47 protein-coding genes, 1 tRNA gene and 1 pseudogene (1 of these 49 only partly in view) are annotated in these 42377 nt (G+C 55.9%); 24 read left to right on the top strand and 25 right to left on the bottom strand.

Going from position 1 to position 42377, the window contains the following annotated elements:
• Positions 1 to 818 precede the first annotated feature (818 nt).
• On the top strand, positions 819 to 1007 hold the full coding sequence (locus ACILP3_RS02955; RefSeq protein WP_395615176.1) for a hypothetical protein: 189 nt from the start codon (positions 819 to 821) through the stop codon (positions 1005 to 1007).
• Positions 1008 to 1063: 56 nt separating this feature from the next.
• Positions 1064 to 2222, top strand: a pseudogene (locus tag ACILP3_RS02950) (IS3 family transposase).
• A gap of 97 nt (positions 2223 to 2319) precedes the next feature.
• Here ACILP3_RS02950 and ACILP3_RS02945 read toward each other — a convergent pair.
• The 8 genes from ACILP3_RS02945 to ACILP3_RS02910 form a co-directional block, all read right to left on the bottom strand.
• Positions 2320 to 2913: a hypothetical protein gene (locus tag ACILP3_RS02945; protein WP_395615175.1), complete on the bottom strand. Its 594-nt coding sequence runs from the start codon at positions 2911 to 2913 to the stop codon at positions 2320 to 2322.
• Entirely contained in the window at positions 2910 to 3131 is a 222-nt protein-coding gene (locus ACILP3_RS02940) for a helix-turn-helix transcriptional regulator (protein ID WP_395615174.1), read from the bottom strand. Before ACILP3_RS02940 ends, ACILP3_RS02945 begins: the two co-directional genes overlap by 4 nt.
• 102 nt (positions 3132 to 3233) lie before the next feature.
• Complete coding sequence (locus ACILP3_RS02935) at positions 3234 to 4232, bottom strand: hypothetical protein (RefSeq protein ID WP_395615173.1); 999 nt, start codon at positions 4230 to 4232, stop codon at positions 3234 to 3236.
• Between the two features lie 21 nt (positions 4233 to 4253).
• Complete coding sequence (locus tag ACILP3_RS02930) at positions 4254 to 4436, bottom strand: hypothetical protein (protein ID WP_395615172.1); 183 nt, start codon at positions 4434 to 4436, stop codon at positions 4254 to 4256.
• A 42-nt stretch (positions 4437 to 4478) separates the two neighbouring features.
• On the bottom strand, positions 4479 to 4691 hold the full coding sequence (locus ACILP3_RS02925; protein ID WP_395615171.1) for a hypothetical protein: 213 nt from the start codon (positions 4689 to 4691) through the stop codon (positions 4479 to 4481).
• 317 nt (positions 4692 to 5008) lie between these two features.
• A complete protein-coding gene (locus ACILP3_RS02920) occupies positions 5009 to 7009 on the bottom strand; it encodes a 3-hydroxyacyl-CoA dehydrogenase NAD-binding domain-containing protein (RefSeq protein ID WP_395615170.1) in 2001 nt (666 codons plus the stop codon).
• A gap of 131 nt (positions 7010 to 7140) precedes the next feature.
• On the bottom strand, positions 7141 to 8022 hold the full coding sequence (gene mmsB / locus ACILP3_RS02915) for a 3-hydroxyisobutyrate dehydrogenase (RefSeq protein ID WP_395615169.1): 882 nt from the start codon (positions 8020 to 8022) through the stop codon (positions 7141 to 7143).
• Positions 8023 to 8027: 5 nt separating this feature from the next.
• Positions 8028 to 9524, bottom strand: coding sequence for a CoA-acylating methylmalonate-semialdehyde dehydrogenase (locus tag ACILP3_RS02910; protein ID WP_395615168.1), 1497 nt, complete (start codon positions 9522 to 9524; stop codon positions 8028 to 8030).
• A 147-nt stretch (positions 9525 to 9671) separates the two neighbouring features.
• On the opposite strand from ACILP3_RS02910, the gene ACILP3_RS02905 reads away from it, so the two are divergent.
• A complete protein-coding gene (locus ACILP3_RS02905) occupies positions 9672 to 11684 on the top strand; it encodes a TonB-dependent receptor (protein WP_395615167.1) in 2013 nt (670 codons plus the stop codon).
• Positions 11685 to 11947: 263 nt separating this feature from the next.
• Entirely contained in the window at positions 11948 to 13315 is a 1368-nt protein-coding gene (locus tag ACILP3_RS02900) for a M24 family metallopeptidase (RefSeq protein WP_395615166.1), read from the top strand.
• A gap of 457 nt (positions 13316 to 13772) precedes the next feature.
• Here ACILP3_RS02900 and ACILP3_RS02895 read toward each other — a convergent pair.
• Positions 13773 to 13862 (bottom strand) — tRNA-Ser (locus ACILP3_RS02895).
• Positions 13863 to 13941: 79 nt separating this feature from the next.
• Here ACILP3_RS02895 and ACILP3_RS02890 point away from each other — a divergent pair.
• Positions 13942 to 14874, top strand: a complete 933-nt coding sequence (locus tag ACILP3_RS02890) for a peptidylprolyl isomerase (RefSeq protein ID WP_395615165.1) — start codon at positions 13942 to 13944, stop codon at positions 14872 to 14874.
• Between the two features lie 66 nt (positions 14875 to 14940).
• Here the strand turns inward: ACILP3_RS02890 and ACILP3_RS02885 are convergent, their stop codons facing one another.
• The 4 genes from ACILP3_RS02885 to ACILP3_RS02870 are packed head-to-tail and all read right to left on the bottom strand — an operon-like array spanning position 14941 to position 17456.
• Positions 14941 to 15789, bottom strand: a complete 849-nt coding sequence (locus ACILP3_RS02885) for a hypothetical protein (protein ID WP_395615164.1) — start codon at positions 15787 to 15789, stop codon at positions 14941 to 14943.
• On the bottom strand, positions 15786 to 16511 hold the full coding sequence (locus ACILP3_RS02880; protein WP_395615163.1) for a uroporphyrinogen-III synthase: 726 nt from the start codon (positions 16509 to 16511) through the stop codon (positions 15786 to 15788). Before ACILP3_RS02880 ends, ACILP3_RS02885 begins: the two co-directional genes overlap by 4 nt.
• Positions 16508 to 17362 (bottom strand): hydroxymethylbilane synthase, encoded by an 855-nt coding sequence (gene hemC / locus ACILP3_RS02875; RefSeq protein WP_395615162.1) that lies wholly within the window; start codon positions 17360 to 17362, stop codon positions 16508 to 16510. The genes ACILP3_RS02880 and hemC overlap by 4 nt, the downstream gene beginning before the upstream one ends.
• Positions 17331 to 17456: a hypothetical protein gene (locus tag ACILP3_RS02870; protein ID WP_395615161.1), complete on the bottom strand. Its 126-nt coding sequence runs from the start codon at positions 17454 to 17456 to the stop codon at positions 17331 to 17333. The genes hemC and ACILP3_RS02870 overlap by 32 nt, the downstream gene beginning before the upstream one ends.
• A 29-nt stretch (positions 17457 to 17485) precedes the next feature.
• Here ACILP3_RS02870 and tsaD point away from each other — a divergent pair, with 29 nt between their 5' ends.
• Genes tsaD through ACILP3_RS02855 form a run of 3 tightly spaced genes read left to right on the top strand, consistent with a single transcriptional unit; the run spans position 17486 to position 21050 of the window.
• Positions 17486 to 18520: a tRNA (adenosine(37)-N6)-threonylcarbamoyltransferase complex transferase subunit TsaD gene (tsaD, locus tag ACILP3_RS02865; RefSeq protein WP_395615160.1), complete on the top strand. Its 1035-nt coding sequence runs from the start codon at positions 17486 to 17488 to the stop codon at positions 18518 to 18520.
• Complete coding sequence (locus tag ACILP3_RS02860; protein WP_395615159.1) at positions 18517 to 19512, top strand: NAD(P)H-dependent glycerol-3-phosphate dehydrogenase; 996 nt, start codon at positions 18517 to 18519, stop codon at positions 19510 to 19512. Before tsaD ends, ACILP3_RS02860 begins: the two co-directional genes overlap by 4 nt.
• A gap of 41 nt (positions 19513 to 19553) precedes the next feature.
• Positions 19554 to 21050, top strand: coding sequence for a lipopolysaccharide biosynthesis protein (locus ACILP3_RS02855; RefSeq protein WP_395615158.1), 1497 nt, complete (start codon positions 19554 to 19556; stop codon positions 21048 to 21050).
• Here the strand turns inward: ACILP3_RS02855 and ACILP3_RS02850 are convergent.
• On the bottom strand, positions 21047 to 22042 hold the full coding sequence (locus ACILP3_RS02850) for an adenosine kinase (protein ID WP_395615157.1): 996 nt from the start codon (positions 22040 to 22042) through the stop codon (positions 21047 to 21049). The two genes, ACILP3_RS02855 and ACILP3_RS02850, sit on opposite strands and share 4 nt — an antisense overlap.
• Before the next feature lie 73 nt (positions 22043 to 22115).
• Here ACILP3_RS02850 and ACILP3_RS02845 point away from each other — a divergent pair, with 73 nt between their 5' ends.
• Together ACILP3_RS02845 and ACILP3_RS02840 are read left to right on the top strand one after the other, a co-directional pair.
• Complete coding sequence (locus ACILP3_RS02845) at positions 22116 to 22775, top strand: EI24 domain-containing protein (RefSeq protein WP_395615156.1); 660 nt, start codon at positions 22116 to 22118, stop codon at positions 22773 to 22775.
• Positions 22772 to 23158, top strand: coding sequence for a hypothetical protein (locus tag ACILP3_RS02840; protein ID WP_395615155.1), 387 nt, complete (start codon positions 22772 to 22774; stop codon positions 23156 to 23158). The genes ACILP3_RS02845 and ACILP3_RS02840 overlap by 4 nt, the downstream gene beginning before the upstream one ends.
• A 39-nt stretch (positions 23159 to 23197) precedes the next feature.
• On the opposite strand, the gene queG is transcribed toward ACILP3_RS02840, so the two are convergent.
• Positions 23198 to 24325, bottom strand: coding sequence for a tRNA epoxyqueuosine(34) reductase QueG (queG, locus tag ACILP3_RS02835; protein ID WP_395615154.1), 1128 nt, complete (start codon positions 24323 to 24325; stop codon positions 23198 to 23200).
• A 46-nt stretch (positions 24326 to 24371) separates the two neighbouring features.
• Here queG and ACILP3_RS02830 point away from each other — a divergent pair, with 46 nt between their 5' ends.
• The 4 genes from ACILP3_RS02830 to msrB all read left to right on the top strand — a co-directional run bounded on the left by ACILP3_RS02830 (position 24372) and on the right by msrB (position 28440).
• Positions 24372 to 25304 (top strand): ABC transporter ATP-binding protein, encoded by a 933-nt coding sequence (locus tag ACILP3_RS02830; RefSeq protein WP_395615153.1) that lies wholly within the window; start codon positions 24372 to 24374, stop codon positions 25302 to 25304.
• Positions 25301 to 26527, top strand: a complete 1227-nt coding sequence (locus ACILP3_RS02825; protein ID WP_395615152.1) for an ABC transporter permease — start codon at positions 25301 to 25303, stop codon at positions 26525 to 26527. The genes ACILP3_RS02830 and ACILP3_RS02825 overlap by 4 nt, the downstream gene beginning before the upstream one ends.
• Positions 26528 to 26616: 89 nt before the next feature.
• A complete protein-coding gene (locus ACILP3_RS02820; RefSeq protein ID WP_395615151.1) occupies positions 26617 to 27897 on the top strand; it encodes a cytochrome P450 in 1281 nt (426 codons plus the stop codon).
• A gap of 60 nt (positions 27898 to 27957) precedes the next feature.
• On the top strand, positions 27958 to 28440 hold the full coding sequence (gene msrB / locus ACILP3_RS02815; RefSeq protein WP_395615150.1) for a peptide-methionine (R)-S-oxide reductase MsrB: 483 nt from the start codon (positions 27958 to 27960) through the stop codon (positions 28438 to 28440).
• Between the two features lie 27 nt (positions 28441 to 28467).
• Here msrB and ACILP3_RS02810 read toward each other — a convergent pair whose 3' ends face one another.
• Positions 28468 to 29121 (bottom strand): ankyrin repeat domain-containing protein, encoded by a 654-nt coding sequence (locus ACILP3_RS02810; RefSeq protein ID WP_395615149.1) that lies wholly within the window; start codon positions 29119 to 29121, stop codon positions 28468 to 28470.
• A gap of 56 nt (positions 29122 to 29177) precedes the next feature.
• Here ACILP3_RS02810 and ACILP3_RS02805 point away from each other — a divergent pair, with 56 nt between their 5' ends.
• Genes ACILP3_RS02805 through ACILP3_RS02795 form a run of 3 tightly spaced genes read left to right on the top strand, consistent with a single transcriptional unit; the run spans position 29178 to position 30925 of the window.
• Positions 29178 to 29798 (top strand): SCO family protein, encoded by a 621-nt coding sequence (locus tag ACILP3_RS02805; RefSeq protein ID WP_395615148.1) that lies wholly within the window; start codon positions 29178 to 29180, stop codon positions 29796 to 29798.
• A 1-nt stretch (position 29799) separates the two neighbouring features.
• Positions 29800 to 30234, top strand: a complete 435-nt coding sequence (locus ACILP3_RS02800; RefSeq protein ID WP_395615147.1) for a YcgN family cysteine cluster protein — start codon at positions 29800 to 29802, stop codon at positions 30232 to 30234.
• Positions 30191 to 30925 carry a M48 family metallopeptidase gene (locus ACILP3_RS02795; RefSeq protein ID WP_395615146.1) on the top strand — a complete coding sequence of 245 codons (735 nt, stop codon included), beginning with the start codon at positions 30191 to 30193 and terminating at the stop codon, positions 30923 to 30925. The genes ACILP3_RS02800 and ACILP3_RS02795 overlap by 44 nt, the downstream gene beginning before the upstream one ends.
• Before the next feature lie 57 nt (positions 30926 to 30982).
• Here ACILP3_RS02795 and ACILP3_RS02790 read toward each other — a convergent pair whose 3' ends face one another.
• On the bottom strand, positions 30983 to 31642 hold the full coding sequence (locus ACILP3_RS02790) for a hypothetical protein (RefSeq protein ID WP_395615145.1): 660 nt from the start codon (positions 31640 to 31642) through the stop codon (positions 30983 to 30985).
• 88 nt (positions 31643 to 31730) lie between these two features.
• A complete protein-coding gene (gene purD, locus ACILP3_RS02785) occupies positions 31731 to 33011 on the bottom strand; it encodes a phosphoribosylamine--glycine ligase (RefSeq protein WP_395615144.1) in 1281 nt (426 codons plus the stop codon).
• Here purD and xseA point away from each other — a divergent pair.
• Genes xseA through ACILP3_RS02770 form a run of 3 tightly spaced genes read left to right on the top strand, consistent with a single transcriptional unit; the run spans position 33010 to position 35538 of the window.
• Positions 33010 to 34419 (top strand): exodeoxyribonuclease VII large subunit, encoded by a 1410-nt coding sequence (gene xseA, locus ACILP3_RS02780; protein ID WP_395615143.1) that lies wholly within the window; start codon positions 33010 to 33012, stop codon positions 34417 to 34419. The two genes, purD and xseA, sit on opposite strands and share 2 nt — an antisense overlap.
• A gap of 44 nt (positions 34420 to 34463) precedes the next feature.
• The gene (locus tag ACILP3_RS02775; protein ID WP_395615181.1) at positions 34464 to 34667 is read left to right on the top strand and encodes a DUF2093 domain-containing protein; all 204 of its coding nucleotides are present in this window, start codon (positions 34464 to 34466) and stop codon (positions 34665 to 34667) included.
• 7 nt (positions 34668 to 34674) lie between these two features.
• Positions 34675 to 35538 carry a M23 family metallopeptidase gene (locus ACILP3_RS02770; RefSeq protein ID WP_395615180.1) on the top strand — a complete coding sequence of 288 codons (864 nt, stop codon included), beginning with the start codon at positions 34675 to 34677 and terminating at the stop codon, positions 35536 to 35538.
• A gap of 182 nt (positions 35539 to 35720) precedes the next feature.
• On the opposite strand, the gene ACILP3_RS02765 is transcribed toward ACILP3_RS02770, so the two are convergent.
• On the bottom strand, positions 35721 to 36503 hold the full coding sequence (locus ACILP3_RS02765) for a response regulator (protein ID WP_395615142.1): 783 nt from the start codon (positions 36501 to 36503) through the stop codon (positions 35721 to 35723).
• A gap of 71 nt (positions 36504 to 36574) precedes the next feature.
• Here ACILP3_RS02765 and ACILP3_RS02760 point away from each other — a divergent pair, with 71 nt between their 5' ends.
• From ACILP3_RS02760 to ACILP3_RS02750, 3 genes are all read left to right on the top strand, one after another.
• Complete coding sequence (locus ACILP3_RS02760; protein ID WP_395615141.1) at positions 36575 to 36892, top strand: NepR family anti-sigma factor; 318 nt, start codon at positions 36575 to 36577, stop codon at positions 36890 to 36892.
• Complete coding sequence (locus tag ACILP3_RS02755) at positions 36889 to 37503, top strand: sigma-70 family RNA polymerase sigma factor (RefSeq protein WP_395615140.1); 615 nt, start codon at positions 36889 to 36891, stop codon at positions 37501 to 37503. Before ACILP3_RS02760 ends, ACILP3_RS02755 begins: the two co-directional genes overlap by 4 nt.
• Before the next feature lie 128 nt (positions 37504 to 37631).
• Positions 37632 to 39293: a sensor histidine kinase gene (locus tag ACILP3_RS02750; RefSeq protein WP_395615139.1), complete on the top strand. Its 1662-nt coding sequence runs from the start codon at positions 37632 to 37634 to the stop codon at positions 39291 to 39293.
• Positions 39294 to 39356: 63 nt separating this feature from the next.
• On the opposite strand, the gene ACILP3_RS02745 is transcribed toward ACILP3_RS02750, so the two are convergent.
• Both ACILP3_RS02745 and ACILP3_RS02740 read right to left on the bottom strand, forming a co-directional pair.
• Positions 39357 to 39647, bottom strand: a complete 291-nt coding sequence (locus tag ACILP3_RS02745) for a hypothetical protein (RefSeq protein WP_395615138.1) — start codon at positions 39645 to 39647, stop codon at positions 39357 to 39359.
• A gap of 22 nt (positions 39648 to 39669) precedes the next feature.
• A complete protein-coding gene (locus tag ACILP3_RS02740) occupies positions 39670 to 39939 on the bottom strand; it encodes a GlsB/YeaQ/YmgE family stress response membrane protein (protein ID WP_395615137.1) in 270 nt (89 codons plus the stop codon).
• Between the two features lie 298 nt (positions 39940 to 40237).
• On the opposite strand from ACILP3_RS02740, the gene ACILP3_RS02735 reads away from it, so the two are divergent.
• Positions 40238 to 40579: a hypothetical protein gene (locus ACILP3_RS02735; RefSeq protein ID WP_395615136.1), complete on the top strand. Its 342-nt coding sequence runs from the start codon at positions 40238 to 40240 to the stop codon at positions 40577 to 40579.
• A 99-nt stretch (positions 40580 to 40678) separates the two neighbouring features.
• On the opposite strand, the gene ACILP3_RS02730 is transcribed toward ACILP3_RS02735, so the two are convergent.
• From ACILP3_RS02730 to ACILP3_RS02715, 4 genes are all read right to left on the bottom strand, one after another.
• Positions 40679 to 40846 (bottom strand): hypothetical protein, encoded by a 168-nt coding sequence (locus tag ACILP3_RS02730; protein WP_395615135.1) that lies wholly within the window; start codon positions 40844 to 40846, stop codon positions 40679 to 40681.
• Positions 40847 to 40851: 5 nt separating this feature from the next.
• Complete coding sequence (locus ACILP3_RS02725) at positions 40852 to 40977, bottom strand: hypothetical protein (protein WP_395615134.1); 126 nt, start codon at positions 40975 to 40977, stop codon at positions 40852 to 40854.
• Positions 40978 to 41127: 150 nt separating this feature from the next.
• On the bottom strand, positions 41128 to 41718 hold the full coding sequence (locus ACILP3_RS02720; protein ID WP_395615133.1) for a c-type cytochrome: 591 nt from the start codon (positions 41716 to 41718) through the stop codon (positions 41128 to 41130).
• Between the two features lie 93 nt (positions 41719 to 41811).
• Positions 41812 to 42377, bottom strand: the 3' end of a protein-coding gene (locus tag ACILP3_RS02715; RefSeq protein WP_395615132.1) for a pyridoxal phosphate-dependent decarboxylase family protein. It continues 811 nt past the right edge of the window; 566 of the gene's 1377 nt are visible here — the last part of the coding sequence; the start codon falls outside the window, past its right edge; it ends in the stop codon at positions 41812 to 41814.

The following is a 42377-nucleotide window of genomic DNA, read 5'->3' as shown; positions in this document are numbered from 1 at the left end:
GGCATGGACAATATGGTCACGCCGAACATTGATCTCAAAAATGACCGTTCGTCCTTCCGATTCAGAAAAACGCTCGGCCAAAAAATTATGGAAGAATGGGCTTCGCCGGGCGCATCATGATTAAAAAAGCACAAGCAGGAGGGTGCGTTATGGCCACTGTATGCGCGGATGCCATAGAGCCCCACTACTTGTTGCGATTTCAGATTGCCGCAACCTTGGAGCCAAACTGCCTCGACAGATTTGATGCCTCAGCCATAATTTCTACCTCACCCGGCATTGTCAGTGATTGGGGCATAGACCGCGCGGCGCTCTGTTTCATTTTTTCGACTTAATTGATCGGCATTGCGATTGATCCAATCCTGCTCGGCAATCTGCCTGATTGGATTGGTTGCTGTCCGACGATGCTCGCCTATCTAATTGTCATGGCGTTTGGAATGTTTAAGGCGCTCTCAGTGCAACGCGTTACCAGTATGTTGATTGTCGTTGAGAAGTGACCCGTTATTTTCACCGAGAGGGTCAGCGGTTCGAGCCCGTTAGCGCCCACCATATTTCTCAATGGCTTACAGGGCTTCCCGGCTAGTTTTGTTATCTGCACTAATTCTCATGGTAGCACCATGGAAGCACGGTAAATCAAATTACGGGAGCCTCAGGGAGTAAGGCTTCCTGATTCTCACTCAGGTTTCTCCTATTTTTCTCCATAACCCAATCATGGCCTAAGCCAAATCACCCCATTTAGCGGTGAAGCTAGGTGACAATTCTCTCGTATCAATTGCCATCTCCGCTTTCCCTAAAGCGCATACACCCTAAGATGGGTGATCATGAACACCCATTCTGACCTACCCATTGCTGCTGCCAACCACGTTAGTTCCATGCTGACGTTGGCCAAACAAAAGCATGGAGAAGCGATGGCAATGGTAGGCATACCTGATGCCAATGCCATTCCAAGACTGCGACAGGTTTTACAGCTTCTGGAAGAGGTTGAACTTCTGGCTGAGGACGCTGGTTGAATAGCCCCTAGATTTCTGGACGCCTTCTTCCCTAAATTTGAGGTAAGGAGACGAAGATGAGTAAGGTAAATTTCAGCGATGAGTTCAAGCGGGATGCGGTGGCTCAGATCACGGAGCGCGGCTATCCGGTCGCGGAGGTTTCGCAGCGACTGGGGGTCAGCCAGCACTCGCTGTATGCTTGGAAGAAGAAGTTCTCTCGGCCTTCTGGCGGCGATGATAAGGATGCCGAGATCCGGCGATTGAAGCGCGATCTTGTCAGAGTCACCGAGGAGCGCGACATTTTAAAAAAAGCCACCGCGTATTTGACCTGTGGTCACTTCGTTCCGCCAGAGATGCAAAGTGAGATACGCTTTCATTGCAGAGCATCGCGATAAGTTCAGGGTTCGGGCGATGTGCCGGTGCTTGGCAGTGCAGCCTAGTGGCTACTATGCCTGGCAGAAGGATCCGCTGAGCCAGCGGGCACGTGAAGATATACGGCAGACCAAGCTGATCAGGCAGGCTTGGAATGATAGCAACAAAGTATATGGCTACCGCAAACTGCATGATGATCTGATGGATCAGGGTGAGACCTGCTGTCCGAACCGCGTGGCGCGACTGACAAAAATGGCCGGCATCAAGGCGCAAATTGGCTACAAGAGGCGCCCTGGGAGCTATGGGGGCAAGCCATCGGTTGCCGTCGATAACACGTTGGCTCGGCAGTTCGATGTCGGCATGCCTGACAAAGCTTGGGTGACGGACATCACCTACATTCGCACAATGGAAGGCTTTGCCTATCTGGCTGTCGTGCTTGACCTCTATTCCCGCCGCGTGGTGGGCTGGTCTATGCAAAGCCGACAGGCCACCGATGTGGTGTTGCAAGCTTTGCATATGGCGGTTTGGCGACGAAAGCCAAAAAGCCGTGTACTGATCCATTCCGATCAAGGCTCGCAGTTCACCAGTATGGACTGGGCTGCCTTCGTTAGGGCTCACAATCTGGAACATTCAATGAGCCGACGGGGCAACTGCCACGACAATGCAGTAGCCGAGAGCTTCTTCAACCTGCTCAAGCGTGAGCGCATCCGGCGTCGAACCTACAAAACGCGGGAGGAAGCAAGGCAGGATGTGTTCGATTACATCGAAATGTTCTACAATCCAGTGCGCAGGCACGCTAGGAACGGAATGCTGTCACCCGTCGAGTTCGAACGGCAGCAGATTTTGAAAACAGAAGGCGTCTAGAAAACTAGGGGCTATTCAGTTTTTCAGGATTTTAGGCATGGCAAGGCATTGCCCGACGAGCACGTCGAGCCTTTGCCTTGCTATGTCTGCTTTGGTTTTAGTTGCTGCGGGTTGTTAGTGCGGCATCGTCATCAATGACGATTTCCAGGCCAAGCTTGGAAGCTACTGCAAGAAACGATTTCAGTTTTTGCTCAAATTCTTCCATGGACGTGGAGAAGTTTAGCAAGCTGGAGCCGTTGCAAGGAACAATCATCTCTAATGAAATGATATGTCCTTCCTTATCACAGAAAGATAAGGCTTTGCACCATTCGTCATTGATCAGTTTGCCTAGATTTTGTTCCACAAATTCATGTGTGTGACCGTAAGGGTTCTCAACGCCCAAACTAGCACTGATCTTTATATTCCCGCAGCATTCACACGCTTCTATGGCGATGAATTCTGGAGAACGCTCCAATATGAGGCATTTCCAGCCGAACGATATATGACCTATGCCTTCTTTTGTTAGCGTTGACGAAATATGATCCAGAACAACTTCGGGCAAATTTGATAAATTTGTTTTATCGAATAAAACATAGTTTGTATTGTAAATGGGCATATTGATTTCCTTTTTGTTTTTTGAATCTCCTTCGTTTTGTAGGATTGCGTGTTGGATAGTTGTTGCGGCTTTCGCTGCTGTGTTGGAGGTAATCATAGAGCACCCCCAAAATTCAATGATGCATCGGCAGTTGTGGTAGATGCAAATGTACGTTCGTTCGTCCAGCGATCGACATCATTCGCAGCGTAGCGAACGTGGCGTTGGATTTTGACGAACTTTGGCCCGATTTCTTGCAGCCTCCATTTAGCAAGCGTATTTGGATTGACCGCAAGCATCACAGCTAGCTGCTTCGGGGTTAGTAGATTTTGTGCCATATTTTTACTCCTTTATGACTGCGCACCCAGACTATCTGGGAACGACAAGGAGCTTTCTACGGCGCCCTAGTAGGCCCGTCCAATGAAGTGAAATGGGCTACATTAAAATGAATTGGTATTAATTGGTATTAATTCCGGCTTAAGATTTAGTCTTTGTAAACGCCTGATTTCCTGACGAATTGCTTCAAAACCGGGAGTTCTTTTGCCAGTCCCAGCGTGACTTTCCTTAAGCTCATCTACTAGCTTCCATGCCTCTTCGCTGGCATTGTCAGAGAAGATTCCATCAGCCATTTTTTGCTCGATGAGTGGGGTAGCAAGATCAACCAACCTCTTGCGCCCCCTTTTGATGCTTGTTTTAGCTGGCCCTTTTTCTGGGAACATAACCATGAGCTTCACTACGTCGAGCATGATGCTTGGATCAGTAGGCACTCCAACCAGTTCGACAGTCCCATTTTCGATGGAAATGATCAATTCCGGCTCGATTTCGTGTCCGTGCTTTTTAGCAAATGCCTGAAGGTTTTTCAGTGATGAGACCATGCACTGACAGTGCTGCCACTTTGGAGTGGCGCTGGCACCGCTTTTACATGTCAGGCAGCGTTCAGCGGCAAGGCATGTGAGCCATCCTATGGAATGAGCTTTTGCAGGGAGCATGGCACTAACGACGTTACGATCTCTCGTTGCCACCCATGCCAATGCCTGAATGAAGCTCCACTCTGTCTTTGCCTCAATTTGGCGATAGGCATCTGCGTAGTCGTCTTGAATCCATATGGACCTAACTTCGTCATAGAACATAACGAGGTTGTCGGTATCGAGGAAGATGCTTGTTATTTGACTATGAAAGTCCACGAATAAAGGATGGGCCTTGCCCTGCTGCTTTATGGTCAATTCAAAAAATTGTCGGAACCAATCGGCTGTTGGCGGAACATCCGTTGTGATGAAGTCGCTGTCCCATGAAATCGCATCGCAAACAATCCGGCGCCAAAACAGATCATCATCTTTTAGCCTGTCAGTTATAATGCGCCAAGCATTGTCCGAACCTCCAGCACAAGGGCCAAATGCAGCAGCGGCTTGACGAAGTGAGATTTCAGGAGCGTGTTCCATAGAAAGTAGGGTGCCTTCAAGTCACAGAGACCGCAACGTCTTGCAGTGCCGTGCCCATTTTTCAAGCGCTTCCCGCTTTTCCTCTTTCCAGTCATGCTGCTGGCGGACATCTGCAACGCCAGCACGGCTCATACCAGAGATGTGGTTCAGGGTGGCTTCGGTTACTTCGAAGCGGACACCAAGCTTCTGGAACCCAGTGGACATGGTCCTGCGAAGATCGTGAATGCGCCAATCGGCAATCTCAATTTATTCAGGCTCTTTTCCGACTTCTACTGATTGTGCCTTGGCCGTCTTCAGCATGGCGGCGTCCAGATGCGACTTTGCCCTTGAAAACCCGCTGATTGGCGTTCTGCCTGTGGTGGTAAAGACTAAGCCTTTTGATGGCCAACCAGGTTTCTTCTGATCGGTCACAGCCGCAAGGTGGTCAAGAATTGCAACGGCCATGGTGCTGAGCGGCACGAGGTGCGTAACGCCGTTCTTGCAACGCTCTTCCGTTAGCGCCCACCATATTTTTCAATGGCGTAACGGCCATCATCCGCGCAAATCGGGATAAAAATTCATGTCCAGTGGTCAGGCGGCAAGGGACCCACCCTTTTTTATTGCGGCAATGATTTGGCCTTGCTGCCTCGCCTGCTCCTCACAGCACCGATTCGGTCTCCAGAACTTGGGCTATGCGGCCCTCCGACTCAGCTTTGCGTGTCGTCCAAGGCCTGCCCCCTCGCAACCCCAGAACCCCACCCGGCGCATCGTCGGCGCCGAGTGTGTTGCTGCAAATATCAGGCTTTGGCTTTCAAGCTCTCTGCGACTGTGACGCCATGCCGCTCGAGCGCTTCCACGATTTTGCCCGCGCCTTCCAAATCGCCCCAGAACATGGGGCCGCCGCGATAAATCGGCCAGCCATAGCCATAGATCCAGACCACATCGATGTCGGACGCGCGCTGGGCTTTGCCTTCTTCAAGGATTTTATAGCCTTCATTGACCATGGGGTAGAGCGTGCGTTCAACGATTTCCTGGTCACTAATCTCGCGCTTGGGCAGATTTGAAGTGGCGCGGAATTCCTCGATAATCGCCAGCGCCTCGGCACTTGGCGTGCCGACACGTTTTTCGTCATAATCGTAAAAGCCCTTGCCGTTCTTCTGACCAAAACGGCCAGCGGCACACAGCGCGTCGCGGATGGTCTCGACCTTTGACGGGTCACGGTGCCAACCAATATCTAGCCCGGCCAGATCGCTCATCTGAAACGGTCCCATGGGCATGCCGAAATCGGTATGCACCTTGTCAATCTGTGCGGGCGTCGCCCCTTCCAACAGCAATTGCATCGCTGGCTGCTGCCGCGTGGACAGCATCCGATTGCCGATAAAGCCATGGCAGACGCCTGCAACTACGGCGACTTTGCCGATTTTCTTGCCAATCGCCATGGCCGTGGCCAGCACGTCCGGCGCGGTTTTGTCGCCACGCACGACCTCCAGCAATTTCATGACATTCGCAGGTGAGAAGAAATGCATGCCGACGACATCTTGCGGACGCGCGGTGCTGGCGGCGATTTCGTCAATGTCGAGATAGGATGTGTTCGACGCGAGAATCGCGCCGGGCTTGCAGATGATGTCCAGCTTTCCAAACACCTCTTTTTTGACATCCATGCTTTCATAGACGGCTTCGATCACAAGGTCGCAGTCGGCGAGATCATCGAGCGTCAATGATGGCGTCAGCAAGGCCATCATTTCCTCGACATGCTCCAGCGAGAAACGTCCCTTGGCTGCGCTGTTTTCGTAATTTTTGCGGATAACGCCAACGCCGCGGTCCAGATTTTCCTGCACCATTTCGACGATGGTCACGGCAATGCCCTTTGACAGGAAGTTCATCGAAATCCCGCCGCCCATAGTGCCCGCACCAATCACGCCGACTTTCTTGATATCACGCAACGCAATATCTTTGGCCAGCCCGTCAATCTTTGCGGCTTGGCGTTCGGCAAAGAACATGTGGCGTTGCGCCGCCGATTGCGACCCGCCCATAAGTTTCATAAACTCCGCACGTTCGAACTTCATACCTTCGTCAAAGGGCAAGCGCGTTGCCGCCTCGACACAGGCAAGATTGGCATAAGGCGCGTCAAAGCCTTTCCACTTCTTGGCATTGGCTGCCTTCAATTGTGCAATGATCCCAACATCACCAACCAGCGGACGATCGCGCGTTGGCCTTGGGCCAATAGCGATCAATTCACGTGCATAAGCAATGGCGTCGTCGGCAAGGCTGTCTGCGCCTGCCAACCGGTCAACCAAGCCAATGGACGCCGCCTTCGTCGCCGACAAAGGTTCGCCAAGCGCACACATGGTAGCGGCGGCTTCTACGCCGACAACGCGCGGCAGCCTTTGCGTCCCTCCAGCACCCGGTAGAAGGCCAAGCTTGACCTCTGGCACGCCAAGTCGCGCGGACGGCACGGCAATGCGATAATGGCACACCAAGGCGGTTTCCAGACCTCCACCAAGCGCCGTGCCATGAATGGCAGCGACAACAGGTTTGCCGGCCGCTTCAACCATGGTCAACACAATGTTCAAATCCGGACCTTGGGGGGCTTTGCCAAATTCGGTGATGTCGGCACCGGCGATGAAGGTCGATCCTGCACAGCGCAGCACAATGGCCTTTACATCATCATCCGCCAGTCCCTGTTCAAAACTGTCTTTCAGCCCTTGACGAACATGCCAAGACAAAGCGTTGACGGGGGGATTGTCGACAAGCACCACAAGGACGTCGTCAAATTTCTGTGTGGTTACTGATTGCACGGGCAACTCCTGATTTTTAAGGTTCGGCGCGCTTGCCGGTTGTCGAGTGATGAAGGAACGGGCGGCAGTCCTAATATGTTTTCTGCGGGCTTTGCAATCCTGCTCCTCAAAGCTTTCCGACGTCGTACAATTTACGCTTGGGCTTTTAGGGTTTGGATGATGGCCGAGAAATCGAGGGCACCATTTCCAGCTTCGTCAAATTGCGTATATAATTCCGCCGCGCGGGCACCCATCGGCACATCTGCACCCGCCAAGCTTGCAGCCTCCATCGCCAGCTTAAGGTCCTTCAGCATCAATGCCGTGGCAAAACCGCCTTGATAATCATTGTCAGCCGGCGTCGTTGGCCCAACGCCCGGAACTGGACAATAGCTGGTCATCGACCAGTTTTGGCCCGAGGCCTTCGACGAGATGTCGTAAAAAGTCTGGAGATCGAGCCCAAGCTTTTCGGCCATAGCAAAGGTCTCGCAGGTCGCGATCATTGACGCGCCGAGCAGCATATTGTTGCAGATTTTCGCCGCCTGCCCCGCGCCCGATGCGCCAGCATGAATGACGGCCTTGCCCATAGCGGCCAATATCGGCTCTGCCCGCGCAAAGGCCGTATCCGTGCCGCCCACCATGAAGGTCAGGGTTCCACCATTGGCAGCGGCAATGCCGCCCGACACTGGCGCATCGACCATGTCATAGCCAGCTGCAACCGCCGCCGCCGTCACACTGCGCGCAGTGCCAACGTCAATGGTCGAACAATCGAGCAGTATCGTGCCCTTAGGGGCGTGACCCAATATGTCGTTCTCAAAAACGCTGGCGACGATCTTGCCATTGGGCAACATCGACACAACGGCATCCACGCCGTCAACAGCCGCACGGACAGACGTAAAAACCGCGCAGCCATTATCCTGCGCACGTGCCAATGCATCGCCTGACAGGTCAAAGGCGTTTACCGCATGCCCTGCCTTAACGAGGTTCGCGGCCATGCCGCCACCCATATTACCAAGACCAATAAATGCTACTTTCATATGCCTTACCCCATAGTCGGAATGACGAATGCGTTGCCGCCGTCGGGCGATCCATCGGGCCAACGCTGTGTGATGGTCTTGACCTTGGTCCAGAATTTGACGCCTTCCATGCCATGCTGGTTGGTGTCGCCAAAGGCAGAGCGTTTCCAGCCACCAAAGCTGTGATAGGCAACAGGGACCGGGATGGGCACGTTAATGCCAACCATGCCGACATTGACGCGCGCGGCGAACTCACGCGCTGCGTGGCCGTTGCGGGTGAAGATCGCAACGCCATTGCCATATTGGTGGTTGCTGGCCAGCGATAAGGCTTCTTCAAAATTGGCCGCGCGCACCATTTGTAGAACGGGGCCGAAGATTTCTTCCTTATAGCTTTCCATGTCGGTGGTGACATGATCGAACAAAGTGGGGCCAATGAAATAGCCTTCTTCATGCCCCTGCAGCTTGAACCCGCGGCCATCGATGATCAACTCGCCGCCTTCGTCAACGCACGTCTGGATCCAGCCTTCAACCTTTGCCTTATGCTGCGCGGTGACAACTGGGCCATAATGCGCTTCGGCATCGGTCGAGATGCCCACGCGCAAGGCTTCGATGGCCGGAATGAGCTTAGCCTTCAAACGCTCTGCTGTGTCATTGCCAACGGGCACGACCACAGGCAGCGCCATGCAGCGTTCGCCTGCTGAACCAAAAGCAGCGCCAGCCAAGTCATTGACCACTTGGTCCAAATCCGCATCGGGCATGACGATGCCATGGTTCTTCGCGCCGCCCATGGCTTGCACGCGCTTGCCGTTGGCAACGCCGCGATTGTAAACATAATGCGCAATGTCGGAGGAACCGACAAAGCTAACAGCGCCAATGGCTGGATGGTCCAAAATAGCGTCGACCATTTCTTTGTCGCCATGCACGACTTGGCAGATGCCTTCAGGCAGGCCAGCCTCAATAAATAGTTCGGCCAAGCGCACCGGCACGCTTGGGTCACGCTCGCTTGGTTTGATGATAAAGGCATTGCCCGTCGCTATGGCAGGACCGCACATCCACAAGGGGATCATGCCGGGAAAGTTAAACGGTGTGATACCTGCGCCAATGCCGATGGGCTGGCGCATCGAATAGACATCAATACCAGGGCCAGCGCCTTGGCTATATTCACCCTTCATCACATGCGGGATGCCGCAGCAAAATTCGATGACTTCCAACCCGCGCTGAATGTCGCCCTTGCTGTCGGCAATGACCTTGCCATGCTCGCTACTCAGCATATGCGCCAGATCGTCCATATTGGCCTCAACAAGACGCTTGAATTCGAACATCACCCGCGCGCGGCGCTGCGGGTTGGTCATCGCCCACGCAGGCTGCGCCGCCAATGCCGCCTGCACTGCGCGCTCCAATACGCTTGCGTCACCCAAGGCGACCTGCGCTTGCACGCCGCCATTATTGGGATCCATTATGTCACCAAAACGCGACGCGCTGGCGCCTGCACCACCGCTGATGAAATGATCGATTTGACGCATATATCTTCTCCTGATTCCGTCCGCGTGCCATGCGCGTATCATTACATGTTTGCAACCATGGCGTATTACAGTTCAAAAATAGCGGCCAGTGCATATATGGACAGGGCAACGCCGCATATCCGTCTGCTTTATATAATAGGAACGCACATGATTAGCCTTTTGGTCCGGACCTCATTTGTGGCAATCGCCATTGGCGCACCCGCCGCTTATGCGCAAGATGTCGCCGAACCCATCATTTTCGTGACAGGTAAGGGCCTTGATCAAACCAAAAGTGATCCCGCTTATGGCTCGGTTGAAATCGACCGCATCCGCCTGACCAGCGAGGCATCGGGACGCATTGAAAACATCCTTGCCGATGTTGCGGGTTTCCAGCAGTTTCGTCGTTCGGACAGCCGTTCGGCCAACCCGTCTGCGCAAGGCGCAACGCTACGCGCGCTCGGCGGCAATGCGTCCAGCCGAACGCTCATATTGCTCGACGGCGTGCCGCAAGCTGACCCGTTTTTCGGCTATATCCCGTTTAGCGCCATTGCGCCGGAACGCTTGTCCTCTGTCCGCGTAACCCGCGGCGGCGGCAATGGCGCCTTTGGTGCTGGCGCAGTGGCTGGCACGATTGAGCTGAACAGTGCTGGGCGTGACGACTTGGCCAACGCCTCCCTTTCGGCCTTTTACGGCAGCGACAATGCCAGCGAATTGTCGGCAGGCCTCACGACCGATCTTGGCTCTGGTTTTGTCAGTCTTTCGGGGCGCTGGGACCGCGGCGACGGCTTCTTCACCGCGCCAGCCGCCACGCGACAATCCACCGATGTGCGCGCCGCTTATGATAGCTGGTCCACTGGCCTGCGCGCGGTCGCACCCTTAGCCGATGGTGTTGAGATGCAATTTCGCGGATTGCTCTTCCAAGACAATCGGACTTTGCGCTTTGCCGGCGCGGACAGCAGTTCCGAAGGGCAAGACGCCAGCATCCGCATCGTGTCGCAGGGCCGTTGGCAAATTGATGCCTTGGCTTATGTGCAGGCACGCAATTTCACGAACGTCGTGATCAGCGCCACATCCTTGCGCAAGACGCTGGACCAACGCAATACGCCTTCGACCGGCCTTGGCGGCAAAATCGAAGTCCGCCCGCCCGTTGGCAGCGACCACCCCTTGCGCATTGGCGCGGATGTCCGCTTGGCCGAAGGCGAATTATTTGAAGATGCCTATAGCCAAGTCACGGGATTAGTGACCGCGCGCCGCAACGCAGGCGGCAACACCGCGACCTTTGGTGTATTTGCGGAAAATGACTGGAATCTGGGCGCATTGACGCTGACCGGTGGCCTGCGCGCAGACCGTTGGACAATAAGCAACGGCTTTTTTGCCGAACGCAGCGCAAATGGCACGGTCATTCGCGACGACAATTTTGCCGACCGGACAAATTGGGAAACAAGCGCCCGAGTTGGTGCGCTTTTCGCGCCGCGCGATGGCGTTGCCTTGCGCGCGGCGGCCTATACCGGCTTTCGCTTGCCCACGCTGAACGAACTTTACCGGCCCTTCACCGTATTCCCCGTCGCCACCCGCGCCAATGCCGCATTGGCAGTCGAGCAGCTGCGCGGTGTTGAGGCGGGCGTTGATCTGCGGCCGGCCAATGGCATCTCCTTTGGCGCGACATTGTTTTACAACCGCCTGAACGATGCCATTGCCAATATCACCATTGGTCCCAATTTGCGTCAACGCGGCAATGTGGATGCTGTCGTGGCCAAAGGGCTTGAACTGACGGGTGAAGCCATTTTTGGCGCAGTCGCGCTTTCAGGCTCTTACGCATATAGCGATAGCAAAGTGCGCGCCTCTGGCAGCGCGGCGGCACTCAACGGCCTGTCACCAGCGCAAAGTCCGCGCCATGCCGCCAACGCAACATTGCGTTGGACGCCCAATGCAGGCGCAATATTCTCTGCAACCGCCCGTTATGTCGGCGCGCAGTTTGAAGATGATCTGGAAAGCAACATCTTGCCCTCCGCACTGACATTTGATGGTTTTGCGCAAGTGCCCATAACGCGTCAGGCCGCCTTGACGGCCCGTGTCGAGAATGTTTTCGACAAAGCCGTCGTCACCCGCAAGGTTGACAGTTCCATCGACCTTGGAACGCCGCGCATAGTTTGGATTGGACTGAAATTTACGATGAAATAATGGGCGGCGAAGCGACCCATCCATCCGCCGTTTTTATTGTCTATGCTATCCGCAAGCCCATGCATTTATGTATATATTTGATATAATCCCTTTGTTTTTTACGACAATGGGACGCACAAATAGCCTCAAACCGCGAAGGTGGATTTAAGTGGTCCTGACCCTGAAACACCAGATGTTTATAGCGACGGCTGATAGTTGTTAAGGCCAGCAGTTGATGCTTGCGCCACGACCGGCTAGCGTCAATATAAAATTTGGGGGAGGGCATGATGCCAAGGAAAACCATATTTGCAGCGGCGCTGTTTGCGGCACTTGTTGCGCGACCTGGCGCTGCTGCACCAACGCCCGCCCCGGTGAGCGAAGCGCACGAACAGTCGCCCGCAATGCCCCCGTTACGCAACGCACGCGACAGGGCGATTACCGAAAATCGCATACTAGCCGAGCGGCTTGATACCATCATCCCTGCGATCATGCGCGAACAGGGCATCGATTTATGGCTGCTGGTGGCCCGCGAATATTTTGAAGAGCCTGTGGTTGCATCGATGCTTGATGCCGAAAATATGCACGCCCGCCGACGTACAATTTTGATCTTCCACGACCCGGGTGACGGCAAACCAATTGAGCGCCTTACCGTCAGCCGCTACGGGCTTGGCGGGTTGTTCGCGCCTGCTTGGGATCCGGCTAAACAGCCTGATCAGTGGCAGGCGGTCGCAGACATTATCACTAAGCGTAATCCTGCAAAAATTGCGATCAACACCTCCGATCTCTATCAGTTTGCCGACGGCATGACGCTTAGTCAGTATGAAAAGTTCGTTGCCGCTTTGCCTGCGCTTTTGCATGCGCGGATTGTCAGCGGCGAAGCGCTCGCAATCCGTTGGCTTGAAACGCGCACGCCTGCCGAAATGGAAATCTACCCGACAATATTGCGCACGGCCCATAAGGTGATTGACGAAGCGTTTTCGCGGTCAGTTATCACCCCCGGCGTGACGACCGCTGAGCAGGTGCAATGGTGGTATCGCGACCGGCTACTTCAACTCGGCCTTGATCCGTGGTTTCACCCGTCCGTCGCGATCCAGCGAGAGGGCGCAAAGGGCATGCTTGAAGGCGACGAAGTGATCCTGCCTGGCGATCTGTTATGGACAGATTTTGGCATCACTTACCTTCGGCTTAACACCGATACGCAGCATCTTGCTTATGTGTTGAAGCCGAGCGAGACTAAGGCGCCTGCGGGCCTCAGGCAGGGACTAGCGAACAGCAACCATGTGCAGGATATGCTCACCCGTCATTTCGCGGTTGGGCGCAGCGGCAATGAGGTGCTGGCGCTTGCGCGGGCGGAAGCATTGGCGGCTGGGCTTGATCCATCGATTTACACGCACCCGATTGGTTTGCACGGTCACGGCGCAGGCCCCTCCATCGGATTTTGGGACAATCAGAATGCTGATCCACGCGGCAGCGGTTTGATTGCGGCTAATACGGCTTGGTCAATTGAACTGACAACTTACGCCGCAGTGCCCGAATGGGGCGGTCAGCGCGTAGATTTCCGAACGGAAGAGAACGCATTTTTTAATGGAACGAATGTGCGCTTCATCGACGGGCGCCAAACCGAAATCACCCTAATCCCCTCAGGACAGTAAGTCCGCCTCATCCCCGAAATAGCTTTCGCTTGTAATGTAGGATTTGTTTTGAGATTCTGTGCGCTGCGCACGCAATATTTGCGCGACCGGCTCTTTAAACCTGTTCAACCCCAGTCCGGCTTTCGTACCCGGCAAACCAACTTCACAAAGTCGCGGTAAGTTTACAGAAATACCGCGTTTTGCGTATAAGTTTGTAAACTTAGGGCTCCGAGGACAGGTGCGTCATCGCCCGAAAAACCGTCGCACCAGCGAAGGCTGGTGCCCATCACGTTTGTCCGGATAGGCCGACGGGCGAGATAGGCCCCAGCCTACGCTGGGGCGACGGGTGCTGCGCCGCTTCAATAACGTCCTCATCGACTCACGATGAATTCCGGTGACAATGCGTCATCCCCGAAATGCCCCCTCGTCTGATTTTCGCAAGCCCGCCTGTCGCGCTTGCGCGCCAGTGCTGAAAAACTGGCGGAGACGGTGGGATTCGAACCCACGATAGAGTCACCCCTATACACACTTTCCAGGCGTGCGCCTTCGACCACTCGGCCACGTCTCCGCATTCCCCTTGGGGACGCACGCCCTTAGCCGCTCCTTTGCGCTTTCGCAAGGCACAGTGATTTGCCATAATGCATCAGATGAAAAGAATTCTGCCTTTGGCCGCCATCGCCGCTTTATGCGTAGCCTTCCCGCTTTTGGCGCAGGAGGCCAAAACATACCCTGCGCCGTCGGAAATTGTCGCTGCGGCCAAGGCGGACGAATGGGTGGCAATCGCGCCGTCGGACCTTCTGATGATGGACCTTGCGCCCGATTCGAAAGCCAAGCCGCGCCGCGTGGTCATTCAGTTGATGCCTGCACCCTTCAGCCAAGGCTGGGTCGGTAATATCCGCAAGTTGGCGGCGGCCAAATTTTGGGACGGCACGAGCATCAACCGCGTGCAGGACAATTATGTCGTGCAATGGGGCGACGCGAGCGAGAAGAAGGCTTTGCCAAATGGGTTAGCTGTGGTGTCGGAGGCAGATTATGTCTTTCCAGAGGCACTTACGCGTTCACGTGCGCTTGATCCGATTTTTGTTCCGCCAAATAACATCTTTCGGTGGACCAGCTTTCATCAAGGATTTCCCGTCGCTGGCGTCGGCACACCCGATACCGCAAGCAATTGGCCAATCCATTGCTACGGCATGGTCGGCGTTGGCCGGAACCTGTCGCCCGACACGGGCACGGGCGCTGAACTTTACACTGTCATCGGCCACGCGCCGCGCCACCTCGACCGTAACATCGCGCTTGTTGGCCGCGTGATTGAAGGCATTGAACATATGTCGAGCCTGCCACGCGGTAACGGAGCGCTTGGTTTTTACGAAACAGCAGAGGAGCGCGTGCCAATCCTCTCTGTCCGGCTGGGTAATGACGTGAAGGACGTGCCTGCGTTCGAATATCTGAACACCGACAGCCCAAGTTTTGCCGCTTATGCCGACGCGCGCGCAAATCGGCGCGACCCGTTTTTCAATGTGCCAGCGGGCGGCGCGGACATTTGCAATATTCCGGTGCCCATCCGCCGCAAGGCTAAATGAGGGCGTGGCTTAATCCGCCCTTAACCCCGATATGGGCCGCCGAAGCAAAGGCGGAACGGATGCGCGTCACGGCGTTGCGGAAGCCTCGGCGGCAGGCGCTTGAGTGGGTTCCGGCATAGTTACTGGCAAGATTACAGGGCGGATCAAAGCCATTTGTTCCAAACGATCAAGGGCCTTACGGGCATCGGCATAGCGTTTTGCGCGGATCATCCAAGGCTGGGCCGCAGGGGCACCCGGCATCGCGGTGACCTCCGACAGGGCCGCTGACAGATTGCAAGCCTCCACAAAAGCTTGTGCGCGGATCAAGCGCTGTTCCGGGGTGCGCGTCGACCCATCATCGCGGCGCAACACGAAAAGCTGGGAAAACTCGCCTTTTACGGTTTCCCAGACGCTATTATCGCGATGACTGGAGAGCAATATAGGCGCTAGCCCGCTGAGTTCTGCCTGCAGTTGATCGATGGTAACGGGCGCTTGCGCTGCAGAAATAACAGTTGCAACCGCTTGCGGCTGCGTTGCGCCAAAGCGAAGCCGGAGTTGTTCAGCCAGATATCCCAAGGGTGCGCCTTTATCGAGCGCACGGCGCACGGCAAATGTCAGCAGCAGGCCTTCTCCACGAACTGCGTCACCCGATATCGCGGAGCCCGCCACATAAACCGGAACCGCTTGACCTTCGACCTGTACCGTCGCGCCAGCGGCAGCCACGCTTGCAGGCATGACATTAGCTGAAGGCAAAGGCGCGGCGATGTTTTCTGCTTCCGCCGCTTCTTGCGCCGACGGCGCAAGAATACCAAAGCTATCAGCCAGCCACCATGTCGCCGCTGCACCGCCGCTGAAGGCGACTAAAAGCAACAGCATGAAATGCTTGAATTTCATCCCACCAGCCGAAGCGGTCTGTGCTGTTGGATAATCGTTCATATTAGTCCTTCAATAGCCGCGCCACGTTCGTCTTGGCAAGGCGCGGGTGTAAACTGTCCTTGAATGGCTTTCAACAATGCCGCGTCATTGGGTGCGTCTGCGATGATCATCGCCCCCCAATTTTTCCCGGCTGCCTTGGCAATCGCATTTGAAAATGTCGCAAGCGTGACGTTGGCGCGCGGCAAGCCCATGCTCGCACATAGCTCTGCAAAATGTTGGGCGGCGCGTGACGAATGCAAGATTACGACATCGCTTTCGGTTACGTGACGCAAAAAGTCGTCCGGCGTGCCGACGATCGCGCTTCGGTAAACGATTTCAATGTCGATACGGGCACCATCGATATGCGGAATGGCGCTATGATCTTCGCCTGCCAACCATAACAGCCGTTGATGGCCGTCGGCGATTGCAGCCCGCACCAGCGCGTCAACGCCTTCAGATCCCGTTTTTGCAACGGCCACCAACAATGTGTGCAGCGCGTTGGCGGTGGCTCTGCCCACGGCATAAATTGGCTTGCCATGGTCCTGCGTCAGAAATTGCACCGCAGCGCGCGCAGCATTGCCACTGGTCAGCAATATCGCGTCATAACCCTCGGCCGAGACGCGCTGCACAGGCAGATGCTGGATGGAAAATAACGGCATGACAATGGCCTCATGCCCCGCCGCACGCAGGCGATGCGCAGTTGCATCAGCGCCAGGTTGCGGACGGATAATCAACAACTTCACGATGCGAAAATGCCTCGCAACTCTGTGCTCGCTTTACTCAGCAATTCTTGCGCAAGCTGCGCCGGGCCATCGCCACCCATGGCATAAAGACATTCACCGGCCTGCAGTTCGCTGCCGTCGGCTGTGAAAATCTCGGCGCGAAGCCTGATCTGCGTCCTTTCAACGCGCGCCAGCGCCGCAACCGGGGAGTGGCAATTGCCACCCACGGCGGCAAGAAACGCGCGCTCAGCATTGACGGCAACAAATGTATCAGCGTCGTTGATAGCCTCTAATAAGGGAATGAGGTCGGCGCGGCTGGCCAATCGGTCAATGCCGACAGCGCCTTGCGAGGCCGCTGGCAAAAACGCGTCGAGCGACAATTCAGTCCCCACATCGGCCATGCCCAAACGGTCAAGTCCAGCAGCGGCGAGCAAAGTGGCATCAGCGTCACGTGCCTCAATATGCGCAAGCCGGGTCGCGACATTGCCCCGCAGCGGCACAATCTGTAAATCAGGCCGCGCCCGTTGCAACTGCGCCGCGCGCCGTGGGCTTGACGTCCCGACACGCGCGCCTTGTTTTAAATCACCAAGCGACGTAGCGCCTATCAACCGGTCATGGACGTCGGCACGCGGCAGCATCGCAGAAATGACAAAAATGTCGGCGCGCCATGTTTCGACGTCTTTCATCGAATGGACGGCGATATCAATCTGATCATCGATCAGCGCACGTTCCAGCTCCTTGGTCCAAAGCGCTTTCCCGCCAATATCGGCCAATGGTCGGTCCTGAATCTTGTCGCCGGTTGCCAACATTGGAACGAGCATCACAGCGTCATCGGGCAGATTATGCGCCGCTTTCATAGCCACCTTGGTCATCTCGGCCTGGGCCAAAGCCAGCGGAGAACGACGGGTTCCGATGCGTAAGGGTCGCTCGGCTGTGAATAATGGACATGTCATGCGGCTTGTTCATAGCGGCGCGTCCACCTATGGGAAAGCATAATGGCAATCATCTTGGGTCTTGAATCAAGCTGCGACGAAACCGCAGCGGCAATCGTACGGTCCGACCGGGCAATCCTAAGCCATGCCCTAGCTGGGCAAGAGGATCATCATCGCGCCTTTGGTGGCGTCGTTCCGGAAATCGCGGCGCGCGCACATGCCGAATTGATGACGCCCTTGGTCGAAACGGCGTTGGCCGATGCCGGACTGACCCTAAACGACGTTGATGCCATTGCCGCGACCGCTGGCCCTGGCCTTATTGGTGGCGTCATGGTCGGGCTAGTCACGGCAAAGGCGCTTGCGATGGCATCGGGCAAGCCGCTGATTGCGGTCAACCATCTTGAAGGGCACGCCTTGTCGCCGCGCCTCATCGATGCGAGCTTAGAATTTCCTTATTTGCTGTTGCTTGTGTCGGGCGGGCATTGTCAGTTGCTGCGCGTCAACGGCGTTGGCGACTATAACCGTCTTGCGACCACGATTGATGATGCGGTGGGTGAGGCGTTTGATAAGACCGCTAAAATCTTGGGTCTGGGCTTTCCCGGCGGGCCAGCGGTCGAGCAAGCCGCCGCCAGCGGCAATGCTAACAACGTGCCCTTGCCAAGGCCGTTGAAAGGCGCAGATGAGCCGCATTTCTCCTTTGCTGGCTTGAAAAGCGCCGTCCTGCGCGCGCATGAAACGGGCCAGTATAAGATACAGGACATTGCCGCGTCGTTCCAATTGGCGGTCATCGACTGCCTTTATGATCGCATCACTTACACGCTGGATCGCATAGATGCGCCGGCTGCCTTGGTGGTGGCGGGGGGTGTCGCGGCCAATGTGCCAATCCGTGAGATGCTGGAAAAGCTAGCTGCGCAACGTGGGATGCGCTTTGTCGCCCCTCCCTTGTGGTTGTGTACCGACAATGGCGCCATGATTGCTTGGGCCGGTGCAGAGCGCTTTGGCATAGGCCTCACGGACGGGCTGGACTTTGTCGCACGACCCCGTTGGCCGTTGGATCCCCATGCCGCACCCGCCCGCGGCGCAGGCGTCAAAGCATGAGCGCAGACGCCTATCCCATCGGCATCATTGGCGGCGGCGCGTGGGGCACGGCGCTTGCGGCAGTCATGGCGCACATTCACCCCCATGTGCTGCTATGGGCCCGCGAAGAAGATGTCGTGCGCAGCGTGAACACCCAACATGAAAACAGCATGTTTCTGGCCGGAACGCCGCTGTCGCTTAATATTGAAGCGACCACCGACCTCGCGCGCATGGGTGAATGCGAGGCATTATTGATTGTTACCCCGGCGCAGCATGTGCGCGCGATTTTGTCCGCACTTCCCGACACGCAAGCGCCGCTGATCTTATGTGCCAAGGGGATTGAGGCCGACACGCAAATGCTGGTGTCCGACGTCGCAGCGCATGTGCGACCGCACAATCCGCTCGCGGTGCTTTCAGGTCCGACATTTGCGCATGAGGTAGCGGCTGGAAAGCCAACCGCGGTGACCCTTGCGACCACAAGCCCGGCGCTTGGTTCGACACTCATGCGCAGTATCGCCACCCCTTCTTTTCGTCCCTATTGGTCAGATGATGTCGTTGGCGCGGAAATTGGCGGCGCGGTTAAAAATGTGCTCGCGATTGCCTGCGGCGTTGTCGACGGCGCTGGCCTTGGCCTGAATGCACGCGCCGCGTTAATCGCGCGCGGCTTTGCCGAAATGCAGCGTTACGGCTTGGCGCGCGGTGCAAAAGCCGAAACGCTGGCCGGGTTATCGGGGCTGGGCGATTTGGTGCTGACGTGTAGTTCGGAAAACTCGCGAAACTTCTCCTTGGGCCGAGGTCTTGGGCAAGGACAAACGGCGGAAAAACTGCTCGCCGACCGCAAGACCATTGCCGAGGGTGCCTTTACCGCACCCGTGCTTTTGAAGTCGGCAACCGCCCTGTCCGTCGAAATGCCAATTGTTTCAGCTGTTTGCGCGTTACTTGCTGGCGCAGTTACTGTAGAGGACATCGTGACCGAGTTATTGGCCCGTCCACTCAAGTCCGAAAGCTGGTAAATGCAGTCTGAAACCCCTAGTTGACGCGCAAAGGAACGCATTTGACCACAGCTAGAACCGATGGAGAAGACATCCAAGCGCTCGCCAAGGGCGGCCGCACCAATGTCTTGGGGTTCGTGCTGCGGCTGGCGGCACGTATCCCATTCTTGATCATCGCAGGGCGGCTTTATGGTCCCGAGGCGCTTGGCCGTTTTGCGTATGCAATTTTGATCGTTGAGTTTGCAGCTCAGCTTGGATCGCTTGGCCTGCGCAGGGGGCTTGCGGAGCTCTTGTCTAAGGAAGACCAGCCGCACGCCCACATCATCGCGGATTGCTTGCTCGCTGCGTTGGTCGCTTCGGCGCTGGGCGCTGCATTTTTGATTGCAGTGCCGCAATTCCTGTTTCCCAACAGCGGCATCAACGGGTTAGATCGATTTTTGCCATTGGCGATTTGTGCGATTGTGACGACGGACATTGCGCTGTCCGCGCTCGCCTATAAATTTGACATCCTGTCCACCGTTCGCGCACGGGCCGTTGTCGAGCCTTGGACGATCAGCATCGCTGCGGGTGTGTTTTATTTCTATTCCGCCCGCGATGGCCTGATCCTAGCTTATGTCACATCTTTAGCGGCAGGATTGGTTTTTGCGCTGTGGCCCTTATGGCGCAGCTATGGCCTTCCGCGCGGCTGGCGGCCAAGCCCGACGCGCTCGCTGAGCATTGCCCGGCGCAATCTACCGCTCGCTGCTGCGGATGCAGCCGAATGGGGCAGCCGACGGCTTGACCTTGCCATATTGGGCTTGTTCGCCTCGCCAGCCGTGGTCGGAATTTATTATGTCGCGCAACAAGTCGCAAGCTTACCCCAGAAGTTGAAAACCAGTTTCGACCCAATTTTGGGGCCGGTCATTACCCGCAATTTGCAGACGCGAAACTATCCGGAAATCGCCAAGCAAGTGGGCCAAGTCGGCTTCTGGATCATTGCCGCTCAGGCAGGGATTGCCTTGGCATTGGGTATCCCGGGCGAAGCCGTGCTGGGGCTTGTGGGACCTGAATTTGCTGGCGGCGCTATGGCGCTTACCTTTTTACTCGCAGCAGAAGTTGCCGCCGCCACCGCCGTTGTCAGCGAATCCGCCCTGGTTTACATGGCGCGCCACCGAAATCTTTTGATCTCGATCGGCATGCTAGCGGTACAGGCATTGGTGAGTATAGGCCTCATCATACTGGTGGGCGATTTGCCCATTAAGCCAGAACATCTCGGCTTATATCAAGCAGCAGCAGTGGCGTGCGGTCTGACGATTTCGCTTGGGATTGGCTCGATTATCAAATCCCGGTTTCTGTCGCATTTGCTTGGGCGGACAATTCGTGTCTGGCGCTGGACGTTACTCATTGCCGTTGCGGCTGCCGCCCTGCTTGGGGTCACTATCGTGCAGGTGCCCGACCGCTTTGAATGGGTGGAACTTACAATTGGTATTCCCGCCATTCTCGGTCTTTATGGCTGGATCATCTGGCGCTGGGGCTTTGGCCCCGAAGACCGAGTGCTATTCGGTAAGAAGCCCGATTAACCTAAGCGCTTCGCAACCAAATCAGCGATATCTGCTTCTGGACGCGCGCCATAATGCGCGATGATTTCCGCTGCGCACACCGCGCCCATGGTCAGGCATTCTGCCATTGGGCGCCCCTGCGCAAGGCCAGCAAACACGCCGGACGCAAACAGGTCGCCGGCGCCTGTGGTATCGACCAGCTGCGCCACGGGTTCAGCACGCACTTCCGTCCGTACGCCATTTTCGACGGCAATTGCGCCATGTTCGCCGCGCGTGCAGACGAGCAACGGAACCTTGGCCGCGATAGCGGCAACAGATGCTTCGAAATCATCGCTGTTATTCAGCGCGCAGATTTCAACTTCGTTCGAGAATAAGATATCAATCCGACCAGCGTCCATTTCGGCAAGGAAGTCAGGGCCGTGCCGCGAAATTACAAATGCATCTGATAACGTCAAAGCCACCTTGCGGCCCGCCGCGCGCGCGACATCAATGGCGGTTCGCATCGCAGCACGTGGTTCTTCAGGGTCCCACAAATAACCTTCAAGATACAAGATCGCGGCGCTTTCGATCAGCGATGTGTCGATTACCGATGCAGGTAGATATTGGGACGCACCCAAAAAGGTATTCATAGTGCGCTGCGCATCAGGCGTAACCAATATGTAGCAACGCGCCGTCGATGGCGCGCCGTCGCGGGCGGGAACGTCAAAATGGATACCGCCTGCGCGAATGTCATGTGCGAAAACTTCACCCAGCTGATCGGTTGCAACTTGCCCGATAAACGCCGTCTTGTGCCCAAGCCGTGCAAGGCCTGCCAAGGTGTTTGCCGCCGAACCACCGCTAATTTCGCGTGCAGGTCCCATATGCCCGTAGAGCGCCTGTGCACGTTCCTCATCGATAAGCTGCATGCTGCCCTTCGTCAGGCCCTCGCTAGCGATAAACGCATCGTCGGTGTCGGCAATGATATCAACAATGGCATTACCAATTGCGAGGACGTCGAAGCGGGTGTCAGTCATAAAATATCCTACATAAAGCTAACGCGCCCCTAGTTGGGTTGGACATTTCCGGCAAGCGCTTTAGAATGACGATATGATCCAAGCGTTGATGCTTTCGTTCCAAAGCCTGTCCGACCGGCGCGTCGCTCTGGTGATGGTCCAGGTGGTCGTTCTGACCCTTGTTGCCCTTATTGTTTCGGGCATTGGCCTGTGGTTTGCCCTGCAAGCTTTATTCGCCTGGCTGAACGTCAATGACACGGGTTTTTGGTCAGGCTTGCTGTCGGCGGCGATTGTTGCCTTGTCGGGCATATTGCTGTTCCGCGTTGTCGCCATTGCCATGACATGGGTTTTTGCCGACGACATCATCGATGCTGTTGAGGGTCGGCATTATCCAAGCCACGCCGCATTCGGCAAACGGCCAAGCCTGGGCGCAGGTCTCCAAATGGCCATGAAGTCTGTAGCGCGTGTAGTCGGTTATAATCTGCTCGCCTTGCCGGTTTACCTGCTCTTGTTGTTCACAGGCGCCGGAACTGCGATTGCGTTTCTGCTAATCAACGCCCTGCTTTTGGGCAAAGATCTGGAGGACATGCTCGTCGCACGCCATGGCGCCAAGGGAGTGATGAACAAGCTGTCACGCGTCATGCTGGGACTATTTGGCACTGCGGGCATGATGGTGCCACTCGTCAACCTATTCGTGCCTGTTTTGGCGACGGCGATGGCCGTTCATTTGGTGCATTCGGAACATAGCGCGTGATCAAAAATATACTGCCACTCACCGCAATGGCGTTGTTGCTCGCAGGCTGCGTTTCCGCGCCTGAGGTGCGGCCGCCGACACGCCAACCCACCCCAGCCGCATCTTTCCCGCCGCGACCAGCTCCCGCAGCCCTACGTGGGCTTGAAGGCGTGGTTGGTAAAGACGCCAATGCTTTAAAACGTTTATTCGGCGAACCAAGGCTCGACGTTGTCGAAGTTTATGGTCGCAAGCTGCAATTTGTTGGCACGCCATGCATCCTCGATGCGTTTCTCTATCCTGAGCGCAAAGGTGGGCGCGAAATCGTAACTTATGTCGACGCACGCAGAAGCGACGGAACCGCCGTAGACCGCGCCGCTTGCATTGAGGCCCTGCAACGCCGCTAAGTCATCAACAATCGCTTCGCCGCGCGACCGTTCGTGACCCTAGGTTACGGCGTCCCACTCGGCACGGACCGACGGATCTTGCTCCGCAGGCAAATATTCCATACGCCGCCGCGCCAACGCCTCAGGCGACAGACGCCCTAACGCCCAAATCGCGGCACCGCGAACCACTGGCGCGGGGTCACGCAACAGCATTTCAATCTGCGAAACAAGTCCCGCATCATGGCCATTGCCCGCCGCGATAAGGACATTGCGTATAAACCGATCTCGTCCAATCCGTTTGATCGGCGATCCGGAAAAGAGCTTGCGGAACGCATCGTCGTTCAAGGTCAATAAATCCGCAATCTGCGGCGCAACCAATTCTGCGCGCGGCAAAAACGCCTTATGCGCTGCCGCAGTTTCAGCAAATTTGTTCCACGGACACACGGCAAGACAGTCATCGCAGCCATAAATATGATTACCCATTAACGGGCGAAGCTCGGGATCAATCGGCCCCTTATGTTCGATTGTCAGATAAGAGATACAGCGGCGGGCATCTAGGCGATAGGGCGCGGGAAAGGCATTAGTCGGACAAATGTCCAAACATGCGCTGCATGTCCCGCAAGTGTCACCCGCGGGCAATGCAGGCGTTAATTCGGCGGTTGTGTATATCGCGCCCAGAAAAAGCCAACTGCCATGTTCGCGGCTCACGACATTGCTATGCTTGCCTTGCCAGCCAAGCCCGGCAGATTGCGCTAGGGCTTTCTCCATCACTGGCGCTGTATCTACAAAAACCTTGACGCCGACGCCTGCTTCATGGGCCAGCCATCCCGCCAGCCGCTTGAGCGCGCCCTTCACGACGTCATGATAATCGCGTCCTTGAGCATAAACCGAGATGCGTGCACGCGTGTCTTGGTCGGCAAGAAGCATGGGATCCTGCGGCGGGGCGTAGCTCATCCCCAGCATGATGACCGATTTGACCTCAGGCCATAAAATGTCGGGATTGGCGCGTTCATCGGCGCGGCTTTCCATCCATAGCATGTCGCCATGCAGGCCGTCTTTCAACCATTGTTGAAGGCGTTCGTTCGCCAGCGGCGCAAGGCGACCAGGCGCGATCCCAAATGCGACAAAGCCCTCACTTTTTGCACGGTATTGCAGAGTGTTAACTAAATTTCTATCACCTGTCGCCACGCGTCTACCTTATTCAACACCCTCACACACTTCGGGGCACATCAAAATGTATGCAATAGAGGCAAAGGGACTATTAAAGCAATTCGACGGCTTTCGAGCGGTTGATGGTGTGGACTTGAAAATTCCCGAAGGTAGCATTTTTGGCATTTTGGGCCCAAATGGCGCGGGCAAAACAACCATGCTGCGGACCTTGCTTGGTATCATTGATCCCGACGCTGGGACGCGGACCTTGCTTGGCGCCGACCGTCCCATTTTGCAGTCGCGTAACGTGGGCTATTTGCCCGAAGAACGCGGGCTTTACCAATCGATGCGCGCCGTTGACACTATTGCTTTCATGGGTGCGCTGCGCGGCCTGTCGCTAAAGGAAGGCGTGAGAAAAGGCCGTGCCTTGCTAGAAGAAGCTGGCCTTGGTTACGCCGCAGACCGGCAAATCCGGCAGCTGTCCAAAGGTATGGCGCAGACGGTGCAGTTGATGGGTACCATCGTCCATGACCCAAAGCTGATTGTTCTCGATGAACCTTTTTCTGGGCTAGATGCCCTAAATCAAGCGAAGCTCGAAAAGATGATCCGCGCGCAGGCCGCAAAAGGCGTTACCGTTATTTTCTCCACCCATGTCATCGCCCATGCCGAACGCTTGTGCGAACGAATCGCGATTATTGCCAAGGGCAAGATCAGCTTTGATGGGCTGGTATCGGAGGCTCGGGACCGTTTGCGTCCGCAAGTGCATTTGGAAACTGAAACACTCGATGGCCCATGGCGCTCGGCTTTGCCAGCGCAGACAAAGGCAGAGGGGCATCATTGGCACTTCACCTTGCCCGAAACAGGTGTCGAGCCCCTGTTAACCGCCTTGGTCAAGGGCAAAGCGGGTATCCGGTCGCTATCCATTGAACGGCCTGGCTTGCACGATGCCTTCGTCGCGATTGCAGGCGAAGATGTGGCCGCCGAAATGGATGATGCCGCCATGGGAGACGCAAAATGAGAGAGATTTTCCGCGCCGCCTTCGTCATTACCCGCCGCGATTTTACCGCGATTGTCTATTCCAAGGCGTTCATCTTCTTTCTGCTTGGTCCCTTATTGCCCGTATTGGTCGGCTTTGCGGCGGGCAATTTGGGTGAGCAGATGGCGCGGGACGCGTCGCGGCCATCGGTCGCTGTCGCGCTTAATGCGGCTGAATCTGAAAAGCTTTTGGCGGCGCGCGGCGCGCTGTCCAAAACATTTGGCGATGGTTTTTTTGCCGATATGAAAATCGTCGGCGACGCAGCGGCAGAGCAGATACGGCCGCAAGATTATCTGCGCAAAAAAGCGGATAATTTTAGCGTGGTTGTCACAGGGACGCTGGCGAACCCCATCATAACAGGAACCGCACGCAGCATCGCAGGGCAACGCGCCGACATTGAACTTCTTGCCGGCTACGCGTCTAGCAGCGGCAGTGTACAACTGCCCAAAGCCACGCCTGATGTCGTTGCCGAAAGCGCCAATAATGACAAGCAACTGCGAACCATCACCGCGCAAATTGGCCAAGTGCTGATATTCTTCCTCACGATTTTGCTGGCGGGCATGATGCTGTCGAATCTGGTCGAAGAAAAATCGAACAAGATTATCGAAATTTTGGCTGCGTCGATCCCAATGGAATCGGTGTTTCTGGGCAAGCTGGTTGCCATGCTTGCCATGGCATTGGTTGGCATAATAATGTGGTCCATTATTGGCTTGATCGGCTTTGTGGCCATTGATCCTGATTTGCCGCGCATTCCGACGCCAGCGGTCGGATGGCCGATTTTTGTGGGGCTATGCTTCACCTATTTTATCATGGCTTATCTGATGTTTGGCGCCTTATTCCTTGGTATTGGCGCAATGGCGTCTACGGTGCGCGAGGTACAGACGATTTCGACACCAGTAACCATGGCGCAAATGGTGAATTTTTTCTTCGCCGCCTACGCGCTGACCAAGACTGGCGAACCCATGGAAATATTTGCGGTCGTCTTTCCGTTCAGTTCGCCCTTTTCGATGATCGGGCGCGCTGCGCTTGAGCCGACATTATGGCATCATGGCGTAGCGATTATCGGCCAATTGCTGTTCGCGGCGCTGCTGCTGCGCCTTGGCGTATATCTGTTCAAGAAAAACGTCATGAAGTCTGGAAGCGCTGGCCGCGTCGAGGATGGCGGCGAGCGCAAGCTTTGGGGACTGGTTAAAATTTCCCGATAACGCTCCTGCCCCGATTAAGTTGCGGTTCGAAACTGGATTGACATTTTTGTAAGTAGTGGCAATTTCGGCCGCGAGAGGAGTCGAGAATAATGGCCACTGCCCCGATATTTGAGAGCGATTCGCTGCCCTATGAAGTGAACCAGGCACCGCACCGCTGGGATGTAACCAAAGCGGATATTTACCTTGAGGATCGTTGGCATCCTATATTCAAGGAAATGCGGGAAAAGGCACCGATTAACAAAATCGAAGGCTCCGATTTCGGCAGCTATTGGAATGTCACCACGCTGAAAGCGATCCAGCATGTTGAGGCATTGCCAGATATTTATTCGTCTTCATTCGAACATGGCGGCATCACGCTGATCGACGACAACGCGCTCGCGGAACCTATTCCGGAAGACGAAAGGGTCATCATGCCAATGTTCATTGCCATGGACCGGCCCAAGCATACTGAGGAACGCCGCGTCATCGCGCCAGCATTTACGCCGCGCGAAATGGACCGCATGTCTGGCGACATCCGCCGCCGTACGGCGGAGTTGCTAGATTCGCTTCCTATTGGCCAAACATTTGACTGGGTTGATCTGGTCTCGATTGAATTGACCACGCAAATGCTGGCCTTGCTGTTTGATTTTCCTTGGGAGGACCGCCGCAAACTGACCGAATGGTCTGATTGGGCGGGTGACATTGAATTGGTCCGCTCCGAAGAAACCCGCAAAGCGCGGCTCGCCAAAATGTTCGAAATGGGCGCCTATTTCCAGAATCTCTGGAACGAACGCAAAAACAAAGGTGAGGCCCCTGACCTCATCAGCCGGATGATCCATTCGCCGATGAAGGACATGGCCCCGTTGGAATATATGGGTAACCTCATCTTGCTGATCGTCGGCGGTAACGATACGACCCGCAATTCCATGTCGGGCTATGTTTATGGCTTACATAGCTTCCAAGATGAACGTGAGAAGCTGGAACAGAACCCCGCGTTCATTACCAACGCCGTCAGCGAAATCATCCGCTGGCAGACACCGTTGGCGCATATGCGGCGGACTGCGACGCAGGACCATGACCTGTTCGGAGCGCCGATCAAGGCGGGCGATAAAATTGGCATGTGGTATCTGTCTGCCAATCGCGACGAAAGCGTGTTTGAAAATCCGGATAAGCTGATCGTTGACCGCGAAAACGCGCGTCGGCATCTGGCATTTGGTTATGGCATCCATCGCTGCGTGGGTGCGCGGCTTGCCGAACTGCAAATCCGCATCCTGCTTGAAGAGATGGCCGTGCGCCGCCTGCGGCCTAACGTCGTTGCAGAACCAGAGCGCGTTGCCGGTTGCTTTGTGCATGGCTATCGCAAGATGGATGTGGAACTGTCGCGTTATTGATATGAAACTTTTTGGGCCACCGCAGCATGACTGCTGCCAGAGCTGTCAAAGGAACATGTCATGCAATTAAGCAAACGCCAATTTCTGTCGTTTTTGAGTGTAGGTGCAGCCACGTTCGTCTTGGGCTGTGGCCGGGATGCGACGGCCAAGACGCGTTTTGCCGTCACCTACAGCGATACCGAGTGGAAGAAACGGCTGTCGCCGGCGGCCTATCGCATCTTGCGCCAAGAGGATACCGAGCGGCCCTATAGCAGCGCGCTGAATGGCGAAAAACGCAAGGGCACTTATGTCTGTGCTGGCTGCAATAAACGGCTGTTTTCCTCGGCGACAAAGTTCGAAAGCGGTACAGGCTGGCCAAGCTTTTACACGCCATTGGCTGGCGGGATTGGGACGAAAACCGATTATAAGATCGGCTTGCCGCGGACAGAAGTGCACTGCGCGCAATGTGGCGGGCATCTGGGGCATGTTTTTGATGACGGGCCCAAGCCCACCGGTAAGCGCTATTGCATGAACGGTGCCGCCATGAAGTTTGTGCCCAGCTGATCCGGTCGAACAGGGTTGCAATGCGGGTTATTTAGGCCCTTCAATACCCGAAAAGTCCAGTGCAGCAGGCTTTTTTGCGGCGTCGGCCTTGCCATGATTTTCGATAATGGCGGCAATTTCCGACGCCCGGCCGTCCTGTTGGGCATATTCGCGGGCTGAATATCCTGCGCGGCTGTCGGTCTTATCTGGGTTGGCCCCTGCCTTTAACAAGGCGCGCACGGCGTCTATATTGCGGAGTTGGACAGCCAGAATGAGCGCCGTTTCACCTGCGCGATTGCTTTGGTCGACCTGCGCTTTTCTGCGGGTAAGCACGTCTATACCCTCCACATAGCCCAATTGCGTGGCGAGCATTAAAGGGGTCGTACCTTTTTTGTCGGCCAGGTTCGGATTAGCACCTTTTTGCAGCAAATAGCCGAGCCATGTCGAATCGCGGCGCTGGATCACGATATGCAAAGCGGTTTCACCAGAGGTGATATCGCGCGTATTGATGATGACGGAACCAGGTTCTGCCAGAAACTTTTCGGCATCTTCGCCTTTGCGGTCTTTCACCGCTTTCAGGAAATTATAACTGTCCGAAAACTGCGCCATGGCAGCAGGCGCAACGACGCCGCTGGCTACTGGCAAGATGAGCCCAGCCGCTGCAACGAGAAAAAATGTCTTTTTCAACAGAATCTGTTCCATATTCACGTCCATTATCCTTGAATACTCGGTCTTAGCAGACCATGTCTGGCCTCGCTATGAACAAAACATCACTTTTTGCCGCATCCGCCCTTTTGCTCCTATCTGCATGTGACTCTGGTCCCGCGCAACTGCCGCTCAGCGACGCGCCGTTGGCGGGGGCGACAATCGGTGGTGATTTTCTGCTGACAGATCAGGATGGGCAAAAGCGTAGCTTTAAGGAATTCGATGGCAAATATCGCATCGTCTATTTCGGCTATACTTATTGCCCCGATATCTGCACGCCCGATATGCAGAACCTCATGGCTGGCTTGAAAGCGTTTGAAACCAAGAACCCGGAGCTTGCGGCCAAGATCCAACCGATTTTCATTACCGTTGATCCCGCGCGCGATACCAGTGCGGTGCTGAAACAATTTGTCAGCGCCTTTCATCCGCGCGCTATTGGTCTGACTGGTTCCGATGCGGACATTGCCGAAGCCGCCAAAAAATTCGCGATATACGCCAGCCGGGTCGACGGCAGCGCGCCGGAAAACTACCTGATAAGCCACAGCCAGACGCCCTATTTGATGGGGCCAAAGGGTGAGCCATTGGCGATCATGCCCGCAGATGCCCCCAACACCGACGTCAATGAGGGCGCGCCTGATCTGGTAGAGGCTGAATTGGCCAAATGGGTCCGTTAATGTGACCAAAACCCCCTTTTGGGAGGCGCCGATTGCAAGCTTGGATCGCGCGCAGTGGGAAGCCTTATGCGACGGGTGCGGCAAATGCTGCCTCAACAAGGTGGAGGACGAAGATACCGGCCGCATCTACCCCACCAATGTCGCCTGCAAATTGCTTGACCTAAAAACCTGTCAATGTTCCGATTATCGCGGCCGTAGGGCCATTGTGCCGGAATGCCTCCGGCTTACGCCCAACAAAATTGATGATTATGTCTGGCTGCCGTCAACATGCGCTTATGTGCTCCGCGCGGCGGATAAGCCTTTACCAGAATGGCATTATTTGGTCAGCGGAGATCGCCAGACGATACATGATGCTGGCATGTCTGTGCAAAATAGGGCTATATCGGAACTGCATGCTGGACCGCTTGAAAACCATATTGTCGAAAAGCCTCTCTGACCCCATTGTGGTTATCGAAGGCGAGCGCTTACCCGTGCGCATCCGCCGGAACAGCCGCGCAAAACGCATTTCCATGCGCGCCGATGCCATCAAGCGCGAAATCCGGATCACGATGCCGCATTACACCCCCACCAATGTTGCGCTCGATTTTGTCGACAAGAAACGGGCGTGGATTGCCACGCGGCTGAATAATGTGGCGGAGGCCACCCCCGTCGCCCCAGGCAGCGAAATTGCGGTCGAAGGCGAAGGCCATGTCATTGAATGGTGCGAGCAATGGCCACGCAGCGTCCGTTGTGGTGAAGGCAGGTTGCGTCTTGGTGGCCCAGCATCGTCCGTAGAAGCACGCATCCTGCGTTGGTTGAAAGCCGAAGCGCGCGCCACATTTACCAAAGAAATCGCATTTTATTGCGCCAAAGCAAATGCCCCGGTCCCGCGCCTGTCGCTTGGCGATCCACGGAGCCGCTGGGGCAGTTGCTCAAGCCATGGCACTATTTCGCTGAGCTGGCGGTTGATCATGGCCCCTGTCTATGTGCGCCGTTCCGTCATCGCGCATGAGGTCGCACATATCCGCCATATGAACCATAGTGCCGATTTTTATGCATGGCTCGACGCGCTGTACGAAGGCAACCGAAAGGCGGCGGACCAATGGCTCAAAATGCACGGGACTGGTTTGCAGCGCGTCGGCAGATAAGGATAACGCGAAAGCGGCGCCAGTTACCCAGCGCCCGCTTTCCGTCTGATTATACATTCAACCCTTGGCACCACTTCCCAGCGCGCCATATTTTTGTTCAAAACCTGCAATGTCCCCTGCCGAAAGCAATTGGGCTTGGTCGATCCAGTTGTCCCGCGTGATCCGGCCAGCAAAAGCGCCCAGCTTGGCATCGATTTCAGATACGTCGGCATCGGTCCATCTCGCGACCTGGGCAAAGCTGGTTACGCCAAGCCCCTTGAGCAGAGTGTTGACCTTGGGGCCCAAGCCTTTGATCAGCTCAAGATTGTCAGGGATTGATGCCGTTGGCGCAGGCTTTGCCGCCTTTGCCTTGGGCGCGGCTGGCGCTTTTGCTTTTTCGGCTTTGGCCTTGGGCGCTTTTTCCGCTTTTGCCTTTTCTGCAACGGGCTTCGCCGCAGCTTTCGGCGCAGCGGTTTTGGACTCGGCTGCCTTTTTCGTTGCAGCGGTCTTCTCCGGAGCCTTAGCTTTGGCAGTCTTCGCTTTGGCCGTCGTCACCTCTGGCACAGCGGCCTGAACAACCGGCGCAATGGGCGGTGCAGGAACAGCCGCAGGCGGCGACAATATGTCTTTAGCCGCGCTATCCGTTTTCTTCTTCGCGCCGCCCATCGGCAGCAGCCACCACAACAAGCTAGCAGCGATCAGGACCGCAATGATGATGATGATTAAATTATTGGACAATGTGTTTCTCCTCTAAAGCCCCAAAAATATGTCGTTCAATTGCGCAAAATATGGATGCATGAAACCATTAAGCCGTGAAAGTTGCAGGTTAATCCGTGCCGGTTGCCGCCTCGCGCGCCACTTCGCGCCAGCCAATGTCTCTGCGGCAGAAACCACCTGAAAAATCGATACTGTCCACCGCCGCGTAGGCAGCGGCCTGCGCCTGCGTCACCGTATCGCCGGTTGCGGTGACGTTGAGCACACGCCCACCGCTAGCGACCAATTGGCCGCCGACCTCAGCCGTCCCTGCGTGGAATATCTTGGCGTGCGTCACATCTGCCAAATGAATAACGCCCCCTGTTTTCGGCAAAGCCGGATAGCCATTTGCGGCCATCACAATTGTTAAGGCCGCATGGCGCGAAAATTCTGGAGCGGCGGCTTGTGCGAGCGTTCCTGTCGCAACCGCCAACATCAAAGCGGCCAGATCGCCTTCAAAACGGGTCATCAATACTTGGCATTCGGGGTCACCAAAACGGGCATTATATTCAATGAGCTTTGGCCCCTCGTCCGTGAGCATCAGCCCTGCAAACAGGACGCCGGAATACGGCATGTCATGTGCCGCCATATAGGCCACGGTTGGCTTAATGATGCGCTCCATGACTTCAGTCTGTAATGCATCGGTCAACACAAAGGCAGGCGAATAAGCGCCCATCCCGCCGGTATTGGGGCCTGTATCGCCATCGCCCACGCGCTTATGGTCTTGCGCGGAGCCAAAGGCGACAACATCATAGCCATCGGTCAATGCAAAGAAGCTCGCTTCTTCGCCGGTCATAAATTCTTCGATGACGACAGAGGCGCCTGCATCCCCGAAACCGCCGCCGAACATATCATCGATTGCGGCCTCCGCTTCGGCCCGTGTTTCGGCAATGATGACGCCTTTGCCAGCGGCCAAGCCATCCGCCTTGATAACATAAGGCGCATCGAACGCGTCCAAGCCGGTGATTGCCGATGCATTGCTGTCATATCGGGCATAGCCAGCGGTCGGGATGCCAGCCGCCGCGCACATATCCTTGGTAAAGCCCTTAGATCCTTCCAACTGCGCGGCTTTTTGATTGGGGCCAAAGACCGGAATGCCGGCATCGCGCAAGCTGTCGCCCAAACCGCCGACCAATGGTGCTTCGGGTCCGACCACGACCAGTCCAATATCATGGCCCGCGCAAAAGGCGATGACCGCCGCATGATCAGCGAATTTGAGATCCACCAGCTCCGCCTCTTGCGCGATACCGGGATTGCCCGGCGTTGCAAAAAGTGTATCGCAATTTGGCGATTGCGCGAGCTTCCACGCCAGCGCATGTTCGCGACCGCCCGAACCGATGAGCAAGATATTCATGTCCGCAAATGACCCCTTTGAAACTGCCGACCCGCAAGTCACTCGCCTGTTAGCCGAGGAGCGGCCCGGCGACAATGCCCAGGCGATGAGCGTGTCGGAACTGTCGCTTGCCCTGAAACGCACGGTTGAGGATAGGTTCGGCCATGTCCGCGTGCGGGGGGAGATTTCCGGCTTTAAGCGCGCGGCGTCGGGGCACATCTATTTTTGCCTGAAAGATGATAATGCACGGCTTGATGCCGTGATGTGGAAAGGCGGCGCGGCCCGCCTGCCCTTCGCGCCGGAGGATGGGCTTGAAGTCGTCGCCACGGGCAAGCTCACCACTTATGCGGGGCGTTCCAATTATCAAATCGTCGTCGATAACCTGAAGGTAGCCGGCGAAGGCGCGATGATGCTTTTGTTTGAAAAGCTTAAAGCCCGTCTTGCGGCAGAAGGGCTATTTGCGCCCGAACGTAAGAAGAAGCTGCCGTCGCTCCCCCGCACTATCGGCGTGGTTACATCGCCCACAGGCGCAGTCATTCGCGACATTTTGCACCGATTGGCCGACCGCTTCCCAACGCATGTCATCGTCTGGCCGGTATTGGTGCAAGGCGAAGGATCGGCGGCCCAAATAGCGCGGGCCGTCAACGAATTTTCCGCGATGCCGCAAGATGGCCCGGCCACGCGCCCCGACCTTGTGATTGTCGCGCGCGGTGGCGGGTCGATTGAGGACCTTTGGGCCTTTAACGATGAAGCCGTGGTCCGTGCCGTCGCCAATTGCACGATACCGATTATCTCCGCAGTCGGGCATGAAACCGACACCACCTTGTGCGACTTTGCGGCTGATCTGCGCGCGCCTACGCCGACCGCTGCTGCCGAAATCGCGGTTCCGGTGCGCAGCGACCTGTTGCAACGCGTCGGCCAATTGGGTCTGCGCATGGTAAACAATGTGCGCAAGCGTGTGGACCTAGCGGCGGAACGGCTTGAGGCGCAACGGCGTCTCATGCCACGTCTGTCCGATCTTGCCGCACCGCATCAGCAGCGCACCGATGACCTTGCCGAACGTCTGCGCCAGTCCCTGCGCACGCGCGTCGGTAAGGCGGAGATTGCTTATTCGGGGCCAGCAATGATGCTGCACCCCCGCCTTTTGACCCGCCGTGTCGAACAAGGCCAGCAACGGCTAGATGCGCTTAGCCGCCTTGCAGGCAGCCTGCATCCCGAGGCCCCGCTAAAGCGCGGTTTTGCCCGTGTGACAGATGCAGACGGCAAAACGATTATGTCACGGGCTGCAGCAGTGACGGCGGGCGACGTGACCCTGCGGTTCGTCGATGGTGCAGTCGGCAGCGTCATCAATGGTTCTGCGCCGCCGCGATCTGCGACACCCAAACCAGCGCAGCCGACGGTTAATCAAGGCAATCTGTTCGACGGCTGACGCGATGCATTGCCCATTGCGCGTCGATGCGCCATAATGCAGTCATGCTGATGTCTTCGAAAAACAAAGTTGCCCGCCTGCATTATATGGCCAATAACTTCCGTATACTCACCGCTGGCGACCATGTGATATGCGCGGTGACGGGCCAAGCAATCGCGTTGGAGGAGCTGCGTTACTGGAGCGTTGTCAAGCAGGAGCCATATGTGAGTGCAGAGGCATCCACCCGCGCGGCATTGGCCAAGGGTTGAACATTTGATGCGCACCAGCCGGGTTTTGCGCGCAAACATCACGGCTTTCCTCAGTCTGGCCATTGTGACGCCGCCGGTTTTCGCGCAGCCACAGCTTCTGTCCCAAAACAACCCAGCTGAGTTCTGGATATCCGGCGCTGCTGTGCAAGGCGGCTTGGTCATCGGCCGCGCGCCCAAAGGGGCAGGCAGCGTATTTTTAGACGATGTGGCGTTAGAGCTTAGTCCGGACGGCTTCTTCCTGATCGGTTTTGACCGTGACGCACCGATGCAGGCGCGGTTGGCCGCTATGCTGGCCGATGGCAGCAAGATGGAGCGCAATATCACCGTCGCCTTGGGCAATTGGCGCATCGAAAATGTTGCCGCGAACATCACCGGCGGCGCGAAAAGTTCCGCCGAATTTCAGGCACGGCGCAGCGCAGAACTTGCACAGATTACGGCTGCACGCGCAGTCCGCAGCGATAGTGAAGGCTGGCGGCAAAGTTTCATCCGCCCCGTATCAGGCCGCATATCCGGCCTATTTGGCGCACAACGCATCTATAATGGCACGCCGGGCAGCTATCATAATGGCATGGACATCGCCGCTGCCCGAGGCCAGGATTTCGTTGCACCCGCCGACGGCGTCGTCACCCTTGCCGCCAATGACGCCTTCACCTTGGAAGGGCATTTGCTGATGATTGACCATGGCATGGGTTTGAACAGTGCGTTTTTGCACGCGTCCGAATTGCTGGTCAAAAAAGGCGACGTTGTGCGGCAAGGCCAAGTCATCGGCCGCGTTGGTGCCACAGGCAGGGCAAGTGGGCCGCATTTACACTGGGGCATGAAATGGAATGCCGCGCGTATTGACCCAAAGCTGTTATTGCCATCTGGTTGACGCCGCATGATCGTCGGATCGGACAAAAAACAAAGCGCCCCGGCGGTTAGGCCGGGGTGCTAGGGTGCTGGTCTAGAAGGGGGAGGGGGACCAGCGGGTCAACATTTGCTTTTACCCATTTGTTGACCTGTAAATATCGTTTCGAAAAGCAAACTGCAGTTTCCAGATATTGTTCCCAAAAATCATGCCGCTTTTGAATTTATGTCGGCTTCCCGGTGCATCAGCAAAGCTTGGCCAATGGTCGCGATGACGGTTTCCGGTTCAAAAGGCTTCGTGATCAGATAGGTCGGTTCGGGACGTTCGCCGGTAAGCAGGCGTTCCGGAAAGGCTGTGATGAAAATCACGGGCACCGTTTGTTCAGCCAATATATCCTTCACAGCATCGATGCCGCTCGATCCGTCGGCAAGACTGATGTCGGCCAGGATAAGATCTGGCTTTTCATCGCGCGCGTTGGCCACAGCTTCTGCCCGGGTGCGGACAATGGCTATTGTTTCATGGCCGAGGCTTTCGACAATTTGCTTAATGTGCAATGCGATGATCGATTCATCTTCAATGATGAGCACGCGCGCAGACAGCGCATCTTCGATCGCGCTGCGTGCCGCCTGAACATGTTCGCGCACATCGTCTTGGCCCATGCCCAAAATCACGGCCACATCTTCGACCGCAAATCCTTCAACCGTGGCGAGCAGCAAACTTTGTCGGCGCTTGACTGGAAAATGCGCGATCACACCGCTGCGACCGCGCGATTCAAGTGGCGCAATCATTTCGCTTTTCCAGATCCGGTGAAATGTTCTGAATAGCTCGGTTTTGGCTGGAGCATTTTCATCCCATTCTTCAGGCGCTTCCAATAACGCCTCCAATGTTTCGCGCACGGCTGCATCGCCCATTGACTGTGACCCAGTCAATGCCCGTGCGTAACGCCTAAGATATGGCAATTGTGATGCCAGTTGCTGTCTAAATGACATAGTTGCTCCCTTTGCTAGCGAAACTAATACGCTCGAAATGCGATTTTGTTCCCGCCTGATGGAACAATATCATGTGTAGGGGCTTAATCGCCTATGATAAAAATCTTCGCCTGCCTGAATTGTGGTATTGCGCCATGGGCATAACGACAGAATATGGTCAGTCCGGGTCCGACACTTTGCCGGGCGTCTGGAATGATGGAGGGGGTCAATTGGGTAGCAATAAAGGCAAACAGTACGCAGGGGAGGCGATAGACCCGGAATTTGATTCCCTCACCGCGGCCCTACGCCAGATGCATGACAGCATCGCCAATGAACCCGTCCCCGACGATTTTCTGGATCTTCTGGACCAAATTGATGCCAAAATATCCGCCTCTAAGAAATTGTCATGAGCGCCTTGCCGGTGGAATCGCACCCCATCTCTGAACGGCGCGATGCATCGGATGATTTTAGAGCCCAGATGATTGCACTTATCCCGTCGTTGCGCGCTTTTGCACGCGGACTATGCGGCAATCGGGAACTTGCGGACGATCTTGCGCAAGAGGCTATGATGCGGGCATGGGCCGCGCATGCAAGCTTCACCCCGGGAACCAATTTCCGAGCGTGGATGTTCATGATATTGCGTAATCAATTTTACACCACGATGCGCAAAAATTCGCGGATGACGAGTTGGGACCCCGAGGCCGCCGAACGGCTGCTGGTGGAGGCACCGCCGCAGCAACATCACATCCACATGACCGATGTTGAAAAAGCGTTGCGAAAGCTACCTGCTGAACAACGCGAGATACTGATGCTAGTTGGCGCAGGCGGCGCCAGCTACGAAGAGGCAGCGGTTATTACAGGCTGCGCCATCGGTACCGTCAAGAGCAGGCTAGCGCGCGGCCGCGTGGCATTGGCGGCGTTGATTAACGGTCCCGATGAGGCTGTGTTGAACAAGCCCGTGAGATCAAAGCCAGTTCGGAACAGTTTGCCCAAGCACCCCAACCCGACGCCAAGCATGTGACGGCGCAGACCCAGCCGCTGGGGATTGAGCCGCGGGTTTCCGCAGATTTTTTTCGAGGCACAAAAATGGACTCGAATTTCACAAATGATGCCTATCGGTACGCGGACTAAATGGTTTCTTTACGACCAATGAACATGCGAAACGGGCTTATTCTGGTCGTGCTCGTCGCCTTGCTGCCTGTGACGATTGTAAGCTTCATCCAAGGCAACGCGACTTTGAAACATACGCGAAATTTGGCCTTTGATCGGTTGCGCGATACGGCAAGTGCAGTGGCCGAACGGCAACGCGACCCTTTCGTAATTGCACAGCATCTGTTGCTGGCCCACACAACGAACAGGGATGTCGTCCGCATGACCGCCGATTGCGATACGGCGCTGCGCATATCTTTAAGCAATTATCCGCCCGTTACCAATATCGCCCGAACAGCAGCAGATGGCACGGTGCGCTGCTCTGCCATTCCTCTTTCCAAGCCTGTCAATGTTGCGCAAGAAGGCTGGTGGCGACGCGGGGTCAATGCAAAGGGTATGACCATCACAAAAGCGCCGGTTTTCGCGCCCATATCCCAAAGGGACGTGTTGTTCCTTATCTTACCGTTGCGCACCGCCGATGGACAATCGGACGGCACAATCACCGCGGCCATTGACGTCAAATATCTGCGCGACGGGTTGCGCCAAGCCGCACGCGGCAGCGCGGGCGCATTAGCCATTGTGACCCGCGACGGCACGAAGGTGGCAAGTGGCGACCGGCCCTTGCCCTTTACGCCTGACGTCACAGCGCGCCAGAGCCAACCCGTCGAGATCCGCGATAGCAAAGGCACATTATGGATTTACACGCTGCACAAGCTCTACAGTTCTGACCTGTTTGTCGTCTATGCCGAACCACATGATACGTTAATGGCGGCAGCGATATCGCAAGTGCGCACCAGCATTTTGCTGCCTATGATTTCCATATTGCTTGCATCACTTGCCATCTGGGTCGGAACGCACCGCCTGGCCTTAATATGGTTACGCGAATTGCGTGCCGTTTCGGGGCGCTTCGCCCAAGGCGACTTTACCGGAGACAGGCACAAGTTCGACCGCGCGCCCGAAGAAATCGCTGCTTTTAGCGCAGATTTACACAGCATGGCCGATGCTATCGACCGCCGTAATACGGACCTGACGCACGCGTTGGAGGCAAAAACGCTGCTCACCCGTGAAGTGCACCACCGTGTCAAAAACAACCTGCAGATCATCAACAGCCTGTTAACGCTGCAGTCGGACCGTGTGCGTGAAGGCCCAGCGAAGGAAGTGTTGGCACAAACCCGTGCGCGGATAAACGCTTTGGCGCTTATCCACCGACTCTTATACGAACAAGATAATGGCTATGAACGCGGCGAGGTACCGATTCATAACCTGATGGCAGAGCTATGCGCGCAGTTGCGCGGTGCAAGCCGGTCCATGACCCATGTTCAGTTGACCTGTCAGGCAGAGAGTTTCCCGGTGCCGATTGAATATGCCGTACCCTTGACATTGTTCGTGGTGGAAGCGGTCACCAACGCCTTTCGCTATGCATTCCCCAAAGGACGGCATGGGGCAGTCATCCTGCGGTTCAATCTGGAAGGCGAGAATGCCATTCTGGACATTTCGGACAATGGGCAAGGATATATTGTCAGCGACGCAGCCGCGCAAATGGGTACCGAATTGATGCATGGCTTTGCCACCCAAGTGGACGGCGATCTATCGATCTCAAGCCGCAAAGGGCATGGAACGCGGGTTGTACTAAAATTCCCGTTGCCCAAGGTCGCGACTTAGTGCCGGCACAAAAAAGGGCCCGCCGGTTGCCCGACGAGCCCTGATTGCGATGCAACGATGGGACTATTTTTTGTCCTGTGCGTCTGCATTATCTTCCATGGCATCAGCCTTAGCATCGCCTTTTTCACGGACCACTTCAGCTGCATTTTCGACAGCGGTTTCAGCCGCTGTGTCTTTGCCATCTGTCTTGGTGTCCATGGCATCGGCCTCAACCTCCATGATGTCAGCTTGCACTTCAGCCTTATCGCGGACGGCATCGGCTTGCTGCTCTTGTGCATTTTCTGCACCGGAATCGCAGGCGCCAAGCGTCGCCAAAGACACAGATGCGGCGAAAATTAAAATCGACTTTTTCATAAATTTTTCCCTGAGTTAATGTTTAGCGGACACTGCCGCGACGGAACATATTGACGATCGCCAACAGAACGACTGCACCTAAAAATGACGCGACCAACGAGCGGAGATCGAAATTGCCACTGGTGATTGGCGCGCCGCCGATCAGGGGGGTGATGACAAAGCCGGCCAAAAAGGCACCCACGATGCCAATAATGACATTTAAGAAAATGCCTTGCTGTCCGTCTGTGCGCATGACGATGCTGGCCAGCCAGCCCAAAATGCCACCAACAATAAGAATGATAATGAGGTTCATGCTATTTCTCCCTTTCAGAGTGCGAGGGAAAACATCGCTCGAACCATTTGGTTCCGATTTTGCTTAGGCCACAGCCTAATCCCCGTTCAACCGAGCAATTTGACGGCTGTTCAGAGGAACCATGCCGCACCTTTCGTCGTTACCTATGCAGAATTAAACTTCGACAAATGACGAAAGTGAGGATGACATGACACAGTCAGTAAGCCCCAAAAAAAATATGGCCAATGGGAGCGCAAAAAGCACGAATGGATCAACCAGGGCCAGCGCGAAGCCCGCTGGGAAGTCGAGCCCAAGGCCCATGCAAGCGCGTAAAGGGCAAGGCAGCCGCTCGTCTGCATATGCCGTACCGTCATGGCTTGGCGCGGTGGCCTCTGTCATTGGCGTCGGCGTTGCGATAGGCGCAGGACTTTACGCGACGCGTGATCAATGGATGCCAAAGGCCGACAAATGGAAAGAAGATTTTTCCGCCGCCTTTGCCGATGATGAAACCGATTCTGAGAATTTCGACCAAACCCGCCACGCCGGCGCGGACTCTATGCGCGATCATCCGGGTAAGAATTGGAACAAGGTTGATGACATGTCGGATGCGTCTTTCCCCGCCAGCGACCCGCCATCTTTCACGCCAGCGACCGTATCCTGAGTGGAGGACAGAATGATGTCGCATTCCGATGGTGGCATTATTGTTAATCTCTAAAGAAAAACGGGCTGTCCGCATCACTGCTGACAGCCCGATTTTCATTCAGCAGCGTGATTCCGACGGGGGCGATTTCAATGGGGTTTCATCGGGAATACGCCCCGGATAATCGGTATCGCCCAAATCACCTGGAGACACTTCGTCTGGGCTAGTGCCCGGCACTTCGTTCGGCGGGCTGTAGGGCTTGGGGTCGGGGTCGACCCTATGTTGCATAGGCATCATCTTATGGCTCCCCAATAGACAGCGACCATGGCGACCACCGCGAGAACCAATGATACTGCCAGAACATAGCGCACGCCCATGCCTGTCTTTCCGGCCCGCGCGTCTTGTGTGTTTATCTTCATAACACGTCTCCTTATGTACATGGTACAAAGGTAACGCCCGAAGCGCGGCTTGGTTCAACCGGCGCAGTAGCGAAAATTCCACCGCCACTTGCGCGCCAATAAAAAGGCCGGGAATGACCCGGCCTTTTTATGTTCCATAAGGTTAAAATATCAGCCTGGCGTTTCGAAATAGGCGATCAGGTCCGCACGCTTTTGTGCATCTGGCAGACCCGCATAGATCATTTTCGTCTGCGGAATGACGCGCTGTGGCTTTTCCAGAAACTGGAACAATTTTTCCTTGGTCCAGACAAAGCCCGCGCCCGCATTGGCCGCAGAATATGTATATCCTGGAACTGTTCCAGCCGTGCGCCCGATAATATTATGCAAGGACGGGCCGATTTTGTTCACGCCAGCGTCGGTAACATGGCAGGTACGGCATTGCGCGAATAGCATCTTGCCATTGGCGGCATTGCCGGTGAAGTTGGCAACACTGGTGCCGTCAACCGTGCTCATGTCGGTTGCAGCAAGGGGCCCCGCAGGTGCAGCTGGAGCAGATGCTTCCGCCTGAACGGATGCATCGGCCTCGCCTTCTGAACCGCCCGAACATGCCGCAAGCATTGCGGATAAAGCCACGAGGCAAGCTATTGCTTTTGTGTTGACCATAGATTCTCCTGTCACGTCTTTAATGGCCACATAGCCAATATCTTGCTTACGCAATGCGCTTGCAACTTTAATCAACAACGCCCCCCATGAAAAGGCCATTATGCAGCATTATCCATGCTTTTCTATATGGGCATTTTCCATCACCAGCTTGTGCCTGAGGCGCGCGGCAATATTACTCCGGCGCTGGCGATTTTACCGCATGTCCGATAGCGCATGGCGTGCGGCTGCCACCGTCCGCGCGACATCGTTCGCATTTGTATTCCAACCGCAAACGCTGATCCGCATCACCCGCTCGCCGTTCCAACTGCCGCCACTTAGAAAGGCTTCCCCGCTGGCGTTGATCGACGCGATGACTGCGTCGCTGATGTTGGCACCGTCTTTCGCATCGAAGCGCACTAAGCCCTGATTCATGGTCGGACGCGCGATGCCTGTGGCACCCTCAAGCTTGCAGATACCATCATAAATCGCCGCCGCATGATCGCAGCACCGTTCAATCATCGCCGCAAGGCCGTCCCGGCCAAGCTCCATCAAAGCCGCCAAGGCTGGAATGGCTCGGGCGCGGCGCGACCATTCTGGCGTAAAGTCCATGGGGTCGCGCACCGGCCCGCCATTGGTCAGATAGGCAGCGGTCATACGCATTGCAGCAATATGGGCGCTGGCGTGGCGGGTGATAGCCATGCCACAGTCATAAGGCGTGTTCAGCCATTTATGCCCGTCGGTGGCCCAGCTGTCGGCGCGCTCCACCCCGGCAACCAAAG

The organism is Sphingorhabdus sp. (assembly GCF_044239665.1).
Classification (GTDB): domain Bacteria; phylum Pseudomonadota; class Alphaproteobacteria; order Sphingomonadales; family Sphingomonadaceae; genus Sphingorhabdus_B.
Note: the sequence above shows the minus strand (reverse complement) of the source record. Positions and strands in the feature narration are given on the sequence as shown.

Coding starts and splice junctions, on each gene's coding strand:
- ACILP3_RS02955 (WP_395615176.1), top strand. CDS start 819: ATGAACACCCATTCTGACCTACCCATTGCTGCTGCCAACCACGTTAGT.
- ACILP3_RS02945 (WP_395615175.1), bottom strand. CDS start 2,913: ATGATTACCTCCAACACAGCAGCGAAAGCCGCAACAACTATCCAACAC.
- ACILP3_RS02940 (WP_395615174.1), bottom strand. CDS start 3,131: ATGGCACAAAATCTACTAACCCCGAAGCAGCTAGCTGTGATGCTTGCG.
- ACILP3_RS02935 (WP_395615173.1), bottom strand. CDS start 4,232: ATGGAACACGCTCCTGAAATCTCACTTCGTCAAGCCGCTGCTGCATTT.
- ACILP3_RS02930 (WP_395615172.1), bottom strand. CDS start 4,436: ATGTCCACTGGGTTCCAGAAGCTTGGTGTCCGCTTCGAAGTAACCGAA.
- mmsB (WP_395615169.1), bottom strand. CDS start 8,022: ATGAAAGTAGCATTTATTGGTCTTGGTAATATGGGTGGCGGCATGGCC.
- ACILP3_RS02910 (WP_395615168.1), bottom strand. CDS start 9,524: ATGCGTCAAATCGATCATTTCATCAGCGGTGGTGCAGGCGCCAGCGCG.
- ACILP3_RS02905 (WP_395615167.1), top strand. CDS start 9,672: ATGATTAGCCTTTTGGTCCGGACCTCATTTGTGGCAATCGCCATTGGC.
- ACILP3_RS02900 (WP_395615166.1), top strand. CDS start 11,948: ATGATGCCAAGGAAAACCATATTTGCAGCGGCGCTGTTTGCGGCACTT.
- ACILP3_RS02890 (WP_395615165.1), top strand. CDS start 13,942: ATGAAAAGAATTCTGCCTTTGGCCGCCATCGCCGCTTTATGCGTAGCC.
- ACILP3_RS02885 (WP_395615164.1), bottom strand. CDS start 15,789: ATGAACGATTATCCAACAGCACAGACCGCTTCGGCTGGTGGGATGAAA.
- hemC (WP_395615162.1), bottom strand. CDS start 17,362: ATGACCAAGGTGGCTATGAAAGCGGCGCATAATCTGCCCGATGACGCT.
- ACILP3_RS02870 (WP_395615161.1), bottom strand. CDS start 17,456: ATGAACAAGCCGCATGACATGTCCATTATTCACAGCCGAGCGACCCTT.
- tsaD (WP_395615160.1), top strand. CDS start 17,486: ATGGCAATCATCTTGGGTCTTGAATCAAGCTGCGACGAAACCGCAGCG.
- ACILP3_RS02860 (WP_395615159.1), top strand. CDS start 18,517: ATGAGCGCAGACGCCTATCCCATCGGCATCATTGGCGGCGGCGCGTGG.
- ACILP3_RS02850 (WP_395615157.1), bottom strand. CDS start 22,042: ATGACTGACACCCGCTTCGACGTCCTCGCAATTGGTAATGCCATTGTT.
- ACILP3_RS02845 (WP_395615156.1), top strand. CDS start 22,116: ATGATCCAAGCGTTGATGCTTTCGTTCCAAAGCCTGTCCGACCGGCGC.
- ACILP3_RS02830 (WP_395615153.1), top strand. CDS start 24,372: ATGTATGCAATAGAGGCAAAGGGACTATTAAAGCAATTCGACGGCTTT.
- ACILP3_RS02825 (WP_395615152.1), top strand. CDS start 25,301: ATGAGAGAGATTTTCCGCGCCGCCTTCGTCATTACCCGCCGCGATTTT.
- ACILP3_RS02820 (WP_395615151.1), top strand. CDS start 26,617: ATGGCCACTGCCCCGATATTTGAGAGCGATTCGCTGCCCTATGAAGTG.
- msrB (WP_395615150.1), top strand. CDS start 27,958: ATGCAATTAAGCAAACGCCAATTTCTGTCGTTTTTGAGTGTAGGTGCA.
- ACILP3_RS02810 (WP_395615149.1), bottom strand. CDS start 29,121: ATGGAACAGATTCTGTTGAAAAAGACATTTTTTCTCGTTGCAGCGGCT.
- ACILP3_RS02805 (WP_395615148.1), top strand. CDS start 29,178: ATGAACAAAACATCACTTTTTGCCGCATCCGCCCTTTTGCTCCTATCT.
- ACILP3_RS02795 (WP_395615146.1), top strand. CDS start 30,191: ATGCTGGACCGCTTGAAAACCATATTGTCGAAAAGCCTCTCTGACCCC.
- xseA (WP_395615143.1), top strand. CDS start 33,010: ATGTCCGCAAATGACCCCTTTGAAACTGCCGACCCGCAAGTCACTCGC.
- purD (WP_395615144.1), bottom strand. CDS start 33,011: ATGAATATCTTGCTCATCGGTTCGGGCGGTCGCGAACATGCGCTGGCG.
- ACILP3_RS02775 (WP_395615181.1), top strand. CDS start 34,464: ATGCTGATGTCTTCGAAAAACAAAGTTGCCCGCCTGCATTATATGGCC.
- ACILP3_RS02770 (WP_395615180.1), top strand. CDS start 34,675: ATGCGCACCAGCCGGGTTTTGCGCGCAAACATCACGGCTTTCCTCAGT.
- ACILP3_RS02765 (WP_395615142.1), bottom strand. CDS start 36,503: ATGTCATTTAGACAGCAACTGGCATCACAATTGCCATATCTTAGGCGT.
- ACILP3_RS02760 (WP_395615141.1), top strand. CDS start 36,575: ATGTGTAGGGGCTTAATCGCCTATGATAAAAATCTTCGCCTGCCTGAA.
- ACILP3_RS02755 (WP_395615140.1), top strand. CDS start 36,889: ATGAGCGCCTTGCCGGTGGAATCGCACCCCATCTCTGAACGGCGCGAT.
- ACILP3_RS02750 (WP_395615139.1), top strand. CDS start 37,632: ATGAACATGCGAAACGGGCTTATTCTGGTCGTGCTCGTCGCCTTGCTG.
- ACILP3_RS02745 (WP_395615138.1), bottom strand. CDS start 39,647: ATGAAAAAGTCGATTTTAATTTTCGCCGCATCTGTGTCTTTGGCGACG.
- ACILP3_RS02740 (WP_395615137.1), bottom strand. CDS start 39,939: ATGAACCTCATTATCATTCTTATTGTTGGTGGCATTTTGGGCTGGCTG.
- ACILP3_RS02735 (WP_395615136.1), top strand. CDS start 40,238: ATGCAAGCGCGTAAAGGGCAAGGCAGCCGCTCGTCTGCATATGCCGTA.
- ACILP3_RS02730 (WP_395615135.1), bottom strand. CDS start 40,846: ATGCAACATAGGGTCGACCCCGACCCCAAGCCCTACAGCCCGCCGAAC.
- ACILP3_RS02725 (WP_395615134.1), bottom strand. CDS start 40,977: ATGAAGATAAACACACAAGACGCGCGGGCCGGAAAGACAGGCATGGGC.
- ACILP3_RS02720 (WP_395615133.1), bottom strand. CDS start 41,718: ATGGCCTTTTCATGGGGGGCGTTGTTGATTAAAGTTGCAAGCGCATTG.